Origin of the sequence: Massilia sp. YIM B02769 (assembly GCF_030411995.1) — a bacterium.
Lineage (GTDB): Bacteria > Pseudomonadota > Gammaproteobacteria > Burkholderiales > Burkholderiaceae_D > Telluria.
Genome location: NZ_JASNRC010000010.1, coordinates 225,417 through 281,154, shown reverse-complemented (window position 1 = coordinate 281,154; position 55,738 = coordinate 225,417). Strand labels below are relative to the sequence as shown.

Here is a 55,738-nt window from a genome sequence, read left to right as displayed (position 1 = left end):
GTGCACGGTTGCGGCTGACTGCCTCACCGCCTTTCTGCCCCGCGCGGCGCGCTTCTTCGGAATCGAATTCGTGCGCCGTTCCCTTCTGGTGGGCGGCCTGGCCACCCTTGCTGGCGATTTCGCGCTGCTGGTTCTGGTCCATCGCCGCGAAGCCGCGCTTGGCAGGTCCGGTGCTGCCACCCGATCCGCTGCCGCTGCTGCCCTTCTGCGCGCTGCCTCCGGAGCTGCCCGCGCTCTTGCCGCTCTCCTTGCTTGTCGCCATGTCGCTCTCCTGGTTGCCCTGCACATGAGTGGATGAAGAAGCTTACAAGCGCCGCATTGCCGCGCTCGTGCGGTTAGAGACACCACGGTCCCGTTAGTTCCTTCAGTCCGGTGCGCGCGGCGGCAGGCGCATGCCGGCGTGCGGTTCCATCGCGTCGATCACGTCGGGCGAGTCGTCCAGGTCTTCGTCGAGTTCGCGCCGGCGCGCCTGCATCTTGCGCCCGAGCGCGGCCAGGTCGATGCCGGACTTGCGCGCGGTGTCGAACATGTCGCTTTCTTCCATCACGACGTGGTGTTCCACTTCCTCGGCCAGGACCGCGACGGTGGCCTCGAAATGGTCGTCGCCGGGGTACATCACTTCGAGCTGGCTGACCAGTTCGCGCACGCCGGCGTGCTCGACCTCGGCTTCGTCCATCATCTCGTCGTCGTCGGCGGCCGCGCGCAGCAGCGGGTAGAACAGTTCTTCCTCGACGATGGCGTGCAGGGTCAGTTCGTAGCAGATCTCGTCGACCAGCTCGGCCTTGCGCTCGTCCTCGTCCTCGATGCCGCGCAGGCGCTCGAATTCGCCGAACAGCTGGCGGATCCTGTCGTGTTCGTGGCGCAGCAGCGCGAGCGCGTCTGCCGGCCGGTCCTGGCGTTTGCCGGATGGTGCCATGGGAGCCTCCGTTCGGTGAAAGGGGCGGGCGGCGTCAGCGCACCGGCGCATGCGCCGCCTTGCCGTCGGGCGCGGCGCCGCCGCTGCCGGCCTGCATGAAGCTCTCGGCGCCGCGCGCGGCCTGCCAGCCGCCGTCGTTGGCGTCGCGCGCCAGGGCCGCGGTGCCGGCGCCCAGCACTTTCATGAGTTCGCCCTGCCAGGCGCGCAGGTGCTCGACCGTCGGCTGCGTCTCGCGCATGGCGACGGCGCCCATCTGGAACGGGTCCTTGCAGGCGGCCAGGGCGCGGCCGTAGCGGATCGAATCGTCGAACATCTGGCGCATCATGCGCAGGTTGAGTTCGCCGATCTGGCCGGCGGCATCGACGGCGTGGCGCGACATCTGCGTGAACAGGTCGACCTGGGTATTGAGCTGGGCCTGCAGGGCAGGATTGTCGGTGGGGAAGGTTGGCATGCTGTCCTCGAAGTGAGCGGTGGGTTGGAAAGAGCGTCGAAGTAGACGCTCCCAGGCCGCACAAGTTCAAGGAGATTGCACGCGCCCTGAAATGGGTCAAGGCGCGTGCGGCTATTGCGGGAGGCTGAACCTCAGGCGTCGGCGACCTTCAGCACCAGCTTGCCGAGGTTCTTGCCCTCGAATAGCATCAGCAGGGCCGACGGGAAGTTCTCGAAGCCCTCGACGATGTGTTCGCGGGTCTTGAAGCTGCCTTCGCCCATCCAGCGGGCAATCGTCGCCACGCCTTCCGGGTAGCGCGCGGCGTAGTCGGTGACCAGCATGCCTTCCATGCGCGCACGGTTCACCAGCAGCGACAGGTAGTTGGCCGGACCCTTCACCGCGCTGGTGACGTTGTACTGCGAAATCGCGCCGCAAATCACGATGCGCGCCTTCATGTTGATGCGGGTGAGCACCGCGTCGAGGATGTCGCCGCCGACATTGTCGAAATACACGTCCACGCCTTGCGGGCAGTGTTCCTTCAGGCCGGCATGCACCGGACCGGCCTTGTAGTCGATGCAGGCATCGAATCCCAGCTCCTCGACTACGAAGCGGCATTTGTCTTCGCCGCCGGCGATGCCGACCACGCGGCAGCCCATCTGGCGCGCCACCTGGCCCACCGTCATGCCCACCGCACCGGCCGCGCCCGACACCACCACGGTCTCGCCCGGCTTCGGCTGGCCGACGTCGAGCAGGCCGAAGTAGGCCGTCATGCCCGGCATGCCGAGGGCGTTCAGCCAGGTCGGCAGCGGCGCCATCGATGGGTCGACCTTCGCCAGCATCGCGCCCTTGTCCTCGGCCGGGCCGCTCCAGTAACGCTGCACGCCCATCACGCCCATTACCGTGTCGCCGGCGCTGAATTTCGACGACTTCGATTCCTCGACGATGCCGATGCCGCCGGCGCGCATGACTTCGCCGATGTTCACCGGACGCACATAGGATTTGCCTTCGTTCATCCAGCCGCGCATGGCCGGGTCGAGCGAGATGTACAGGACCTTGATGCGCACTTCGCCGTCCTGCAGCTCGGCCAGCGGCGGCGCGGCGCGCAGCCAGTCGCTGTCTTTCGGCAGGCCGACCGGGCGGGCGGCGAGAAGGAATTGGTCGTTTGCGGCGAGGGTCATGGCGCGTGTCTCCGTTCAGGTGGTTGTTAGAAGTCCTGAAACACTATACCGAATAAACGGACGGTCGTGCGTTTTCTCGCGTGGCCATTTTTGCAAGCTCATGCGACAATCGAACGACGTTTGCCCTTATCTGCTACTTACCTGCGAGCCGCCACCATGACGCATCCGGAATACATCCTGACCCTGTCCTGCAACGACCAGCGCGGCATTGTGCTGCGCGTGGCAGGCTTCCTGGCCGAGCACGGCTGCAACATCATCGATTCGGCCCAGTTCGGCGATCCGGAATCGCAGCTGTTCTTCATGCGCGTGCACTTCGCGGCGGAAGACCCGGCGGTGGCCGAGGGCGACCTGCGCGGCGCCTTCGAGGCCTTCTGCCAGCAGACCGGCATGCGCGGCCAGCTGCACGATGCGCACGCCAAGCCGCGCGTGCTGATCATGGTCTCGAAGATCGGCCACTGCCTGAACGACCTGCTGTTCCGCTACAAGAGCGGCCTGCTGCCGGTGGAAATTCCGGCCATCGTCTCGAACCACATGGACTTCTACCAGCTTGCGGCGAGTTACAATATCCCGTTTCATCACTTGCCGCTGGCAACGGGTGCGTCGGAAGACGCGAAGCTGGCCCAGGAAGCGCGCGTGATCGAGCTGCTCGACATGCACAAGATCGACCTGGTGGTATTGGCGCGCTACATGCAGATCCTGTCGCCGGGACTGTGCGAAGCCCTGAAGGGCAGGGCGATCAATATCCACCATTCCTTCCTGCCGAGCTTCAAGGGGGCGCGTCCGTATGCGCAGGCGCACCGGCGCGGCGTCAAGCTGATCGGCGCGACCGCCCACTTCGTGACGGGCGATCTCGACGAAGGCCCGATCATCGAGCAGGATGTCGAGCGGGTCGACCACGCGATGACCGCCGACGAACTCACTGCGATCGGTCGCGATGTGGAGTGCGTGGTGCTGGCGCGGGCGGTGAAATGGTTCGTGGAACACCGGGTTCTGCAGAATGGCGACAGGACCGTCGTCTTTAAATAATTTAAGTAGAGTATCAATGGCGCTGAAAGCAACGATTTACAAGGCAGACCTGCAGATCGCGGACATGGACCGCAATTACTATGCGGAGCACGGGCTGACCATCGCCCGCCATCCATCCGAGACCGACGAGCGCGTGATGATCCGCGTGTTGGCGTTCGCGCTGCACGCGAGCGAATCGCTCACCTTTACCAAGGGCCTGTTCGACACCGACGAGCCGGATTTGTGGCAGAAGGACCTGACCGGCGCCATCGACACCTGGATCGAAATCGGCCAGCCCGACGACAAGCGCCTGCTGCGCGCCTGCGGCCGCGCCGAGCACGTGTTCGTCTACAGCTACAGCGCCACCAGCAGCATCTGGTGGAAGGGCATCGCAAGCAAGGTCGACCGCGCCCGCAACCTCACCGTGATCAACATCCCGGCCGAGGCCAGCGCCGGCCTGGAAAAGCTGGCCAAGCGCGCCATGCAGCTGCAGTGCACGATCCAGGACGGCCAGGTGTGGCTGACCGACAGCGTCGACACCGTGCTGGTCGAACGCGAGACCCTGAAGGCCGGCACCTGAGGCTATAATCGCCCGATTATCCCTTTCGTGTTACGACTCATGAACCGACACCTGATTGCCTCCCTGGCCGCCGGCCTGTTTGCAACGAGCGCGCTGGCGCAAACAAGCGTGCAACTGAGTGTCACCGACCCCTGGGTGCGCGCCACCGTGCCGGCCGCGAAGAGCGCGGGCGCCTTCATGCACCTGCAATCGGCGACGAACGCGCGCCTGGTGAGCGTGAGTACGCCAGTTGCCGGCCGCGCCGAGATCCACGAGATGGCGATGGAAAACAACACCATGCGCATGCGCGCGGTGGACGGGATCGACCTGCCTGCGGGTAAGCCGGTGCACCTGGCATCGGGCGGCTACCACCTGATGTTCTTCGAGCTGAAGCGCCAGCTGAAGGAAGGCGAGACCGTGCCGGTGACCCTGGTGGTGCAGGACGCGGCGAAGAAGCGCACCAGCGTGACGGTGGAGGCGCAGGTCAAGCCGCTGACGTATGTGGCGCCGGCGATGCAGGGGCATCACGGGCATTGAGTCGTGACCCGCGGTATGCGTACCGTTGGCTGACGTGCTTGTGTTGACCTGGACCGTACGGTGGGCACCCCGTGCCCACGCGGAACGGTGCGTTATGTTGGCGCTTGATTGCGTCGCAAAATATGCGGGATGGTGGCGCGTCCAAAAGCGCCATGTTGGCTTCGCCGTCATGGTTGGCGCCGCGGGGCGGGTCATCCCGGCCACGAACTCCGGATCAGCACGTAACCGCGTGGGCACTTCGCTGTTGAGGCCCCCGGCCTCAACAGCCCCACCGTACGGTCACCGCCGCAGGCCATTTTGTCACCGCGCCGACGTACCAACGCGCTTGACTTCCCCCGACCCCGCAACCGACTTGCTCACCTGCGGATCGCCGTAATACTTCACATCGCCCGACCCAGCGATCGACACGCCGAGCCGGTTGCGCGCCGCCACCACCGCGTCGCCCGACCCCGCCACCGACACGCTGGCGCTGGTCGCCTGCACCCGGCCCAGGTCGACGTCGCCCGAGCCCTTGATCGACACCGACAGCTTCTCCACGCTCCCGCCCTCGGCCTCGATATCGCCGCTGCCGGCCAGCGACACCGACAGCGTGTCGGCCTCCACGCCTTTCAGCCTGATCTCGCCCGACCCGCCCATGTCGATATCGAGCCGCTTCGCGCGCAGCGGGTCGGCATGGATGCTGCCCGAGCCGCCCAGCGACAAACGCTCGATCGCGCGCGCCTGCACCACCACGCGGATCCTGGTGTTCGAGAAGCCCAGGTCGCGCCGTGCCGGACGAATCTTCAGCACGCCGTCCTCGACCACGGTTTCCAGCAGCGGCAGCACATTGTCGTCGGCCTCGACGGTCACGCTCTCGCTGTTCCCGATGCGCAGTTCGACCCGTCCCGGCGTGCCCAGCGACAGGCCGCTGAAGCCGCCCACTTGCCGGTTCTGCTTGACGATGCGGCCGCTGCCCCGGACTTGTTCGCTGCCCCAGGACCAGGAAGCGGCGCTGGCGTGGCCGGCGACGGCGAGGCTGGCGGCAATGCCGGCAGCCAGCAAGGCGCGGCGGGTAAAGGAAAAGGTGGCAGTGCTGGTCATGATGTTGTCCTCATGGATGTCGATGCTGCGACTCTAACGAAGTACCCGCGCGCGTTCGAATGTTTTGCGACGAACGGCAGCGCGGCGCGACCAGGATGCAGCATGCCGGGACCGGCGATCAGGCGCCGTGTGGCAGCGGAGTCAGGTACATGGCGGGCACTGCGTCGGTCAGCCAGACGCCGTTCTCGGACAGGTAGAAGCGCAATCCCTGCGCCTGCATCGCCGCCGCATCGACACGCAGCACCAGCGGCTTGCCATGCCGCTTGCCAACGCCGACCGCCGTTGCCTCGTCGGCCGACAAATGCACGTGATGACGCGCACCCGGCCGCAAGCCCTGTTAGCGGATCGCATCGAGAAAGCGCGTGGCCGTGCCGTGGTACAGGACAGCCGGCGGTATCGCCTCGCGGTGGCTGAGCGCCACGCTCGCCGTCGAGTGGCCCTGCACGGCACGGATGCGCCGGCCGTCTTCGGACAGGGCGAAGCGCTTCTTGTCGTTGCCGGCTACGACCGCCTCGATCAAAGCGCGGTCGAGCTGGCGCCCGTAGCGCGCGGCGCCGTCGATCAGGTCGTCGATGGCGAGCCAGCCTTCGGTGTCGAGCGTGACGCCGATGGCGCCGGGTTCGTGGCGCAGGACAAAGCTCAGGAATTTGCTGGTGTCGGTCAAATGGTCGCGCATGGTGGGTCCTGTTGTTCAGAACGCAATGATAGCAGGGCATCCGGCTAGCCGATCCAAAATAGTGCATTTGAGCAACGCCAAGCGTGCCAGGATGGTTCCTCATTCCCCGAATTGGTGCGTGCGCTCCCCGTATCCACTACAATCTTGCCCTTTTTGACTCCGGCCCCGCCGGAAAGGAAGTGGAAGATGAATGCGCTGTTGTTTGTCCTGGCCTTTTGTGTAGGCCTCTTTATTTCGGTGCAGGCCGCCATCAACAGCCAGCTGGCCGGCGCCCTGCACGCCAACTCGGTGGTAGCCGCCTGGATCTCGTTCACCGTCGGCACCGTGGTGCTCGGCATTGCCGCCTTTGCCCGCGGCGGCGTGGGCGAAGCCCTGGGCGCGCTGGTGCACCAGCCGCTGTGGAAAATGACCGGCGGCGTGCTCGGCGCGGCCTTTGTCTTCGGCACCGTGTTCCTGGCGCCGCGTATCGGCCTGCTGAACCTGGTGGTGCTGGTGATCGCCGGCCAGCTGATGATGTCGATGGCGATCGATAACTTTGGCCTGATCAATATGGCCGTGCGCAAGGTCTCCACCATCCGCCTGGCCGGCGCCCTGGTCGTGGTGGCGGGCGTGGCCCTGACCCTGTTCGGCGACAAGATTGTGGCGGCATTGGAACGCTAAACAATTTCTCGCCGGCAGATGCATTTTCTGCCGGGCATGGTTTTATAATTGTCGGCATTGTCTGAACGACACTTCGATTGAGCCAAGAGCTACGCCAGATGGAACATCACCAGTCCTCGCAAATCCCCACGCTGACCTACATCGAGAACGAAGACCACCCGGTCTTCGGCACCCTGGTCGAGCAGATCCTGCACCTGCTGAACTCCCGCCTGGTGTTCTCGGACATCATCATCCACCAGAACAGTCCGCTGATGCTGCGCCAGCCGAAGGGCCTGGTGGCGGTGACGGATTCGCCGATCACGCGCGAGGAACTGGAAGAATTTTTCGATGTCATCGAGCCGAACTGGGCCGAGCGCATCGCCGACCGCGCCTTCGACCGCTCGATCGACCTGCACACGGCGCGCATCCGCGCCAACTGCTTCAGCTTCCAGGGCAAGAAGCGCTGGGGCTGCGTCATCCGTCGCTTCCCGAAGGAACCGCTGCCCCTTGGCGAACTCGGCCTGTCCGGCGACGCCCAGGACTTCGCGCGCCTGACGAGCGGCCTGGTATTGATCATCGGCGACACCTGCCAGGGCAAGTCGACGACGATTGCCTCGATGATCGACGAAATCAACAAGCGCCGCTCGGGCCACATCATCACCATCGAAGACCCGGTCGAGACCCTGATCCCGCAGCGCAAGTGCATCATCACCCAGCGCGAGGTGGGCAAGGACGGCGACGTCGAGAGTTACTACCTGGGCGCGCTGGACGCGCTGCGCGAGCGGCCGGACGTGATCGTGATCGGCGAGATCCGCGACGCCCAGACCGCCCAGGAAGCCCTGGCCCTGGCCGAATCCGGCCCGCTGGTGCTGGCCTCGCTGCATGCGCGTTCCACCGAGATGGGTTTGCAAAAGATGCTGCGCCTGCTCGGCAACTCCGAATCGCAGGCGCAAGCGCTGGCGCACGCGCTGCGCGGCGTGCTGTGCCAGGCGCTGCTGCCGTCGCTCGACGCCAACCGCTACCACCTCGCCACTGAATGCCTGAGCAATACGCCGGCCGTGGCGCGCCTGGTCGAAGCGGGCGACCTGGGTGCGCTGCGCGCCCACATGAACAGCGGCCGCGACCCGGGCACGCACACCATGAACGCCTCGCTCGAGCGCCTGCTGCAAGGGCACAAGGTCAGCGTCGAGGATGCACGCAACGCCACCACCGACCGCGTCGGGTTCGCCGAGCTGGTTTGAGTCTTAGTTCAAGCCCAGGTCGAAGTCGAAATCGGTAGCGATCGTGCTGCCGGAGGCCAGGCGTTCGGCCAGCAGGGCCGACACCACCGCCTGGATCACGTGCACGGCCCAGCGTTCGGTCGCCTTGCGCGGGCCGGCTTTCACCTCGCCTTCGGTAATGCCGAGCACCGGAGCGATGCAGCCGATGTTCACGGCGTACAGGGCGGTGCCGTACAGGGTGCCCAGCGCTACCGGGGAGAGGGAAGGCAGCAGTTCGCGCAGCTTGGGCAGCGCCGCCGCAAAGGCCGCCGAGGCGCCCAGGTGATTCGCAAATTCCACGACGCTGGTGCCGGTGTCGCCGATCATCGCGCGCGAACCGGTCAGGTCATCGATCCAGTCGACCGCGTCGCGGTCCAGCGTCTTGCCCAGCACGCCGCTCTTGCGGCCCGCCACCATGACCGCGGTCGTCACCACGCCCGCAATCAGCCCACCTACCACTGCCGCCTTGTATCGTTCCATGAATACTCCGCCTGAAAAGTGAAGGCAATGCGGGCGTGCGTTGTCGCCCCGCGTTGCCGGGTTCACCACGGTAGGCTGGATGGATGGGCGCGTCTGTTCGATTGCAAACAGAGCGCCGCGGGACGGCAGGGCGGCCGGATCAGGGCCGGTTCAGCTTGCCGATGACGCTGGCGACCTTGGTCGTGATGACATCGACCGCCGGGTAGTTGGCGCCGTGCGGCAGGATGACGTCGGCGTAGCGCTTGGTCGGCTCGATGAACTGCTTGTGCATCGGCCGCACCGTTTCCATGTACTGGCCGACGATGCTTTCCACCGAACGGCCACGGTCGGTGATATCGCGCTGCATGCGGCGGATGAAGCGCACGTCCGGCGCGGTGTCGACGAAGATCTTCAGCGACATCATGTTGCGCAGGTCCGCGTCGTACAGGGCGAACAGGCCTTCGATCACGATGACCGGGGCCGGCGTGACGGTGATGGTCTTGTTCGAGCGGTTGTCGATCGTGAAGTCGTACACCGGCATCTCGATCGTTTCGCCATTGCGCAAGGCCTGCACATGCTGGACCAGCAGCGGCCAGTCGAAGGCCTGCGGATGGTCGTAGTTCTGCTTGCGGCGCACTTCCGGGCTGAGGTCGGACTGGTCGCGGTAGTAGTCGTCCTGCATCACGACCGAGACCATGTCATCGCCGAAGGAAGCCAGCACTTGCCGGGACACCGTTGACTTGCCACTGCCGCTACCGCCAGCGACACCAATGACAAACGGAGGGGAGGAAATTTGATTCATCCCCGCATGATACCGGAGCGGCGGGGGAACCGACAGGGGCGGCTGATGCGGCGGGCGGTTTGCAGCGATCCTGCGCCTGATGACGTTGCCAGCCGACATCGAAAATCGGCGTTTGGATGGCTGTGCTATGGTCGTGTTCAAAATTCTTGTGAACTAATCAACCCACAGCAACCAGACTTTGTCCGAGTCGACAGGTCGTTGCCGCTGTGGCGTTTTTCAAAGGAGTCAGAATGAACCGTTTCAACGATAAAACCGTATTGGTCACGGGCGCCGCTTCCGGCATCGGCCTGGCTGCCGCCCGCCGCTTCGTCGACGAAGGCGCGCGTGTCGTGATGCTCGATATCGACGGCGACAAGCTGGAGGAAGCCGCTGCCAAATTGCCGCAGGACCGCGTTCTCGTGCAGGTCGGCGACACGGCCGACAAGCAAACCGCGGCCGACGCCGTCAAGGCGGCCGTCGACAAGTTCGGCGGGCTGCATATCCTGATCAACAACGCCGGGATGGCGGTTGAAGGCGACATCACGCAGACCAGCGAAGAAGACTTCGAGCGCGTCATGGCCGTGAATGTGGCCGGCTACTACCACATGGCCAAGGCGGCGATGCCCGAACTCGTGAAGGTGCGTGGTTCGATCGTGATGACGTCCTCGGTCTCGGGCCTGGGCGGGGACTGGAATATGTTCGCCTACAACACCTCGAAAGGTGCGGTCAGCAACATGGTGCGCGCGATGGCGATGGATGCGGGCAAGGACGGCGTGCGGGTGAATGCGGTCAATCCGAGCTTTACCAAAACCGGCATGACCGAAGACATGGTGAGCGATCCGGAACTGGTTGCCAAGTTCAAGGAACGCATGCCGCTCGGCGCACCCGAGGACGCGGAGGGCGTTGCGGCGGTGATGGCCTTCCTGGCCAGTGAGGACGCGCGCCTGATTACGGGCGTGAACTTGCCGGTCGATGCGGGGCTGATGGCGTCGAATGGGCAGCCGCCGCAGTAAAGAAGCTAACGTCCGAGGCGACTCGTGACGAAGCGCCTCGGACCATCAAGCAACGCATTCTTCGCCAGGCGATCAGGGGTGGCCGAAGTCCAGACGGGCGACGTAATCCGTTCCATACTTCTGCCGGGTAAGTTCGCGCTCAATCCATCGACGCACCGGGAAACCATCGCGCACAAGCAGAAGCCAACGGGCCTTCCGCGCAGTGGCAAGCTCACTTCCCGCTGCACACGCAACAACGCGTTGCCAAAACGAAGCGCTGGCATACAGGCGCATGTATTTCGCCATATGCCAGAACTCGCGTCGTACGCGTTTGTGAAGATAAGCGATCGCTACCTCTTCAAGCCGGGCAGACTGATCGGGTGACAAGACGAGACGCTTGAGACGATCCCAGACAATCTGCATGTGATAACCAGAGCGGAATGTGGTTTCATCTGCTTCCAGGAATACCAAGGCAAGTTCGATACCGTCGTTCTGCTTTGATAGAAAAGCTTGCCAGCCGCTTTCTCCCCCCGGAAAGGAAAGGGCAGCAAGCTGCTCATGAAACGCTTTGCATGCAACGTTCCACGCTTCCCATCCCTCTCGAGAGACCGATCGAAGCTTCACGGTTTCGTTGATTCGTGCGTTTAGTACGCGCAACTTTTCCGCGTTCTCGCGGACTTGATGTATGGAGATGGTCATCGCGGAGAGGTTGTCATGGCTGATACGACTGCTTCGTTCAACGCTTTCCAACGCTGGCAAGGATGCCTTCATAGGCTAGCCAAGCCTAGTTCGAACGACATACAGAACCATTCTTGTCAAAAAGTTGAAAGTCAACGACCAGCTCGGCGGGAACGCCGTTCTCGTCAAGACCCCAATATGCAAAGTAGACGCCGTCTCCGAGGCCCGAGCTTGTGAGTATTACGCTTAACGGAGATCCGGAATCCGGTCGATGCTCGCCCCAGTTAGCGTCAGCCGGGATGTCACGTGCGAGAACATCGTCGTAATAGTTACCATCAGGACGATTAAGCTCGAATTCCTTGAGCGCTCGTGACAGGATGTGGGCCGCATCGAGATCAGCGAAACAGACCATTCCGCTGTCTACCCCAATGAATACGTTCAGCTCACTCGCGTCGGTATTTTCCGCTAGCTCCCAAGACACTATCTGGGCGGAAGAAAATTGCAGGCGCGCGTAAGCGACGCGGCGTCCCCAAGTGTGCAGATCAGCAAATGCCACCACTACGGGGTAATCGCCTGGAGGAACCCGCCGGCGCAATGGTTGGGTAAACTCAGCCGTGAAGTAGAACGGATCGGCGAGCACAATTCGACCTGATGGAACAGGAAGTCTTCCCACCTCGACCGTCTCGATCGCCACGCCATCGATGGTGCTTTCGTCAAAAAAGCGAGGAAACCACACATGGTCGGGAAGTGATTTCGCATACGCCCCGCGACGTTCGAGCACGGTTCGGAAGTTTTCGTGGTTTGCTTCGAGCACTAGGCAATTCCTGTTCTCTTAGGTTGGATGCGCCAAGGCGCCTCAGGGTCCGTTTCTGGCCGATCGTATTGGGTCAAACGCTTATCTCATCGCTATATTCCATTCCCAAATCACGACAGGGCGAGTGTCCCAATACTGCTGCGCTGGCAGTCATTCAGGAAAAATAAAATCCTAATCCAGCGGCACCGCCCGATACCGGTTCACCTGCGCACTCGTCACCGGCGCTGCCTTATTCCCCCAGCTGGCGCGCAAATAACTCACCAGCGTCGCCACCTGCGCATCGTCCAGCACATGGCTGAACGGCGGCATGCCATACGGCCTTGGATTGCCGGCAGTGGCCGGCGCAAAGCCACCATTCAACACCAAGCGAATCGCATTCACCGGCTCCTCCAGCGTGAGCGCCCGGTTGCCCGCCAGCGCAGGGTAGGGCCCGAGTCCCTCGCCGCGCGCGCCATGGCAGGCGGCGCAATGCTGGCGGTACAGCTGCCCGCCTTGTTCCAGCACCTGTTCCGGCGGCCTGGGCGCCGGTTCGCGCGCCGCCACCGGCCCGGCCGGCAGCGATTTCAGGTACACCGCCATCGCCCGCACATCGCCTTCGTTCATGTGCTGCAGGCTTTGCGCCACCACTTCCGCCATCGGCCCGGTCACGCTGGCGCCGGGCGCCACGCCGGTGCGCAGCAGCTGCACGATGTGGTCTTCCTGCCACTTGCCCAGGCCGGCTTCGCTGTCGGCGGTGAGCGAAGGCGCATACCAGCCGATCGTGGGAATCAGGCCGCCACCGAGCCCGTCGTCCGATGCCCCCAGGCGGTTGCGCGCGCTGTGGCAGGCGCTGCAGTGGCCCAGGCCCTCGACCAGGTAGGCGCCGCGGTTCCACTGTGCGTCGCGTGTCGCATCGCCCTCGAACACGCCGGGCTTGAAATACAGGAGCCGCCAGCCGGCCAGGGCCAGCTGGCTGTCGTAGGGGAAGCGCAGCGCGTGCGGACGGTTCTGTACCTGGCGCGGCGGCAGGCTGCGCAGGTAGGCAAACAGGGCGTCGGCATCGGCGCGCGCGACTTTCGTGTAGTTCGTATAGGGAAAGGCCGGATACAGCAGGCGGCCGTCGCGCGACTTGCCGTTGTGGAGGGCGCGCCAGAAATCGTCGGCGCTCCACTTGCCGATGCCGGTCACGCGGTCCGAAGTGATGTTCGGCGTGTACAGGGTGCCGAAGGGCGTTTCCATGGCGCGTCCGCCAGCGTAGGGCGCGCCGCCGCGTGCGGTGTGGCAGGCCATGCAGTCGCCGGCGCGGGCAAGGTAGGCGCCGCGCGCGATGTTGTTCGAGGTGCCGGCCCAGGCGTCCGGCGAGGCCGGCACGAACTGTTCGCGCGGCCAGGCCAGGGCGGCGGCAATCGCCAGTGCGGCCAGCAGGGCGCCGACGAGGAGCAGCAGGCGGCGGGTCATGGCGCGCTGCCGCAGGCAAACGGGAGCCGGCGCTCGGCGCGTTCGAGCGGGCGCAGGCCGGGCGGTGTCGGCTGGCCGGCCAGCCAGGCCGAGATGGCGGCCACGTCGCCCGGACTCAGGCGCTCGGCAATCGTGGCCATGCAGTCCGGAGCATGGGCGCGGCGCACGCCGTTGCGCCAGGCGCCGAGCTGGGCGTTCACATAGTCGCGCGGCAGGTTCAGCAGGCCCGGGATGCCGGGCGCGACGCCGCCCAGGCGCTCGCCGTGGCAGGCCACGCAGGCCGGCAGCTTCAGTGCCGGGTCGCCGCGCCGCACCAGCTGTTCGCCGCGCGCCAGTACGGCCGCCGGTTCGCGCGACGGCGGCGGGCTTGGCACCGCCGGGTGCTGGGCGGCGAAGTAGTCGGCGATCTCGTGCAGGTAAGGGTCGGACAGGTGGTTCACCATCCAGGTCATCAGGGGATACTGGCGCCGCCCTTCGCGGAAGTTCACCAGCTGGTTATACAGGTAGCCGGACGGCTTGCCGGCGATGCGCGGGAAGTAGACGCCGCCGGCGCGGGCGCCGGCCGTGTCCTTCGGCGCGTGGCAGGCGATGCAGGCGGCGACGCGCTGCTCGAGGGTGTCGGGAATCCTGCCCGGCGCCTGGGGCTGGGCATGCGCGAACGCGGTGAAGATCGAGGAAGCCAGCGCGGCAGCCGCCAGGGTGCGCGCTGCGGATGCGCGAATCGGGTGAGGGCGATGCTGGCTGGTCGTCAAATCGGTTTCCTGTCGTTGCGAGGCCGGCGATGCGCCGGCCCGGTGTCACGTCAAGCATTATGCGTGTCAGCTTGCGAGGCAGGCCTCGTACTCTGCCCAGCAGTCGGATACGTAAGGGTCGCAGACCCGGTAGAACTTCCAGCACAGGTCCGGGTTACCGGCATGCGCCGCCGTGGTGCCAAGGCTGAGGGCAAACAAAAACCATGCGAACTTGCGTTTCATGTGCATCTCTCCGTTCAGGCAGACGGGATGACAGGATGATACCGCGCCGTCTGTTGTCGCGGCATCATTGTTGCGAAAAAATAAATCGGCTTGTCAGCGTGCCAGGCAGGCCAGCAGCTGCTCGTAGCACCAGTCCGGGTCGTCGGTGCAGAGTTGATAGAGCTTGTTGCAGTGCGCCGGGTTGGCGGCGTGGGCGGCCGACAGGCCGAAGCTGAGGGCGAACAGGAACAATGCGACTTTGCGTTTCATGGTGTCTCCTGGGTACAGACGTAATGGGAGAACGACGCCGCGCCGTCTGGTCACGCGGCATCGCATTGCGAAAAAAAAACGCGCCGGGGAGGCGCGCGAGGGAATTACTTCGACTGCGCCACCGTGCGCGGCGCGATGCCGGCGTTCTTCAGGGCGGCGTCGTAGACGGGCGGGTTGAAGCCGTCGATGCGGCGGTTGCCGATCAGGATCAGCGGCACGCCCTTGCCGTCGAGCTTGCCGAAGGCTTCCTTGGCGGCCGGCGACGTCTGGACGTCGTAGTCGGCATAGGCGATGCCGCGTTCGTTCAGGTACTCGCGCGCCTTGGCGCAGAACGGACAGGTCGAGGTGCCATACATCACGACCTTGGTGCCCGGGTTCGGGAAGTAGGCGGCGTAGTTGCCTTCGGTGTAGTCACCCTTGAGCCATTGCGGCACGCGGGGCGCGATGGTGCCGATGGCGATGCCGGCGGCGATGATGAGGAGGTAGGAAAGGACGGTTTTCAGGCTTTTCAATGCAGTCTCCCGTGGTGACGTCTTATTGTGTCGGCGTAGTTGCCACGGGAATATTACCGCTTCAATTGTTAAACCGAAGCAGTCAACAATGATAGGTTTTTTGCCAGGTCAGGCCGGGTCAGGCGGCGGCCGGGTTGGCGCGCCAGTGGCGGTAGATACGCAGGGCCACGTGGGCATCGTCGGCCGCGTACAGGATCTGCTTTTCAGACAGCTGCGGCAGCGCCCAGTTGGTGGTGGTGATGCGTTTCGACTTGGTCAGCGCCTGGGAGAAGAAGCGCGCCACGGCGGTCTTGGCGCCCAGCGTGTTGCGCTCGCCGCGGCGGCGCAGGGCGGTCGACAGATCGAGCACGTTGCGCGTCTCGATGCCGAGCTTGCCTTGCAGGCGGCGCAGGTCGTCGCCCAGGCCGAAGCCCACCTTCAGGATGTCGGGCGATTCGAGCACGGCGCGCAGCACGGCCTGCAGTTCCGCGCGCAGCGGCGCCGCGCCGACCTGGAACAGCCAGGCGGTGTCGTCGGTGGCTAGCTGCACCAGGTGCGGTCCGGTCGATTTTTCGCCCTTGGCGAAGGTCGGCTTGGACTCGGTGTCGAAGCCGACCACGTCGGCCGCCGTCAAGGCCGCCATCGCGGCGGCGGCATCGCCGGCGGTTTTCACCAGGCGTACGTCGGACAAGGCGATGCCGACGTACGGGGGCAGGGTGTCCTCGGCGGGCGCGTCTGCGCTCAGGCTCGTGCTCAAGGCGGGCGCGCGCTCAGTTGCGCGAGAACTTCGAGGCCAGCTGCTGCAGCTTTTCCTGGCGCAGGCGCGCCGCTTCGGCTTCGGCAGCGGCGGCTTTTTCGGCCTTCTTGCGCTCGGCTTCTTTCTTGAAGCGTTGCTGCAGCTGTTCCTTGGCATGGGTGCGGTGGGTGTCCGTCACTTCCGCGCCGGCGGTGCCGTCGAGGTCGTAGCGCACGGTCGCCTTTTCCATTGCGCGCAGGTAGCGCATCGAGCCGGTGTGGATGCCCAGCGCGGCACGCATGGTCTTGCGGTCGAGGCCGGGCATGCGCGCTTGCAGCTGCTTGTCGATACCGATGGCGAGCGGCAGGCAGTCGCGGAAGGCGGGGAATTGCTGCTGCAATTGCTTGAGCAGGGTGCGTGCCGATGGGGCCGGTTGCGCCCCTGGCGCGGCGGCCGGTTCCGACGTGCTTTCCGTGGCCTTGCCCGGCGCGGCAGCCGGCGCGGAGGTGTCCGGGCTGGTGTTCTCGGCAGGGGTGCTGGTGGTGACGTCGGCGGATTCGGCGGCAGGACTAATGGTGTTCATTGACTTCATGGTAATAGCAGGAAAGCGAAGGATAGCATGCGGGCTCGCACAAGTGCGTCTATCGTGTGACATTTGCCGGATGGCAGGAAGACGGCGCCGGACAAGCCAGGCACGCGCCGCCGGCCGCGAAATCGTGTATGATCCGCCTCTTGCCTTGCGCGCGGCTTGCGCCGGCGCAGACGGGCGGAAGAGTTGTTCGGTAACAGTTTTGCAATACTATGTGGTTTGTTTATATCCATTATGGGATATTTCAATTATCACCAATTCTTGCTTTAAGGCATAATGCCGGCTGTCCCTTCTACTCTTCTAACCGAGATTAGATACAAGCCCGTTTCACCTGACGGGCTTTTTTTCGTTCCGCCATGCACACCGCAATTTTGATCACCGCCCATCGACGTCCTGCCCCTTGCGCATCCGGCCAGGCCGCGTGCCGCCGCAGGAAAAGGCGAGCTTGATTTGCGGCCAGTGCGCCCTTAATTAGGGCCATTCCCGATTTTCTTTCCCCCGGCCCCAGCGGGCCATGGTGAATTATTGACTTCGCAGGCGTCCACCCGCCTCGACAGGAGAGTTTTTTTATGAAGAACACCGCCAAGACCTTGACCCTGACAGCGAAAAAGGCGCCGGCCAAAACCACCACGGCGCAGCTGGCCGTGCCCAAAACCGCGACCTCCTACTTCCTCGAAACGGAAGCGGCGGCCAAGGTGACGGTGGTGAAGACCCGTTCGCGGCTGGCGTCGCTGAAGGCGCAGGCCGAGGCGGTGGAGGCGGAAGTCGGGGGCGTTCCTACGGCGGGTGTTGCTGCGCCGGACCTTGCTGCGCCGGTGGCCGAAGCCGTGCCTGCGGTCGACGCCGCACCAGTCGTCGACGCCGCGCCGGTCGTCGAGCAGGCTGCGCCGGTCGCCGCTCCCGTCGTTGCTGCTGCCGCCGAGCCTGTCGCCGCCGCTGAAGGCGATGCGCCGGAAGCCGACCCTGGCTACACGGTACCGACCACGCCGGCGGTCGCCCCGGTCATCGTGCGCAAGCGCACCTCGAAGCTGGCCGCACTGAAGGCCGCCGAAGAGCCGGCGCCTGCCGTGGCCGCCGTCGCCGTTCCGGCGCCTGCCGCAGCCGCCGTCGCCGCCGTTGCCGAAGCCGCCCCGAAAGTCGTGCGCACCCGGACCCGCCGCGTCGAGCCGGGCGCGGCGTCGGGCGCCACCGCCATCGCGACCGCCGGCAGCACCGTCAGCAAGACCACCGACGCCGCCGCGCTGGCCGCGATCGATACCTCGGGCTACCTGCTGCCGCAAGTCAAAGTGCCGGGCCGCCGTGGCCGCAAGCCGAGCGAATTCATGCCGGAGAACGACGAAGTCGCGGCGCTGAACGCCGTCGAGCGCGCTGAACTGAAGGCCGTCTCCAAAGCGCGCGAGCGCAAGGCCAAGGGCATCGCCAACCTGAGCGAGGAAGGCTTCTCGAACGAGGAACTGGAAAAACGCCGCCAGCAGCTGCGTAACCTGATCAACATGGGCAAGGAGCGCGGTTACCTGACCCATGCCGAGATCAACGACCACCTGCCGGAAAACATCATCGATCCGGAAGCGATCGAAGGCATCATCGCCACCTTCAACGACATGGGCATCGCCGTCTACGAGCGCGCTCCTGAAGCGGAAATGATGCTGCTGTCGGATAACGCCGTGACGCCGACCAGCGAAGACGAAGTGGAAGCGGCCGCCGCGACCGCGCTGTCGACCGTCGACTCCGACTTCGGCCGCACCACCGACCCGGTCCGCATGTACATGCGCGAAATGGGCGCGGTGTCGCTGCTGACGCGCGAAGGCGAGATCGAGATCGCCAAGCGTATCGAAGGCGGCCTGAAGGACATGGTGCAAGCCATCTCGGCCTGCCCGATCACGATTTCGGAAATCATCGCGCTGTCGCACAAGATCGCCAGCGACGAGCTGAAGATCGACGAAGTCGTGGACGGCTTCGTCGACCTGAACGAAAACGCCGCCGCCACCACGCCGGCGCCGGCTGCCGCTTCGTCGGACGACGATGAAGAGGAAGAGGAAGAAGAGGACGAAGAAGAAGGCGGCGAAGCCAGCGGCGGCGCGGCCGGCTACTCGACCGAGCAACTGGCGCAGCTGAAGAAGAGCGCCCTGGAGAAGTTCAAGCTGATCGAAGAACAGTTCGACCGCATGGGCCACGCCTTCAAGAGCACCGGCTATGGTTCGGCTGCCTACGTGAAGGCGCAGGACATCATCTCGAACGAGCTGCTGGGCATCCGCTTCACGGCGAAGGTCGTGGAAAAGCTGTGCGACACCCTGCGCGGCCAGATGGACGAAGTGCGTTCGATCGAGCGTGCCGTGCTGGACATCTGCGTGAACCGCTGCGGCATGCCGCGCGCCCACTTCATCAAGGTCTTCCCGGGCAACGAAACCGACCTGGAATGGGGCGACCGCGAAGTCGACTGCGCCTACCCGTACAGCGCGGTGCTGAGCCGTAACCTGCCGGCCATCAAGGAACTGCAGCAGCGCATGATCGACCTGCAGGCGCGCGTGGCGCTGCCGCTGGCCGACCTGCGCAAGATCAACAAGCAGATGGCTGCCGGCGAAAAGCGTGCGCGTACCGCGAAGCGCGAAATGACCGTCGCCAACCTGCGCCTGGTGATCTCGATTGCGAAGAAGTACATCAACCGCGGCCTGCAATTCCTGGACCTGATCCAGGAAGGGAATATCGGCCTGCTGAAGGCGGTGGACAAGTTCGAGTACCGTCGTGGCTACAAGTTCTCGACCTATGCCACCTGGTGGATCCGCCAGGCGATCACGCGTTCGATCGCCGACATGGCCCGTACCATCCGCGTGCCGGTGCACATGATCGAGACCATCAACAAGATGAACCGCATCTCGCGCCAGATCATGCAGGAAACCGGCAGCGAGCCGGATCTCGCTACCCTGGCCGAAAAGATGGAAATGCCGGAGAACAAGGTCCGCGAGATCATGAAGATCGCCAAGGAACCGATTTCGATGGAAACCCCGATGGGCGAGGACGGCGATTCGCAGCTGGGCGACTTCATCGAGGACAACACGACCCTGGCGCCGCTGGACGCCGCGCTGCACGCGTCGATGCGCAACGTGATCAAGGAAGTGCTGGACTCGCTGACCCCGCGCGAAGCCAAGGTGCTGCGCATGCGTTACGGCGTCGAGATGTCGAACGACCACACGCTGGAAGAAGTGGGCAAGCAGTTCGACGTAACCCGCGAGCGGATTCGCCAGATCGAAGCCAAGGCCATGAGCAAGCTGCGTCAGCCTTCGCGTTCGGACAAGCTGAAGACCTTCCTGCACGAGAAATAAGCCGACTTCGGTCGAATGAGAATGCCGCCCCGTTTCGACCGGGCGGCATTTTTTTGTGCCCATTGACCTGTGGCCCGGGATGCTTATTGGCCTGCGGCCTGTTTCAATGGCGGCCTGCGGCCGAAACAGTACGGTGGGCACTCCGTGCCCACGCGGTACGCACGTGTCCGTAGCCACGGACAGGAAGGTGTCGCTCGTACAGCATGAGATGGACGTGGCTGCCGTTTGGGTTTGCGGGCGATGTTCCACCGCCGCAGGCAAAAGGATACGCACGCAGCTGCGTGGGCACGGGGTGCCCACCGTACGGTCAAGGCCGCAGGCCACAATCACGGCCGCAGGTCACAATCACAATCACGATCACAATCACGGCCGCAGGTCACAATCACAATCACGATCACAATCACGGCCGCAGGTCACAATCACAATCACAATCACGATCACGATCACGATCACGGCCGCAGGTCAGAATCACGATCACGGCCGCAGGCCGCCATTGGCGAAGGCCGTTGCGATCACGCGGCGCTCAGCCACTTTTCCGCAAACACCTCGGCCGGCACCGGCTTCCCGAAGTAATACCCCTGCGCTTCGCCGCACCCCAGCGAGCGCAGCGCCTGCGCCTGCGCGCCTTCTTCCACGCCCTCGGCAATCACCTCCAGCCCCAGGTTGCGCGCCATGCCGATGATGGTGGTGACGATGGTGTAATCATGGCGGTCGGTCAGCATGTCGCGCACGAACGACATGTCGATCTTCAGCTTGTCCGCCGGCAGCCGCTTCAGATACGCCAGCGACGAATACCCGGTCCCGAAGTCGTCGATCGCAATCGCAAACCCATCCTCGCGCAGGGTTGCCATGGTGCGGATCGAGCCTTCCATATCCGCCATCAACCCGCTCTCGGTCAGCTCCAGCGCCAGGCAGCCGGGCGCGATGCCGGCGGCGCCGGTGATGCCGCGGATGCTGGCCACCAGGTCGGCTTCTTCCAGTTGCTGGGCCGCGAGGTTGATCCACAGGCGCCCGGGGAAGCGCAAGCCGGCGTCGACCCAGGCGCGCATCTGGCGGCAGGCTTCGCCCAGCACCCAGCGCCCGAGCGCGCAGATCATGCCGCGGCTCTCGGCAATCGGGATGAACACACCGGGACTGACCCAGCCGCGCTGCGGATCGCGCCAGCGCAGCAGGGCTTCGGCGCCGATGGCGCGGCCGTTCGCCAAATCCACCTGCGGCTGGAAATGGAGCTGCAGCGCGCCGGCGGCCAGCGCGCTGGATAAGTCCTTGGCCAGTTCGATGCGCTCCAGCAGGCCCATGCTCATCTCCGGCTGGTAGAACATGAAGCCGCCGCCGGCCGCCTTGGCGCGGTACATGGCGATGTCGGCGCGTTTCAGCAGATCGTCCATGCAGGCGCCGTCGCGCGGGAAGGTGGCGATGCCGATCGACAGGCCCACCGGGAAGGTCTGGCTGTGCGTGGCCACCGGGTCCTGCATGGCGTCGACCAGGCGCCCGGCAATGCGCGCGGCCACCGCGGCGTCGGCGCGCTCGGCCACCACCACGAACTCGTCGCCGGCCAGGCGCGCCAGCACTTCTTCTTCGCGCAGCGCGGCCTGCAAGCGCCGCGCCACCTTCACCAGCACCTGGTCGCCGACGCCGTGGCCCTGCGTATCGTTGATCTCCTTGAAGCGGTTCAGGTCGAGGAACAGCACGGCGAGGGGATCCCCGGCCTGGGCCGCGCGTTCGAGCGCACTGGCCATGCGGTCGGTGAGCAGGGTACGGTTGGCCAGGCCGGTGAGGGTGTCGTACAGGGCCAGGTTGCGGATCTTTTCGTCGCTGGCCTTGCGCTGGGTGATGTCGGTATTGATGACCAAAAAGGCTTTCGGCCACTCCTCCTCGTCGCGCACCAGGGTCCAGTAGCCTTCCACCGTGAGCAGGGCGCCATCCTTGCGCCGCTGGGCGATCTCGCCGCTCCATTCTCCTGCCTCCAGCGTGATCTTCACCACCGCGCTTGATGCGGCCGGGCCGTCGCGGTACAGCCAGTGGTCGATGCGGTGGCCCAGCACTTCCTCGCTGCTCCAGCCGTACAGGCGCTGGGCGCCCTTATTCCAGAACTGCACGCGGCCGTCGATGCCGCGCACGATGATGGCGTCGCGCGCCTTGTCGAGCAGCGAGGCCTGGTCGCGGTAGCGCGCGGCATGGTGGCGCGCTTCGTCGCGCAGGCGCTGCTCCTCGGTCACGTCTTCGGCCATCACCAGCAGGCGCCGTTCGCCCTCGGCCAGCACGATCGCCTCCATCGCCACGCGCAGGTGCTTGTCGCCGAGGTCGACGCCGATGCCGTGGCGGGTGTCGCCGGCGGCCAGCAGGGAAGCAGCCAAATCACGAATCGCCGATTTCGGGATCACCGCGCCGAAGTCCTGGCCGCGCATCTGCGCTTCGTCGGCCAGGCCGACGATGTCGCAAAAGGCGCGGTTCATGCTCTGGATGTAGAGCTCGCCGTCGAGCACCATCAGCCCGGTCGGCAGGCTGGCGACGATGGCCTCGGCATAGCGCTGCAGGGCAAGCATGGCGCGCCGGTCGGTGATGTCGGTGAGGGCGCCGGCGACGCGGATCGCGTAGCCGGCCGCGGTGCGCTGGGCGTGGCTGAGGGCGCGGAACCAGCGGTATTCGCCGCTCTTGCAGCGCAGGCGGTAGGTGACGTCGTAGGGCGTCCGGCCGCTGCGGTCGTGGATGTGGGCGGTGAAGGCGGTAACCGTCGGCAGCACGTCGTCGGGGTGCAGCAGTTTCAGGAGGCTGGCCAGGCCGTTCGGCAGTTCGCCCGTGTCGCCATAGCCGACCATGCGCCGCACCTGCTCGGACCAGATGAATTCGTTGGCCGGGTCCATCAGCTTGCGCTTGCCCAGTTCCACGTCCCACAGGCCGTCGCTGGTCGATTCGCGCAGCAGCGCGAAGCGGGCCTGCAGGCGCTCGTGGGCATCGCGCAGGGTGGCGAGGTCGGCAAGCGCCGCGCTGCCCGTGCGCCGCGCCAGGCCGAGGCGTTGGCGCAGGCGCGCACCGAGCGGGTTCCCGGGTCGTTTCGAAAGAGGACGCACTGGTCACCTCGTGATGGGCTGGTGGGCGGAAGCGGGAAGTATGAACGCCGCCTCTCGCATTGTCTCCGTGCAATTGGCTCAACATTAAAGAATGCTGATGTTGGTCAAAATGCACCGTTGCAGCGCATGCGCAACGTTTCTTTGTCACCCTGCAAATACCCAAATTGAATAAGGTTGACCAGCTTGCCGCGCTCGGGAGACCATGCACTTGAGCAATTTTCCTCTTCTAACAGACCCTTCCCATGTTCGCCCGACTCCTACGCCGCTCGTCCATCAAGACCAGGCTCATGCTCGGCATGGCCGCCTGCCTGCTGCTTTTCATCGCGATTTCCGCTGCCCTCAGCGTCAGCCTGACCGGCCGCGGCATGCGCGCGCGCGTCGTCAACCACGAGTTGCCGGCCGTGGTCGGCGAGATCCGCAACGACGTCCTGCGCCAGATCACCGGCCCCTTGAGCGCCTCGCTTGGCGTTGCCGGCAATACCTATGTGCAGGCCTGGGAACGGGCTGGCCTGGACGACGCAGGTCTCGACGCATGGCGTACCTACGCCGCGCGCCTGAAGGCCGACAACAAGGCCGCCACCGTGTTCTGGGCCTCGCCCTCGACCCTGAAGTTCATGGACGAGAGCGGCTTGAGCTATATGCTGGAAAAGGACAATCCGCGCGACGCCTGGATGAGCAAGTTCCTCGCCAGCGGCCAGGCCCACGAACTGAACATGAACGCCGATCCCAAGACCGGCGAACTCAAGCTCTTCATCAATACCCGCGCCGACGCCGGCGACGGCAAGCTGGCGGTGGCCGGTCTCGGCCTGTCGATCAATGCGCTCGGCGAGGCGGTGCGCGCCTACAAGGTCGGCGCGTCGGGCTACGTGTACCTGGTGCGCGAGGACGGCACCATCCTGCTGCACCGCGACGCCGCCCTGGCCGACGGCGCGCACAACATGAAGGACCTGCCGGGCTTCGGGCCGGATCTGGTGGCGGGCCTGCTCGGAAAAGCGAAGTTCGCGCATGCCGCCCACGCCTCGGCGCAGGGCGAGATGATCGTGGCCTCGTCGTATATCCCCGAGCTGGGCCTGTACGTCATCGCCGAGGTGCCGGAAAGCGAAGTGCTGGGCGAACTGACCCGCTCGACCCTGCTGGCGAGCCTGGCGGCCGGCGTGATCGGCGGCGGCATCGGCCTAGTGCTGATCTTCCTGATCAGCCGCGCGATCGCCGCGCCGGTCTCGCGCGCCGCCGCCATGCTCGACGAGATCGCCGACGGCAAGGGCGACCTGACGCGCCGCATGCCGGTCGAGAGCGAGGACGAAGTCGGCCAGCTGGCCGACGCCTTCAACCGCTTCGTGTCGTCGCTGAACCGGACCATGAGCGAGGTGCGCGACAGCACCCACGCGATTGCCGGCGCCTCGGCCGAAATCGCGGCCGGCAACCTGAACCTGTCGAGTCGTACCGAAGCCCAGGCATCCAGCCTGGAAGAGACGGCCGCCGCGATGGAGGAATTGACCTCGACCGTACGCCAGAATGCCGACAATGCGCGCCAGGCGAACCAGCTGGTGATGTCGGCCAGCGGCCAGGCGCGCGCAGGCGGCACGGTGGTGGGCGATGTGGTGGCGACGATGGGCGCCATCTCCGACAGCTCGCGCAGGATCGCCGACATCATCGGCGTGATCGACGGCATCGCCTTCCAGACCAACATCCTGGCGCTGAACGCGGCGGTGGAAGCGGCGCGCGCCGGCGAGCAGGGGCGCGGCTTCGCGGTCGTCGCCTCCGAAGTGCGCAGCCTGGCCCAGCGCTCGGCGGCGGCGGCCAAGGAGATCAAGGATTTGATCGGGGCCTCGAGCGAGCAGGTGGAGGCGGGCGCGCGCCTGGTCGACACGGCCGGCGCCACCATGACCGGCATCGTCCAGGCGGTGCAGCGCGTGGCCGACCTGATGAGCGAGATCGACGCCGCCAGCAGCGAGCAAAGCCAGGGTATCGGCCAGGTGAATGTGTCGATCGCGGCCATGGACGACGTGACCCAGCAGAATGCGGCGCTGGTCGAGGAAGCGGCGGCGGCAGCGGGCGCGCTGGAAGAGCAGGCGGCCAGGCTGGCGCAGGTGGTGAGCGGCTTCAAGCTGGAAGAAGAGGGCGGGGCGGTGCTGGTGGCGCAGGCGCCGGTGCGCAAGCTGCTCGGCCGGTGATCGCATCGCGCCGTCCGAGAGCACGGGTGGTGGGTTCAAGAACCCACCCTACCGCGATATGTAGGGTGGGTTCTTGAACCCACCAGGCAGGACTGTCCGCGGCTCTGCCTTTCCGGACATTCCTGTCCACATTCTCCCGCGCGCCGCTGCGATTTAACAATCCTCCCGGCTTGCGTGCGCGCCGTTTCGCGGCATCTGACTATGATGCAGCGATGCGCGAAGACTATTCCTATGCAGTATTTACCTGCACAAAAGCCCGCTGTCCCGGGGAATTGTGTATCAGGGTCGCGCACGATTGCCCTGCCTATTGTGGATTTCCCGTAATCCGTCGCAGCGCTGCAACTGTTACATGGCCGTTTTGTATCAACCATGTATCTGCCTCCCGTGCGCGCGTGTTTCCGTGTAGCATCGCCCCCTTTTTGAAAGTTCCACCACACGCGCGCCCGGCCGGGCGTGACGTCATTACCGAGAACTGTTATGTCTGACGAAACCAAATCCCCCTCCCGCCGGAGCCTGATCAAGAGTCTGGTCTTCGTGCCGATGGGCGTCGGCGTTGCCGGCGCCATCCAGGGCGTCACCGGCGCCAGCGCCAGCACGACGACCACGGCCGAAGGCAAGCCCGACGACTACAAGCCGACCTTCTTCAATGCCGATGAATGGCGCTTCCTCGGCGCCGCCGTCGACCGCCTGATCCCGCACGACGAACACGGTCCGGGCGCCGTCGAATCCGGCGTGCTGGAATTCCTCGACCGCCACATGCAGACCCCGTACGCCAATGGCGGCCTGTGGTACATGCAGGGCCCGTTCCTGGAAGCGGCGCCCGAGTTCGGCTACCAGGGCAAGCTGCCGCTGCGCGACATCCTGCGCGTCGGCATCAAGGCGATGGACGCCCACTGCACCGCCAACTTCTCGGGCAAGCGTTTCGCCGACCTGGGCGTGGCCAAGCAGGAAGCCCTGCTCAAGGATGCCGAAGCCGGCAAGATCAAGCTGGAAAACATCTCGGCCAAGCTCTTCTTCAGCAACTTGCTGAACGAAACCCGCAACGGCTACTTCGCCGACCCGCGCCACGGCGGCAACAAGAACATGGGCGCCTGGAAGATGATCGGCTACCCGGGCATGCGCGCCGATTACCTCGACTGGGTCGAGGTACGCGACAAACCGTATCCGATCGGACCGGTGGACCTGGCAGGACGCAGAGGATAACAAGAACATGGCAATCGTAAAAAACAAAGTAGACGTCGTTATCGTCGGCATGGGCTGGACCGGCGCCATCATGGCCAAGGAACTCACCGACGCCGGCCTGAATGTGGTCGCGCTCGAGCGCGGCCCGGACCGCGACACGCAAACCGATTTCTCCTACCCGCGCGTGGTCGACGAGCTCGAAGGCTCGGTACACCGCAAGTACCTGCAGTCGCTGAACCAGGAAACCGTGACCATCCGCCACGGCATCAACGACACCGCCGTGCCTTACCGCCAGATGGGTTCGTTCAAGCCGGGCACCGGCGTCGGCGGCGCCGGCAGCCACTGGTCGGGCGCCCACTTCCGCGCCCTGCCGGAAGACTTCAAGGTGCGTTCCAACCTGGAGCAGCGCTTCGGCAAGAACTTCATCCCGGCCAACATGACGGTGCAGGATTTCCCGGTGACGTACGAAGACCTGGAACCGCACTTCGACCACTTCGAATACGTGTGCGGCACCTCGGGCAAGGGCGGCGTCATCAACGGGCAGATCGTCGAAGGCGGCAACCCGTTCGAGGGTTCGCGCAAGCGCGACTACCCGCTCGGCCCGAACCCGAGCTACCTGGGTGCCGAATGGTTTTATAAAGCCGCGCGCGAAATGGGCTACCACCCGTTCCCGATCCCGGCCTCGAACGCCTCGGCTCCGTACATCAATCCGTACGGCTGCCAGATGGGCCCGTGCAATGCCTGCGGCTTCTGCTCGGACTACGGCTGCCTGAACTATTCCAAGGCCAGCCCGAACGTCAACATCCTGCCGGTGCTGCGCACCCGCGAGAACTTCACCCTGCGCACCCACGCGCAAGTGCTGAAGGTGAACCTGACCGCCGACAAGAAGATGGCCACCGGCGTGTCCTACCTCGACGCGGAAGGCCGCGAAACCGAACAGCCGGCCGACCTGGTCCTGCTGTGCGCGTTCTCGCTGTTCAACGTGCACATGATGCTGGTGTCGGGCATCGGTACCCCGTACGACCCGGTGTCGAAAACCGGCAACGTCGGCAACAACTACTCGTACCAGAACCTGAACCGCGTCTCGCTGTTCTTCGACGAGACCGTGCAGGCCAACCAGTTCATCGGTATCGGCGGCGCCGGCACCACCTTCGACGACCTGAACGGCAACCGCAACGATTCGTCCAAGACCGGCTACATCGGCGGCGGCATCATCTGGGCGCGCCAGCCGGGCGCCGGCCCCGTGCGCGGCATCGCCACGCCGCCGGGCGTGCCGGCCTGGGGCAGCGAATGGAAGAAGGGCGTGAAGGAAGCCTTCCGCCACTCGTTCTATTACGAAGTGCAGGGCTCCTGCATGTCGTACGACGACGCCTACCTGAGCCTGGACCCGACCTACAAGGATGCGTTCGGCCGTCCGCTGCTGCGCATGACCTTCGACTGGCACGACAACGAGATCAAGGCTTCGCAGTACCTGGTCGAGAAAGCCACCGACATGTGCAAGGTCCTGGGACCGAAGGCGATGAAGGGCGACGCCAAGAAGGACGGCTCGCACTACAACATCACCCAGTACCAGTCGACCCACACCTGCGGCGGCGCGATCATGGGCGTGAACCCGAAGACTTCGGCCCTGAACAAGTACCTGCAGTCCTGGGACGTGCCGAACGTGTTCGCGCCGGGCGCCAACGCCTTCCCGCAGAACAACGGCTACAACCCGACCGGCATGGTGGGTGCACTGACCTACTGGTGCGCCAAGGCTGTTCGCGAGCTGTACATCAAAAACCCGGGCCCGCTGGTGCAGGCATAAGACGCAAGGATGAGCATGAGTTCCAAGAAAAAAATCCTGGCCGGCGTCGTCGGCGTGGGCGCCCTGGTGTTCGTTGGTGCGCTGGCCTACGCGCTGATCCCGACCGAGACCCGCGACATCGGCGCGGGTCCGCAAGTGGCGGCCGGTAGCGCCGAAGAGAAGCAGCTGATCGAAGCGGGCCGCTACGTGGCTGTCGCATCCGACTGTATCGCCTGCCACACCGCGGGCAACGGCAAGCAGTATGCCGGCGGCCGTGGCATCGAGTCGCCGATCGGCACGATGTACGCCACCAACATCACGCCGGACAAGAAGACCGGTATCGGCAACTACACGCTGAACGACTTCGACCGCGCGGTCCGCCATGGCATCAAGCCGGGCGGCGGCACGCTGTACCCGTCGATGCCTTACCCGTCGTACGCGAAGATGAGCGACCAGGACCTGCGCGCCCTGTACGTTTACTTCATGAAGGGCGTGGCGCCGGTGGAAGCGGAAAACCGTGCAAGCGATATTCCGTGGCCGCTGTCGATGCGCTGGCCGCTGTCGATCTGGCGCAAGCAGTTCGCGCCGGCGGTGGCGCCGGTCGACACCAGCAAGTACGCCGACGCGAATATCGCGCGCGGCGCCTACCTGGTGCAAAGCCTGGGCCACTGCGGCAGCTGCCATACCCCGCGCTCGAACACCATGAGCGAGCTGGCGCTTGACGAATCCGGTCCGGAGTACCTGTCGGGCGGTCCGCTGATCGACGGCTGGCTGGCCATCAACCTGCGCGGCGACAAGGTCGGCGGCATGGGCGCCTGGAGCCAGGAAGACATCGTCGCCACCCTGAAGAGCGCACGTAACAGCCACACGGCTGTCGTCGGCGGTCCGATGAACGACGTGGTCTCGCACAGCACCCAGCACATGACGGATGCCGACCTGAACGCGATGGCGGCCTACATCAAGACGCTGCCTGCGACGGGCAAGACGAAAGCGACCTACACGGTGAGCGACACGACAGCGAAGGAACTGTTCGCCGGCGTCGAGAAGAACCGCGGCGCCCAGCTCTACCTGGACAACTGCGCGGCCTGCCACCGTACCGACGGCAAGTCGAACCAGATCGTGTTCCCTGCGCTGCCGGGCAACCCGACCGTGCTGCAGGATGATCCGACTTCGCTGATCCGCGTGGTCCTGGCCGGTAGCCGCCTGCCATCGACCAAGACCGCACCGTCGGACCTGGGCATGCCGGGCTTCGCATGGCGCCTATCGGACGACGAGGCCGCGCAACTGGTGACCTTCGTGCGCCAGAGCTGGGGTAACAACGCCGCCACCGCCACCGCTTCGCAAGTCGAGAAGGTCCGCAAGGGCATGGACGAGCAGGAGCTGAAAGCCGGTAATGTGACCTCGCTGGAAGAAATGCGCAAGATTACGGGTGCGGAGCAGAAGGTGCACTAAGCCGTTGACGCTTGCAGGCCGGCGTGACCGGTCTGCTGCCGAAGATGCCGCCTGGGCTATTCGCCCCGGCGGCATTTTTTTTCGTCTGCGAACAAACCGCCGCAGCCAGTCCGGGCATCGAACATGGCTTCAGCTTGTGCTTGTGCGATTCCTTTGCGGCATGGCCGAGGAATCGCACTACCACATGCATTCGCCTTCCGACACCTCGAGCGACAAGGACAAATAGCTTTGCGCCCGTTCCTGGATACAGCTGTCGAACTGCGCCTGGAAGGCCGGCATGGCGCCTGCCGGGGAAGCCAGGATGGCCGCGAGGCCGGCCGCCGCTGCTCCCTGGACGGCGCATTGCTGGATATCGTTCTGGATGCCGGCGACCGTGGGCGTCTCGACAACAGCGTAGGCGTGGACTCTTTGTTCGGCCGTGACCACGGTCGGTGAGGGCGTGCCGAAGATGCCGTCGTTACGCCATTCAACCTTCGAGCATGGCGTGATGTTGCCCCAGCCTAGCTCGACCCTGGTCGTTTCTGCAGCGGCCTGGCTGCAGAGGCTGGCGGCCAGCAGGGCGAGAGTGCTGCATGCGATCCGAGACATGATGATCCCCTTTCTCAAGCGTGCGTTCCGAAGTGGTTCCTGCTCGTCGAGACACATCCCTTATTCGAGGGTGTATCCCGGTGGGGGGATAAGGCATGTTCGTTTTTGATGATTAGACCGGGTTACAGACGCCGAGTTGCGCGCGACCGTGTGCCGATGCCGGGCGGCCCGGATCGATGGCGGCAGACAAAATGCTTGCCACGAGAGCAAGGCCGTCTCTACACTGCGAGGTCCCGTTTGCTTGCCACCGGCGACAATGCGGGGCGAAGGCGCAGCCAAATCCCGATGAGGCCGGGGCAATTCGATCAACAGTCAACACAATGGAGAGTCACGATGCGGATGGTGTTGTTGTTCCTTGTACTGGCATTGGCCAATATCGCATCGGCGAAAACGCCTTACCAGATGCGCGATGTCGTGCTGCTGCAGCCTGATGCCGTTCTGCATGAGCGGATCATGCCGAGTGCACTGGCACCATACATCCGCTCGGTGAACGCCGTTGCGGGCGAGGTGCTGGCGGGTGAACAACGTGAACCGGCGGGCGGCTTCCTGGTCCTTGCGATCCGGCCTGGCAATCAGTCCGCCGCATGGCTCGATATCCGGCCCGGCTTGCCATCCGGCCTGGCGCAGGTGCTGGTTTCGCGGCTGCGCGCGATTCCACCTCCCACGGTCGAGAAAGGGGCCGTCATCTTTGCCATACGTGCTGGTTTGTGGGGCGGTACGCCTTCGACAGAGAGTATGCCTGCGGTGACAGAGTGGACGGAAGCAGCCGCGAAGGCGGGAGCGCCGCTCCCGATCGACGAGCTGGTCGAACGCACATGGCCGCGCTAGTACGCCGACCGGCGACACATGCCGACAACGCCCAGCCAGTCGCGTTTGCGCGGCGGCCACTTCGGCGTACCCAGGTTAGCCAAGATTGCCCAGGTGCGAATGCGCGCCGTACGCAAGGCTCAGCACCGTCGTGCCGTCAGTCAGGAGCATCATCACCGGTTCGATGCCATTCCCTTGCCGGCCCTTGAATATCGTGCCTGCCAACCGGAACGCGCCGACATCAGGATTGGGAGAACTGACCTCTGCTTCGATGTCATCGCCATCGAAGCGCGCATCGATCCAGTGATAGATCCCGTCATCCTGCGCATGGTAACGCAGCGTCGCACGCCATCCTTTCGCGTCGAGATCGATTTCGGCATAGCCATTCGTCGTGATCCACCGGCCGTGTATATCCGCTGACATGACCCAGTTCCAACGCTGCATGCCGACCCTCCTATATGTTGTTGCGGGTCGCCAGCCAGCACAGGATCGCGCCGCCGTAGACCATGGCCGCGCCCTGCCAGAAGGCCAGGGACAACGGTGCGCGCAGCAGCAGCGTCGAGAGCGCCGCCGAGAACACCGCGATGAAGTAGGACGCGCCAGCCAGGACCGTCACGTTCCCGTGGAGGATGCCCACGTTCCAGGCGCCGTAGCCGAATCCCATCGCGCCAGCGGCCAGCACGAGGTAGACGACCGCTTCCAGACTGAAGTCCATGGCGCCGCCACCTTCGAGCAGGTACTTGATCCACAAGGTGATCGACACCAGGATGAAGAACAGCGTCACGCCGTTCTTGCCGTTGGCGATGCGCGCCGTCACGGTGCAGTAGGCGGCCCAGATCAATGCGCCGGCAAAAGCCAGGCCGTAGCTGAGCGGGCTGTCGCGCACATTAGCCAGCATGCCGGCGACATCGAAGCCGCCGTCGCCGCCCAGCACCCAGCAGATGCCGACGATCGACAGCGCGAAGCCGGGCACGATCAGCCAGTTGGCGCGCTGGCGGTTGAACAGGATGGCGGCGATCACGGTGAAGGTCGGCCACAAGTAGTTGACCATGCCAACCTCGATGGCCTGGCGCGCCGTGCTGGCGTAACCGATCGACAGCGCCAGGCACAGCTCATAGCTCACGAACAGCAGGCTGCCCCAGGCCAGGTAGCGGCGCGGGAATTCGCTCAGCTTCACATGCCCGACCGACAGCAGCAGGAAAACGGAGGCCAGGCTGTACATCATGGCCGCACCGCCAGTGGGGCCGAGGTGATCGCTGACGCTGCGGATCAGGCCGACGATGGCGCTCCACAGGAGAATCGCCACCAGTCCGATCAGGGTTGCCTTGTTCGTGCCGTGCATGCCGCCTACTCCAGCCTGATCGCCATGTCGAAGATCCAGGTACGGCGAATTTCGATCACGTCGTACTGGCGGGCGAGGGCAGGCGGGAATTTGCCGTAGGGCGCCTGGTTGGCCACCACCTGCTCGATGGCCGCATCGAGTGCGCGGTTGCCGCTGGAGACGACAAACGTCACCTTCTCGACCGAGCCGTCGGCGCGTACGGCCACCGTGACGATGGGCTGCGCATGCGGCTGTTTCACCAAGTCGCGCACGGCGTCGAACGACTGGTTCATTTCGATCTTGTGGCTCATGGCCTGCGCGTACTGGACCATCTCGGCATTCGGGTCGCTGCGGCCGAACAGCCAGCCGCGGCGCAGGCTGCTGGTCGTGGGCGGGAGCTTGGCCGCGGCGTCGCGCTTGGCGGCTTCTTCGTTCAGCTGCCTGCCGATGGCGCGCAGGCGTTCTTCGCGCCGTGCTTCCTGTTCGGCTTTCTCGCGCTGGGCCAGGGCCAGCTTCTCCTGGGCCTGGCGCGCCTGTTCCTGTCCTGCCTGTTCCTGTCTTGCTGCTTCCTGGCGCGCAGCTTCCTGGGCGAGGGCTTCCTGACGTGCGGCTTCACGCCCGGCGGCTTCGCGGCGCGCGGCTTCCTGCTTTTGCGCTTCCAGCTGGGCCAGGCGCGCTTGCTCCTGGCTCACCGCTTCCTGGCGGGCGGCCTCGCGTTGCATGCTTTCCTGGCGTGCCGCTTCCTGTGCGATAGCTTGCTGTCGCGCGGCCTCGCGCTGGGCGGCGTCGCGGCGGGCGGCTTCCTGTCTTTCGGCTTCCAGCTGCGCCAGGCGGGCTTGCTCCTGGCGTGCGGCCTCGGCGCGTGCGGCTTCTTGGCGCGCCTGCTCGGCCAGGCGGGCCTGTTCCTGCTCCTGTGCTACGCGGCGCTGCGCCTCTTGCTGGGCCAGGGCCTGGCGTGCGGCCTCCTGGCGTTCGGCTTCGGCCTTTGTCGCCTGCTCGGCCTGCCTGCGTTGTTCCTGGCGCGCCGCTTCGAGCTGGGCCTGACGGGCTTCTTCCAATCGCAGGGCATCCAGGCGTGCAGCTTCGACGCGTGCGGCTTCCGCCTGTTGCCGGACCTGCTCCAGCCGCGCGGCCTCGCGCTCGGCGTTTTCCTTTTGGACGAGGGCAAGGCGATCGGCTTCGCGTTGGGCTGCCTCGGCGCGGGCGGCTTCCTCGCGACGCTGTTCCTGCTCGGCTGCTGCGTCAGGCTGGGTGTCGGCGGTGCGCGGCAGGGTGATCGCCGGTTTCGGGGCAGGCGGCGCTGGAGGAGCTGGAGGCGCTGGTGCCGGCGCGGGTGCTGCGGGCGGCGTTGCCTCGATCACCGGAGCAGGCGCGGGCACTGACATCGACGCCGGTTTCTCCGTGTCGCTGCGTTTCGGCGTGGCGGTGAGGGCCGGTGTCGAAGGCTGCCGTTCCGGCGTGGCGTGGGGTGTGGCGGCGGGCGCCGGCGGTGTGGGCTGGGCCGGGGCGAGCGAAATACGTAAATCGTTGGCGGCGAGCCGGCGTTCTTCCCAGGGGAAGTGCAGGCCGGGCAGGCCGAAGGCTTCACCACCCAGCGTGAGGCTCAATAGCAGCGCGTGCGCGATCAGGGAGATCGCGATCGCAAGGTGCAGGCGTCTTGGGCCGGGAGGGGTGAAGGGAATGGCTCTCAAATTCCGAGGGGCGTTGGTTGAAACCTGGCGATATTAGCAGTTCTGCAGCAAGCGCAGCGTATAACGGCTGAGCAGGCTGCGGCGATCGACGCGTGGAGTGATTCAGTCCAGTGGACTGAATCACGAGCCGTCCACCCTACATTCGACGCTTAGCCGGTATTGCGCAAACCGGCGGCCACGCCATTGATCGACAGGTGGATCCCGCGGTGCACGCGCGGGTCCATCTCGGCGCCGCCGTCTTCGCCCGCCTTGCGCGACATCGCGCGGTGGCGGTGGATCAGCTCGACCTGCAAGTGGTTCAGCGGGTCGAGGTAGGCGAAGCGGTTCTGGATCGAGCGGGCCAGCAGCGGGTTGCCGGCCAGGCGTTCGCCGGCGCCGGTGACCGCTTCCAGGCGGCGGATGGTTTCGCCGTGTTCCGCCGCGATGCGTTTGAAGATGCGTTCGCGCAGCGCCGCATCCGGCACCAGCTCGGCGTAGCGCGAGGCAATCGCCAGGTCGGTCTTGGCCAGCACCATGTCCATGTTCGAGAGCAGGGTGGCGAAGAAGGGCCACTCCTTGAACATCTCCTGCAGCGTGGCCAGGCGTTCATCCGCGGTGCCCTCTTGCTGGCCGTCCTCCAGCCAGCCGGCGACCGCCGACCCGAAACCGTACCAGCCCGGCAGCAGCAGGCGGCACTGGCCCCAGGAGAAGCCCCAGGGAATCGCGCGCAGGTCTTCGATGCGGCGAGTCGACTTGCGCGAGGCCGGGCGCGAGCCGAGGTTCAGCTCCGCGATCTCGGCGATCGGCGTGGCGGCGAAGAAGTAGTCGGTGAAGCCCGGCGTCTCGTAGACCAGGTTGCGGTAGGCTTTATAGGCACGCTCGGACAGCTCGGCCATCACGCCCTCGAAGCGCGCCAGGCGCTCGGCCTTGTCGCCTTCCTGCGGGTGCGGGGTCAGGCTCGCCTCCAGCGTGGCCGCCACCAGCAGCTCCAGGTTGCGCCGGCCGATCTCGGGGTTCGAGAACTTCGAGGCGATGATCTCGCCCTGTTCGGTCAGGCGGATCTGGCCGTTCACGGTGCCCGGAGGCTGCGCCAGGATCGCCTGGTAGCTCGGGCCGCCGCCGCGGCCGACGGTGCCGCCGCGGCCGTGGAACAGGCGCAGCTTCACCTTGGCGCGTTCGAAGACTTCCACCAGTTTCAGCTCGGCCTGGTACAGCTCCCAGTTCGAGGTCAGGAAGCCGCCGTCCTTGTTCGAATCCGAGTAGCCGAGCATGACTTCCTGCAGCCGGCCCTGGTGCTCGATCACGCGCGCCACCGGCGGCAAGGCCATCCATTCTTCCATGATGGCGGCCGCACGCTGCAAATCGGGAATGGTCTCGAACAGCGGGATCACCATCACGTCGGACCGGCCCTGCGACACGTGCAGCAGGCCGCCTTCCTTCTGCAGCAGCAGCACTTCCAGCAGGTCGGACACCGCCTCGGTGTGCGAGATGATGTAGTTGCGGATCGCACGCGCGCCGTAGCGCTGGCGGATCTCGCGGGCGGCGCGCACGATGGCCAGTTCCGATTCGGTTTCCTCGGAATAGCTTTCGTAGGGCGTGTACAGCAAACGCGGTTGCGCCAGTTCGGCCAGCAGCAGTTTCACCTTGTCGTCTTCCGACAGCGCCGCGTAGTCGGCTTCGACACCGGCCTTTTCGAACATCTCGGCCAGCACGCGTTCGTGCACGTCCGAGGTCTGGCGCATGTCGAGCGAGGCCAGGTGGAAGCCGAAGATGCGCGCCGCGCGCATCAGGCCCGCCAGGCGCGGCAGGATCAGCATGGCGCCGTGGTTGGCGCCCAGCGAGTCGGCGATGACCTGCAGGTCTTGCGCGAACTCGTTGGCGTCGGCATACGGCTCGGCGTGGCCGACTTCCTTGCGCAGGATGTTGGTCGCGCCGAGTTCGCGCGCGCTGGCGGCCAGGCGCGCGTACATGCCGATCAGGGCGCGGCGGTAGGGTTCGTCCTCGCGGTGCGGCGACTGGTCGGTCGAGCGCTCGGCCAGCGACTGCATGGCGGGCGTGATGTCGACCATCAGCGTGGAGGTCGACAGCTCGGCGCCGAGCGTGTGCACCTCGTCCAGGTACCAGTCGAGGATGGTGGTGGCGTGGCGCATCACGGCGTGGCGCATGGTGCCGGCGTTGACGTTCGGGTTGCCGTCGCGGTCGCCGCCGATCCAGCTGCCCATCTGCACGTAGGCATTCTCGCCCAGTTGCGCCGGCGCGCCGTGGTACTGGACGCCGATCTCGTCCTCGATGTCGTCGTACAGCGCAGGCAATTCGCGCAGGAAGGTGATGCGGTAGTAGGAGAGGGCGTTCTCGATTTCGTCGGCCACCGTCAGCTTGGTGTAGCGCAGCATGCGCGTTTGCCACAGGGTGGCGATCCGGGCGTGCATCAGCTGCAGGTTGCGCACCTGCTCCTTGGGCGTGAGCGGCTGGTCGCGTTCGGCCAGCAGGCGCGCGATGTCGTGCTCGGCGTCGAGGATGCTTTTACGTTGCACCTCGGTCGGGTGGGCGGTGAGCACCGGCGAGATCAGGGCGTCCTTGAAGAAGCGCTCCACCGTGTTTTGCTCGACGCCGGCGGCGCGGAGTTTACCGAGGGCGTAGCCGACGCTGCCTTCGCGCGGCGGCGAGCCGTTCAGCAGGTGGGTGCGGCGGCGCCGGTTGTGGTGCTGGTCTTCGGCGATGTTGGCCAGGTGCGAAAAGTACGAGAAGGCGCGCACCACCGAGATGGTCTGGTTGCGCGTCAGCTTGTGCAGCAGCGCCGTGAGTTCCTGGCCGGCCTCGGGATCGGCGTCGCGGCGAAAGCGCACGGCGGTCTGGCGGATGGTCTCGACCACGTCGAAGACGGCGTCGCCTTCCTGGTCGCGCAACACGTCGCCGAGCAGGCGGCCGAGCAGGCGGATATCTTCTTTCAGCGGGGCGTCCTTGTCGGCGCCGGCGAGGGTGTCAGGTGCAACAGGTTTGTCCATATCGACCACTAGTTCTCTATTGTTGGAAACGCCGGGTTGTACGTGGCGGTCGGCCACGTTGAAGATGAAGCCCCATGCTAAAATTTATGGTCCTTTGCAAGGGCCGTCACTGGCATCGGCTGGTGAGCAACGACAGTGAAAGAATTTGTGTGAAAGCATCCGACATGACGCAGCAGGTGGAAGTGCCATCGCAATTGATTATCGCATCACGCGAGAGCCGCCTCGCCATGTGGCAGGCGGAGCACGTGCGCGACCGTCTCGCCGCATTATATCCAGATTGCCAAATTAGCATCCTCGGGATGACGACGCGTGGCGACCAGATCCTCGACCGCACCCTCTCGAAGGTGGGCGGCAAGGGCCTGTTCGTGAAAGAGCTTGAAGTGGCGATGGCCGAGAGCCGCGCCGACCTGGCCGTGCACTCCCTGAAGGACGTGCCGATGGACCTGCCGGAAGGTTTTGAACTGGCGGCCGTGCTCGAGCGCGAAGACCCGCGCGACGCCTTTGTCTCGAACGACTACGCCAGCCTCGATGCGTTGCCGCCCGGCGCCGTGGTCGGCACCAGCAGCCTGCGGCGCCAGGCCCTGATCGCCGCGCGCTACCCGCACCTGGTCATCCAGCCGCTGCGCGGCAACCTGGACACCCGCCTCGGTAAGCTCGACCGCGGCGATTATGCCGCCATCATCCTGGCCGCCGCCGGCCTCAAGCGCCTGGGCCTGCCGCAGCGTATCCGCAGCGTGCTGGAACCGGAATTGAGCCTGCCGGCCGCCGGCCAGGGCGCGATGGCGATCGAGATCGCCAGCGGCGAGCGTAGCGACGGCGTGGACTTGCGCGCGCTGCTGGCGCCGCTGAACCACGCGGACACCGCGCACGCCGTGATGGCCGAGCGCAAGGTCTCGAAAATCTTCGGCGGCAGCTGCCAGATCCCGCTGGCTGCGCACGCCACCGTCGACGGCGCCAACATGCACCTGCGCGCCATGGTCGCCACGCCCGACGGCAAGCGCAGCGCGCACGCCGAACTGACCGGCGCTGCAAACCAGCCGGAGCTGCTGGGCGAGCGTGTGTCCGCACTGCTGGATCAACAGGACGCGCGCGCGATCCTGGAAGCGATCAGGCAGGACGCCGCCAGCGATGCCTGACAAGGTCGTCATCACGCGCCCGCGCGCCCAGGCCGAGGGCCTGGCGCAGGCCGTCGCCGCCCTCGGGCGCACGCCAGTGCTGTTGCCGCTGCTGGAGATCGCGCCCCTGGCCGACCAGTCGGCGCTGCGCGCGGTGCTGGCCGGGCTGGATAACTATGCCCTGGTCGCCTTCGTATCCCCGAATGCGATCGACGCGGCGCTGGCCCATCTGCAGGAGCGGCTGGCGGCCTGGCCGCGCCAGGTGGCGCTGGCGGTACTGGGCGAGGGCAGCCGCGCCGCGCTGGCGCGTCATGGCCTCACCGAGGCGAACGCCACCATTGTCGGGCCGCAGGACCCGACGCGCAGCGATTCCGAGAACCTGCTGCATACCCTCGACCTGGCCGCCTTGCGCGGCAAGCGGGTGCTGATCGTGCGTGGCGAATCGGGGCGCGAGTTGATGGCCGAGGGCTTCCGGGCCGCCGGCGCCGAGGTCGACGTCGTGCCGGCTTACCGGCGCAGCGTGCCGGCATTGACCCCCGAATTGGCGGCGAGCTTGCGCGGGTTGCTGCTTGAGCCGAACGATTGGCTGCTGACCAGTTCCGAGGCGCTGCGCGGGCTGTTCGACCTCCTGGCGCTGGCCGATCCATCATTAGTGGCAAAAATGCAACAGCAGCATGTGATCGTTCCTCATGCGCGTATAGCGGAAACGGCCGCCGCCCTGGGATTGGCCCATGTCACGCTCACCGGCTCGGGCGACGAGCGCCTGCTTGCCGCGTTACAATCTAGAACATGAACGAATTGCCGAATCATCCAGAGCTGCCGTCGACGCAGCCCGCCGCAGCGCCCCTGGCGCCGGCCCCCGAATCCATCGCGCGTGCGCCGGTGCGCGGCCCCAGCCTGGCCGACTCCCTGATGCGTCCGCTGCCGCTGGCCGTGATCGCGCTGGCGGTGCTGCTGGTGGCCCAGACCTGGTCGAGCCACAGCCGCATCAACACGCTGCGCAGGGAAATGGCGACCAGCCTGCAAAAAGGCAACGAGATCAATGCCGAGACCGCTTCACTGGCGCGCGATGTCGCCGAGCAGTCGAAGGCCTTGCAGCTGAAGGTCGGAGTGCTGGAAAGCCGCCAGCTGGAAAGCCAGAGCCAGCAGCTGGCGCTCGAGCAGCTCTACCAGGACCTGTCGAAGAGCCGCGACGAATGGGCGCTGTCGGAAGTCGAGCAGGTGCTGTCGACCGCCAGCCAGCAGTTGCAACTGGCCGGCAACGTGCAGGGCGCGCTGATCGCTTTGCAGAACGCCGACCGCTCGCTGTCGCGTTCCGACAAGCCGCAGTTCATCACCGTGCGCCGCGCGATTGCCAGCGACATGGAAAAACTCAAGGCGCTGCCGGCCGTCGACCTGGCCGGCGTGGCCGTGCGCCTGGACAGTGTGATCGCCCAGGTCGACACGCTTCCGCTGGTGTCCGACGAGCAGCCGCTGCTGCCGGCCGCGCCGGTACGCGCCGGCCGCGTGCAGGCGCAACATGCCGCGGCGGCCGGCCCAGCCGGGGCGGCTGCGCCGGCGCCGCTGGGCGTGGGCGAGCGCATGGTGCAAACCTGGCGTAACTGGACCGAGGAGATGTGGGACGACATCCGCCAGCTGATCCGCGTGCGCAGCGTGAACACGCCGGATGCGCTGATGCTGTCGCCGGAGCAGCGCTATTTCGTGCGCGAGAACCTCAAGCTGCGCCTGCTGAACGCGCGCATGGCGCTGCTCTCGCGCGACGAGACCACCTTCTCGGACGACCTGACGTCGGCGCGCCAGACGCTGGAAAAATACTTCGACACGCGGGCGCGCACGACCCAGCAGGCGCAAAGCGCGCTGCGCCAGGTCCAGGCCAACAACCTGTCGATCGAGATGCCGACGCTGGCCGAGAGCCTGAACGCCGTGCGCAACTACAAGACGAAGCCCTGATCCATGCGTTTACTCCTCTGGTTAGTCGCCCTGATGGCCGCCGCCATCGGCATCGCCGTGACGGCGCGCTTCAATCCGGGCAACGTGGTGCTGTTCTATCCGCCGCACCGGATCGACATGTCGCTGAACCTGTTCGTGGTCTTGCTGGCGGCGCTGTTCCTGATGCTATATGGCCTGGTGCGCGCGGTGCGCTCGACGCTGCGCATGCCGCAGCGCGTGGCCGCCTACCGCCTGCGCAAGCGTGAGCGCGAAGGCAACAAGGGCCTGCGCGATGCGCTGAAAGCGCTGCTCGAAGGACGCTTCGGCCACGCCGAAAAGGCCGCGATGCGCGCCGCCGAGCTGCCCGAGAACGCGGGCCTGGCGGCCCTGATCGGCGCCCGCGCCGCCCACCGCATGCGCGAGCCGGCGCGGCGCGACGCCTGGCTGGCGGGCATCGCCAGCGACAACAGCATGAAGACGGCGCGCCTGATGACCGTGATCGAGCTGCTGGTCGATGACCACCAGCCGGAAGCGGCGCTGGAAGCGGCCGAGGAGCTGAACGCCAGCGGCCAGCGCCACATCCACGCGCTGCAATGGTCGATGAAAGCGCACCAGCAGGCACGCAACTGGCCGGAAGTGCTGCGCCTGGTGCGCATCCTGGACAAGCGCAAGGCGCTGCATCCGGCGCTGGCGGCGCGCCTGCGCGAGCTGGCCTACGAGGCGCTGCTGTCGGAAGAGGGGCACGATCCGGAAGCGATCCGGCGCGTGTGGGCCGACGTGCCGGCGGCGGACCGTACCAAGCCGTACATCGCGGCGCGCGCGGCCACCGCCTTCAATGCCAGCGGCCTGCATGACGAGGCACGCGTGATTGCCGAGGACGCCTTGCGCGCGGGCTGGGACGAGCGCGTGGTGCGGGCCTACCGCGACGCGGCCGGGCCGGCGGGATCGGCGACGCTGCTGGCGCAGATCGAAAATTGCGAAGGCTGGCTGCGCGAGCGGCCGAACGATGCGGAACTGGCGTTTGCGCTGGGCTCGCTATGCCTGCGCCAGAAATTGTGGGGCAAGGCGCAGCGTTACCTGGAGGGGGCGCTGTCGGACGCGACGGATTCGGCCATGGTGCGCGACGTGCACCTGAAGCTGGCGCAGCTGCACGAGGCGCTGGGGCAGGATGAGAAGGCGGCGGGGCATTATCGGCATAGTGCGTTGGCGAATATGCTGTGATGGGGTGGCTTGTCGTGGACAGCGTGTGCTGCTGATAATGGGGCTGTTGCCTGACGCGTTATCGGCCCATTGAATCCGCGTGGGCACGGGGTGCCCACCGTACGGTTGGGGCCGCGGGTTCGGCACTGCGTGCCTCGAAAATGAAACCTCGGCGTTGGTGCGTCGGTTTGTGGCCCGGAACATTTCCCGTACGGTGGGCACCCCGTGCCCACGCGGATTCAACACACCACTGCCGCCACAGGCAACAGCCCCGCTACCGCCCGCCCATCCTCCCGAGCATTGCCGCACCACACACCCCGCATGCCCCGGACAAGCTGATGCCTATTCGATATAATGCTCCCCTTTATTGAATCTTCAGCAACCAAGGAACACTCCATGAGCTTGAACAACGTCCCAGCCGGCCGCGATGTGCCGAACGATTTCAACGTCATCATCGAAATCCCGATGAATGCCGATCCGATCAAGTACGAAGTGGACAAGGACACCGGCGCGATCTTCGTCGACCGCTTCATGGGCACCGCGATGCACTACCCGTGCAACTACGGCTACGTGCCGCAAACCCTGTCGGACGACGGCGACCCATGCGACGTGCTGGTGATCACCCCGTTCCCGCTGATCCCTGGCGTGGTCGTGCGTTGCCGCGCGATCGGCGTGCTGAAGATGACCGACGAAGGCGGCGGTGACGCCAAGGTCCTGGCTGTGCCAGTCGACAAGATCTTGCCGATCTACAGCCACTGGCAGAAGCCGGAAGACCTGCAAGACCTGCGCCTGCAGCAGATCCAGCACTTCTTCGAGCACTACAAGGACCTCGAAAAAGGCAAGTGGGTCAAGGTCGAAGGCTGGGCCGGTCCGGAAGAAGCGAAAGCCGAGATCGTCAACGGCGTCAACGCTTACAACGCCAAGCAGAAACAGCAGTAATACCCCATGCGCCTTATTGGCGCCGTGGAAGAAAAAGGCCGGCGCCCTCGGGTGGCCGGCCTTTTGTTTTGTTGCTGCTGCTTTCAACGAGCGCCTGACAGCCTTGCGCGACCGCGTTCAGCGAGCACGCATCACCATCATCTCGCGGCCGCGTTCAGCGGCACAGTTTAGCGGCTAAATTTCCCCAACCACCTTTACCAGCCAATATCCTGCAAGAGCGGATAGGTCAGGTCGCGTGGCGGCGTCACCGTATGCGACAGGTCCGAGTTAATCGACGGCTCCATCAGCTGGTTCGGCTTGGCGTCGGTCGTGTAGTGCGAGGTCGACGAGCCCGGCGCGTTGGTGGTCGGCGTGTACATCAGGATGCGGCGTTGGGCGTCGGTGCCGGCCAGGCGGTTCGGGTCGATGCCGAGGCTGGCGGTCACGCCGGAACGGGTGCGCGAACGGGACTGCAATGCGGCGCGCAGCGTGTTGCCGGCTTCCTGGGTCACGCGCACCGATGGGATCGTGATGCTCGGATCGTCGCCGCTCATGCCGGTCGCTTCGCCGGGCGCATTGTCGGCCACGATCATGCCGATCGCACCGGCCGCCTGGACGTTGCGCGCCTTGGCGACGAAGTCGCAGCTGCCGCGCGAGACCAGGGCAATGTTGCCGCGCACCGCCAGCGTGTTCAGCTCGTTGAGGGCGGTGCAGGCCAGGCCGGTGCCGTCGGGCTGCTCGACCACCGGCATCAGCTGGCCGCTGACGGTCGTGGCGCCCAGCGGCGGGCCGAAGGAGGCGTCGCCGACTTCGTAGTTGCCGGCCGCGTTGCCGGCGGCACTGCCGGCAACCGTCAGGCGCGACTTCGGATCGAGCACTTGCGGCACGGCGGCGGTGACGATCGGGCCGTTCCACGACAGGCCGTCGCCGCTGATGGCCGAGGCCACGCGCTCGGCGGGCGTCATGTCGACCCACAGGCGCTCGGTACGGTTGTCGACCAGGTAGTGGTCCCAGATCGACGGGATGTCCTGGATCTCGGCGCCGGTTTCGTCGTCGGTGAAGGTCTGGAAGCCGAGGCCGTGGGCCATTTCGTGCAGCAGCACCGTGACCAGGTCGATCTGGCTGCCGGCATTGTTGTCGGTGCCGAGATAGAAGCCGGAGCCGGGCAGGCAATCGGCAAACAGGCCGAGACGCGAATTGAAGCGCGCGATGATGTGCGGCTCGCCCGGCGTGGCGACGTCGACTCCGGCCAGCTTGCTGGCCAGCGCGCTCGGATACCAGGTGTTCTGGCGCGGCGCGTTGGTGAAGTCGGACCAGATCTCGTTGGCGCCGGCCGAGCCGAGCACGGCGCTGTTGGCGGTGCACGAAAGCGGCACGAAGGAGGCGCCGATGCGGATCGGCACATTGCTGGTGAGGGTGGCGCCCCAGATGTTGGCCGCATGCTGGAAGGCGTACAGGCGCTGCTGGCCGAGCGTGGTGCCGGGGTTGCCGCCCACCGGGGCCACCGGCGTCGGATCGTTGAAGCCGATGCCGGCGGCGTTCTGGTTGACGATGGTGATGGTGGCGGCCTGGGCGAAGCCGGCGGCGCCGGAGGCGGCAAGGGCGAGGGCCAGGACGGCCAGCGCGCCGGCCGGGCGCAGCGCGGATTTAACGGACTTCATGGCGACCCTCCTTGTCATCGTGTGCCTGTTCGGCTTGCCCGGTGGGTGCTCCCTGGCTGTGCCCGTGCTGGCCGTGGCCATGGACGGCGTGCTCGGCCGCCTCTTCGCCGCGGACGCATTCGTCGCTCAGCTTGCCGTCGCCGTCGCGCGTGACCACGGAATACACGAGGCCGCGCTCGCCCAGGCGCACCTGGCGCGCCCCGCTCGCATGGGTGACCATCGACGGCCGCGCCGGCGCCGTCATCGCGCTGGTGGTCTTTGGCGCCAGCGCGCGGGACTCGGCCGCGGTCGGCGCGCGCAGCTGGCCGGTCTGGGCGTCGCGGACGACGACCATGCCTTGCTGGTCCTGGGCTGAGGCGTGGTGAGGCATGAAGCAGATGGCGGTCAGGGGCAGCGCCGCTAACAGTTTTTTGGATGACATGGTGGGTCTCCGGAACGCGTTTGACTGCTCAGTTTGCTTCTCGGTTTGCCTGCCTGCGGCGCATGACAGTCAGGGCACCAAGGCCAAGGGCCAGCATGGCGTACAGCGAAGGTTCCGGCACCGCCGTGACTACTCGGACCGTGTCGAGACCGACATAGTTCAGGCTATCGGCGTATCCGACGTAGCGGAACGCGAAACGGCCTTCGCCCTGGAGGTTGAGGTTGCTGCTCCAGGCGGTCCAGTCCGTCGGGTAAGGCGAACCGACGCCGCCGAAGGTGGCGAGCAGGGTGCCGAAGGCGGTGGTGCCGCCGCTGCTGCCCGGCGCCCAGCGCACTTCCAGGAAGTCGGAAAAGCCCGGTACGGCCTCGTGCGCGGTGTAGAACGAGAAGTTGGTCAGGCCGGTGAGCGTGAGGACCGGCGTGATCAGCCAGTTGTCGACCACGCCCTGGCCGTTGGCGGCGCCGAGGAAGCTGGCGGCGGCATACGAATCGGCGGCGCCGGACTGCGCACCGAAGACGTCGGCATTGCCCTGGAACCAGCTGCTGCCGGCCGGCGAACTGTTGTTCACCAGGGTCCAGCCTGTGAGACCGGCGACGTTGCCGAAACCTTCGTTGAGGATCTCGACGCCGGCGGCACTGGCGGCCCCGGGCGCGAGCGTCGCCAGCGCAAGCGCGCCGGCCGCTGCATACGACTTGAGTGTGTTCATGGATGAGCTTTCATGCGAAGCCAGAAGGATGGCGTCGAACTCGCGCCTGGCTGACACGAGGCCATGGTTCAGTTCATCATATGAGCTGAACAAGAGCGAACCTTGATCTTTATTCAAGGTGCGCTGTAACTCAGCGGTTTGGGGAATCGGAGGGGGCGTAGGGTGGACACCTGTGTCCACGCGGTATGGTACCGATGCAAACCACCATGGTTTACACAAGCCGGTAATAATGGAACATGGTGGTGTTCGAAAGGTGAAACAGCGTGGGCACAGGTGCCCACCCTACGAAAGCCGCGAACGCGAATGTTCGCGGCAAAGAGGAAGCGTCAGCGCTGCGCGAAGTAGCTGCGCAGCCGCAGCTTGCCGACGATCCCAACCGGGAAGAAATAGATCGACAGTACGAACAGCACGCCCAGCCACAGCATCCAGCGGTCCGGGTGCACGGCCGCGGCCAGCAGCGGCACGCCTTCCAGCGCGCTTGATCCATGCGCCATCAGCTCCTTCAGGTAGTTCTGCGCCAGGATGAACAGCGCCGCGCCCACCACCGCGCCGTACATCGTGCCCATGCCGCCGATGACCACGATCAGCAGGATGTCGGTCATCACCTCGAAGCCGAGCGAGGTCTTGGGTCCGACATAGCGCAGCCACAGCGCCATCAGGGCGCCGGCCAGCACCGCCACCAGCGCCGCCAGGCAGTTGGCCCAGATGCGGTAGACCACGGTGCGGTAGCCCAGCGCCTCGGCGCGGAACTCGTTCTCGCGGATCGCCTGCAGCACGCGCCCGAACGGCGAATTCACCAGGCGCAGCAGGAACAGGAAGAGCAGCAGGCAGCCGAAGAACACCAGGTAATAGGTGAGCAGCTTGCCGTCGATGGCGCGCCCGAACACCTCGTTCTCGATCAGCGTGAAGCCCGGCGTCAGCACTTCCGGCACGCTGAAGGTCTTGCCGTCTTCGCCTCCGGTGAAGTCCGACAGCTGCGACGCCAGCACCGCGAACGAGGACGCCACCGCCAGCGTGATCATGGCGTAGAAGATGGCGCGCACGCGCAGCGCGAACAGGCCGACGATGAACGCCAGCACCAGGGCCAGCAGCAGCGCCAGCCCCAGCCCCTTCAACGCCACGCCCCAGGTCGGTTCATCGACGGATGCCAGTCCGAGGCCGATGCCATAGGCGCCGATCCCGTAGAACATGGTGTGCGCAAACGAGACGATGCCGGTGTAGCCGAGCAGCAGGTCATAGGACGCCACGAGCACGATATACACGCAGATCGTGGCCGCCATGTTCAGCGGACGGGCGCCGGCCGTGAGGAAGGGCGCAAAGGCGAGACCCAGCAGGATCAGCACCAGCACGGCACTCAGGATGCGGCTGCGCGGCAAATCGCCGGAAAGGAGTGTGTTCAGCATGCGCTCAGCCCCGCATCTTCGAATACAGCCCGGCCGGGCGCCACAGCAGGATCGCGATCATCAGGATGATGTTCGAGACCAGCGCGATCTTCGGCGCCAGGAAGCCGGCATAGTTGGCTACCAGCGCCATCAGCAGGGCGCCGATGAAGCAGCCGCCCACCGAACCGAGGCCGCCGATGATGATCACGATGAAGATCATGATCATGATTTCGCCGCCCATCGCCGCCGACAGGGTTTCCTTGTACAGGCCCCACATCACGCCGCCCAGGCCGGCCAGCGCGGAACCGGCCGCGAACACGCCGACGAACAGGCGGCGGATGCGGTAGCCCAGGCTCTCGACCATTTCGCCGTTTTCGACGCCGGCGCGGATCAGGAGGCCGATCTTGGTGCGGTTCAGGGTCAGGAACATGGCGGCGAACACGACCAGGCCGACGATCACGGCCACCAGCCGGTATTTTTCGATGGCGGCGTCGCCCAGGAAGATGGCGCCGCGCAGGCTGGTCGGCAGCGGCAGCGGGATGGTCTCGGCGCCCCAGATCACGTTGATCAGCTGCTCGGCGACGATCATGCCGCCCATGGTGATCAGGATCTGTTTTAAATGCTGGCCATACACCGGCATGATGATCACGCGCTCGAAGGCCCAGCCGAGCAGGGCGGTGACCAGCATCGCCACCGTCACGGCCAGGGCCAGCACGCCGAGGTTGACCAGCAATGAATCCATCTCGAGCCAGCCGCGCATCGGCAGCAGCACCAACGTAGCGGCAAACGCGCCCACCGAGACAAAGGCGCCATGGCCGAAGTTCAGCACGTTCATCAGGCCGAACACCAGGGTCAGGCCGCTGGCCATGATGAAGATCATCATGCCCATGGCGAGGCCGGCGACGGTGAGCGTGATCCAGGTGGGGAAGCTGCCGACCAGGGGCAGCATGAGCAGGGCCAGCATGGGCACCAGCAGCACCGGCGCGATGTCGCGCGGGGCGCTCGGGAGCGGCGCATCCGCCGCTTGCGCTGGCGGGGCGGCGGAAGATGCGGCGGATGATGCAACGCCGGCGCGGGGAAGAGTAGCAGGCATCGTAAGAATCCTATTGGTGTGCGGCCAGCGACAGGCCGAGCAGGCGCTGCTGCAGCGCTTCGTCGTTCGCCAGCGCCGCCATCGTGCCGGCATGGGCCACGCGGCCGTCGTCCATCACGCTCACGGTATCGCCGAGCGAGCGCACGAAGTTGAAATTCTGCTCGACCAGCAGGATGGTGGTCTCGTGTTCCTTGAGTTCGCGGAAGGCCGCGATCAGGCTTTGCACGATGCTCGGGGCCAGGCCCTTGGTCGGCTCGTCCACCAGCAGCAGCTTGCGCGGTTCGACGATGGCGCGGGCGATCGCCACCATCTGCTTCTGGCCGCCTGAGAGGTTCCCCGCCGGGTAGTTCCAGAATTTTTTCAGGGCCGGGAAGAAGCCGAAGATCCACTCCACGCGCGCCATGTCCATCGGACCGCCACGCGCCGCCAGGTGCAAATTCTCACGCACGCTGAGGTCCGAGAACACGGCCATGCTTTCCGGGACGTAGGCGATGCCGAGGCGGGCGATGTCGGGCGTGGCCAATTTGCTGATGTCCTGGCCGTCGAAATGGATGCTGCCGGCGCTGGCCTTCCACAGGCCCATGATGGTGCGCAGGGTGGTGGTCTTGCCGGCGCCGTTACGGCCGAGCAGCACCGACAGACCGCCGCGCGGCACCGTCAGGTCCACGCCTTGCAGGATGTGGTACTGGCCGATGTGGGTGTGGACGCCCGCAAGCGTGAGCAGTGGTTCAGCCATGGGCGGCGGCGGGTTCGGTGTCGGGTGTTCCAAGATAGGCTTCCTGTACGATCTTCGATTGCATCACTTCATGCGGATCGCCGTCCGCGACCAAGGTGCCGTTGTGCAGCACGATGATGCGGTCGGCGAGCTGGCGCACCACGTCCATCTTGTGCTCGACCAGCAAGACCGTCCTGGCGCTGTCGCGCTTTACGGACTGGATCAGGTCCAGCACCACCGGCACCTCGTCGACGCTCATGCCGGCGGTCGGCTCGTCGAACATCAGGATGTCGGGTTCCAGCGCCAGCAGGATCGCGACTTCCAGCTTGCGCTGGTCGCCGTGCGAGAGCGCGCCGACGCGCGCCTCGCGCTTGCCCAGCATGGCGACGCGCTCGAGGTAATGCTCGGCGCGCGCGATCAGTTCCTTGTGCCCGAACCAGACCGAGAACATGTTCATGCCCAGGCCCGCGCGGCTCTGCACCGCCAGGCGCACGTTCTCCATCACCGTCAGGTTGGGGAACAAATTCGTCAGCTGGAAGGCGCGCCCGATGCCCAGGCGCGTGCGGCGCGCGGCGCCGGCCTTGGTCACGTCCTGGCCGTTCAGGAGCACGCTGCCCGAGGTGGCCGGCAGCTGGCCCGAGACCAGGTTGAAATAGGTGGTCTTGCCGGCCCCGTTGGGACCGACAATCACCGTCAGCGTGCCCGGATAAAAGTCCGCCGTCACCGCGTTGACCGCGACGTGGCCGCCGAAGCGGATCGTCAGGTCGCGCGTCGACAGCGAGGGCGCTTGCGTATTCAAGGCCGCCATGTCAGCGCTTGTTCTTGACCGGCAGCGGCATGTCGTTGACCGGGATCTCGCGCACCAGTTCCAGCAAGTCCCACTCGTTGGCCTGGTTCTTCTTGATGCGGAAGTGGTACATCGATTGCAGCGCCTGGTGGTCTTCCTTGCGGAAGCTCATCTTGCCTTTCGGGGTATCGAAGGACATGCCTTCCATCGCCGTCACCAGCTGTTCGCTGTTCCCATTCGGGACTTTCGACAGGGCGGTGTGGACCGCGCTCGCCGCTGCGAAACCGCCGGCCGTGAACATGTCGGGCGGCGCCTTGAAGCGCTTCTGGTGCTCGGCCACCAGCCAGTCGTTCATCTTGTTCTTCGGGAAGGCGTAGTAGTAATAGATGGTGCCTTCGGTGCCGGCATAGTTCTTCCAGGTTTTCATGACCGGCAGGATGTTCCCGCCCGGCGCCAGGTGGATGCCGTAGCGCTCGGGCTTCATGTCGGCCAGCTTGTTCATCGGGTTCGGGCCGGCCCAGACGATCTGCAGCACGCGCGGCTGCGGCTTGTCCTTCAGGGCGTCGAACAGGCGCTGGGTCGAGGCGGTGAAGTCGGTGGTGGTCATTGGCGCGTACTCTTCGTGCACCACCCTGGCCTTGCTGCCGGTGGCCGCCAGCGCTTCCTTGCCGGCCTTGATGGCGTCGCGCCCGAAGGCATAGTCCTGGGTCAGGAAGCCGACGCTGCCTTGCTTCAGGGTGCTGGCCGCCGCCATCGCGTCCTGCATCGAGCTGCGCGCGGTGCGGAAGATGTACTTGTTCCACTTGTCGCCGGTAATCGCATCGGCCACGGCCGGTTCGATGATCAGCACCTTCCTGTATTCCTTGGCCACCGGCAGCATCGCCAGCGCCGAGCCCGACGAGGTGGTGCCGACCGCGATGTCGGCCTTGTCGTCGCCATAGGCTTCGGCCAGCAGGGTGCGGCCGAGGTCGGGCTTGCTCTGGTCGTCCTTGACGATGACCTTCAGCTTGCGCCCGTTGATTTCCATCTTGCCGCCGGTGAGGTATTCCAGGCCCATCATGAAGCCGGTCTCGGTTTCCTTGGCATAGGCCTCGAGGGCGCCGGTCTTGCCGGCGATGAGGGCGATCTTCAGGTCTGGGCCGGCGGCCAGCGCGGCGGGTGCGGCGCCGAGGGCAAAGGCGGCCACGATGGAAGCGGCGAGAGGTGTGATCAGGTGCTTCATGTTGTCTCCTGTCTTTCTGGTTCTGTTATGGAAGCTGGTCCAGGAAGCGGCGGATCGCGTCCAGCGCCGCCGGCTCGGTCAGCATCGGCGCGTGGCCGATATCCGGCACTTCGGCGTACGCCATGGCCGGCGCGGCGCGCCGCATCCAGGCCGCCTGGTCGGGTTCGACCAGGTCGGACAGGGCGCCGCGCACCAGCAGGGTGGGGCGCCGGTGCGCCAGGCGCCGGAAAGCCATGCGCGCCGCCAGCGAGGTGGGCCGCAGTTGTCCCGTTTGCAATGCTAACGCAATTTTCGGGTCGTAACGCAGGGCCAGCTGGCCGGAATCGTTGGCGGCAAAGGCACGCTGCGCCCACTTGTCCCATTCGGCATCCGGGTTGCCGGGGAAGGCGCAGGCATTGATGTCCTTCAGGTAGTGGGCCGCCTCGTCCCAGGTCGACAATACGTTGCAGCGGCCGGCATAGCCGGCGATGCGCGCCAGGCCTTTTTTCGACAGCACCGGTCCGACGTCGTTCAGCACCGCGCCGGCGATCAGGTCGAGGTGGCGCATGGCCAGGGTCATGGTGATCAGGCCGCCCATCGAGGTGCCGACAAAGACGGCGCGGGCGATGCCGAGGTCGTGCAGCAGCTTGACGACGTCGCCGGCATACACGGGCGGGTTGTAGTTGGCCGGATCGGGATCGTAGGCCGAGTGGCCGCGCCCGCGTACGTCGGGCGCGATCACGCGCCGGCCCGTGCGCGCGATTTCCGGCGCCAGCTCGTCGAAGTCGGCCGAGTTGCGGGTCAGGCCGTGGATGCAGACCACGGGCAGGCGCGCCGGCCCCGAACTGGCGGCGTAGTCGCGCGCATACAAGCGCAGGCCATCGCCGCTCGTATAGCTGATTTCAGTGTAAGTGGACATGTGGCCTGTCATGGTTGGGGTTAAGGCTGGCAAAGGGCGTCCTCCCGGCGCCCTTGCCTCCGACCGTCGGGCGGCCGCTCAGAACTTCACGTTCACGGTGGCGCGCACGGTGCGCGGGTCGCCGTAGAAGGCGGTCACGCTGTTGAAGAAGCCGGCGAAGTTATAGCCTGCCACCTTGTAGCGCTTGTCGGCCAGGTTGCGCCCGTGCAGGCCGACCTGCAACTTGCGGTCGGCGCTGGTCCAGACCAGGCTGGCGTCCCAGAGTGCGAAGCCGTTCTGGGACAGCGCCAGGTTGCCGGGAACGGTCGCATCCAGGGCGGCGACGCCGGTGGCGCGTGCGATCTCGGTCTGGTACACCTTGCTCTTGTAGGAGACGTTGTTGGTCAGGCTCAGGGTGCCGTTGCGGCCGGCCACCCCGAACGGCCACTCGTAGCTGACGCCGAGGTTGGCGGCGTTGCGCGGCGTATTCTGGAACTCGGTGCTCGGCGCGATATTGGCCAGTCCGGCGCCGTTCGCCACCAGCCACTCCTTGTACTCGGCGTCGATATAGCTGTACATCGCGTTCACGCTGAGCTGGTTGGTGAGGTAGGCGATTGCTTCCAGTTCCAGGCCCTTGATCTTGGCCTTGCCGGCGTTGGTGAGGGTGCCGGCGAAGCCGTTCACGCTGCCATCGGCGGCGAAGGTAGGGATCGAGCCCGGGATCTGGACGTTCTTGTAGTCGGTGTAGAACACCGCCGCATTGGTCTGCAGGCGGCCGCCGTCCATTGCCGATTTCAGGCCCAGTTCGGTGGTGCTGACTTCCTCGGGGGCCACGCCCTCGCGCTTGACCAGCGAGGCCGGGGTGTTCGGGCCGCCGGATGCGACCAGGTCCATGCGCGGGTCGAACATGCCGCCCTTGAAGCCCTTCGAGAAGGTGCTGTACAGGTTGTGTTCCGGCGCCAGCTTCCAGCCGAAACCGATCTTCGGCGTGAACTTCTTGTCGGTACGGTTCAGGTCGTTCTTGCCGAGGTTGGTGTTCGGTGCGCCGAAGATGATGGCGGCCGGGTTGCCCAGGTTCGGCGAGCCGGCCAGGCCGAGGTAGGTGGCCTTGAAGACGGCGGCGCTGCGCTCGTCGCTGGTATAGCGCCCGCCCAGGGTGATGTTGAAGGTATCGGTCAGGCTGTAGCTGGCGTCGGCGAAGACGGCCCAGGTTTCGGTGTCGATGTCGTCGCGCGTGAGCAGCGACAGGCCGCCGGCCGCGTTGTACAGCACGTCGAATTCGTTAAAGGCGTTCGTCTTCATGTAGAACACGCCGGCCACGCCCTGCCAGCGGGAGCCGGTGTAGGTGAGCTGGAATTCCTGGCTGGTCTGGCGGTCGCTGTAGATCGACGGCGCTTCCCACAGCGGCGCATTCAGCGAGTCGAAGTCGATCGGGGCATAGGACTTGGATTTGCGGTGGGCCGTGACCGACTTCACCGACAGGGTCGGGTCGATCGTGTATTCGAGCAGCAGCGAGGCGCCTTCGGTGGTCACCTTCTGCTGGTGGCCGTTCACCGCGTACAGGTTGGCGCGGGTGTCGTATTCGCTGGAGAGCGGCGCCAGGTTGGCGGGCGCCGGGCCGGGGGTGAGACGGTAACCCTGCTTGGGTTCCGACTTGTCGACCGTCTTGTCGGCCGTGAAGCGCACGAAGAAGTCGGTGGTCGGCGTCAGTTCGGCGCTGATGCGGCCGGCCAGCACGTCCTTGTCGTAGTTCTCGCGCCCATTGACCACGTTGCGGCCGAAGCCGTCGCGGTTGAAGGTGCCGACCGTGGCGCCGAGGCGCAGGATGTCCGAGACCGGGATGCTGCCCTTGACCACCAGGTCCTTCTGGCCGTAGTTGCCGACCGTGGCCTTGACGTCGGCCGTGGGCTTCGAGGCCAGCTTGCGAGTCACATACTTGACCGCGCCGCCGATGGTGTTGCGGCCGTAGAGCGTGCCCTGCGGGCCGCGCAGCACCTCGATGCGTTCGAGGTCGTAGATGTCGGTCAGGGCGCCTTGCGGCCGGGCGAGGTAGACGTCGTCGAGGTAGATGCCGACGCCCTGTTCGTAGCCCGCCACCGGGTCTTGCTGGCCGATGCCGCGGATGTAGGCGGTGAGGGTGGTATTCGTGCCGCGCGACGCCTTCAGCGTGGTGTTCGGTACTTTTTCGGTGAGGGCGGTGATGTCGGGGATCGCCTGCTTTTCGAGTTCGGCGGCCGAGAGGGCGGTGACGGCGCCCGGCACATCCTGGATCAGTTCGGCGCGGCGGCGCGCGGTCACGATGACCTTGCTGATGTTGTTTTCGGACGAGGCCGCGGTGGTGGCGTTGGCGTCGGCGCCGGCCTGTGTTTCCTGTGCTTGCGCCATCCCGAACGTGCCGCCATAAAGCGCCAGCAGGACGGCGGTGGACATGGCAGTACGGTTGAGCAGCTTCGTTTTTTTGTTGGTCAGATGCATCGTTGTCTCCTGTTTTTGGAATGGCGGCGCGTGTTCGCTGATCTGCACCCTCACGCACGTCGAGCAGTGTGCCTCGGCTGGGACTGGCTGAAAAGATAACAATCCGCCCACCCTGTGTGCGAATTTGCACAAGGCCGTGCACAGCCGCGGTGCATACGCATCGTGCATGCTGGCTGGGGAAAATGCTGCAAGTGCACAATTTTCGTGCCGTGGCAGCCGTTTGAGGGAATTGATTGCAGGAGGAATGTGCACTGGTGCACAATAGATCATCTTGACATATTTAAACAAAACTGAGCAAGTGTGCCGATGAATAGCCTGCCTGAGTGGACCGACCTGCGTTTCTTCCTCGAACTGGCGCGCGCCGGCACCCTGTCGGGCGCGTCGCGGCGCCTGGATGTCGAGCACACCACGGTCGCGCGCCGCATCGACCGCCTGGAAAAGGAACTCGGCTCGACCCTGTTCGACCGTTCGCGCGAAGGCTACGAACTCACCGAGATGGGCCATGCGCTGCTGCCGCATGCCGAGGCGATGGAAGGCGCGGCCCTGGCGGCGGCCGAGCAGCTCGGCGGCGCCGAGGTGGCGGCCCATGGCGTGGTGCGGCTCGGGGTGCCGGAAGTCTTCGGCGTGAAGGTGGTGGCGCCGCTGCTGGCCGGGCTGCTGGAGGCGAACCCGGACCTGTCGATCGACCTGCTGGCGCTGCCGAGCTTCGCCAATCTTGCGAATCGCGAGGCCGACCTCGGCGTGATGCTCGACCCGCCCACCACCGGGCGCTACATGGTCACGCGCCTGGCCTCGTTCCGCTTCTACCTGTATGCATCGCCGGATTACCTCGACAAGCATCCGCCGATCCGCCAGCAATCCGACCTGGCCCAGCATTACTTCGTCGACTACGTGCAGGACCGCCTGGCCAGCCGCGAGCTCTCGTACATGGGCGAACTCGGATTCACGCCGCGGCGCCGCCTGTGCTGCTCGGGCATGACGGCGCAGATCGAGGCGGCCTCGCTCGGCATGGGCCTGATGATGGCGCCGCCGTATGCGGTGCCCGACGACGGCAAGCTGGTGCAGGTACTGCCGGGCTTCCATGCCGAGCGCTCGTTCTGGCTGGCCGCACCGACCGACCTGTATCGCCTTCGGCGCGTGAAGGTGGTCTGGAACCTGCTGCGCGATTACGCCGACAGCCAGCCTTCGCTGTTCGTCTGAGTTGCCTCGACCCCGCCGCTGTGCCGGATACGATGATTGTCACGGCGGTCTGATCGTGGCAGGATGAGATGCCATCCAAGCGGAGAACGCCATGCACCCTGTCCGGTCCGATCTCGCCTCACTCGACACCCACCAGCGCGACATGCGCAGCGGCTACCTGGGCGGCGCCCCGGGCGTGCTGGTGTCCGGCTCGGTCTGGGCCGTGGCCGCATGCTTTGCGGCCTGGGTGTCGCCCGAGCGCGCCATGTGGGCGCTGTTCGGCGGCGGCGTGGTCATCCATCCGATCGCGGTGCTGTGCGCGCGCCTGCTCGGCGCGCCGGGCAGGCATACGCCCGGCAATCCGCTTGGCGCGCTGGCCATGGCCACGACGTTCTGGATGATCGCGATGCTGCCGCTGGCGTATGCCATCGCGCTGTGGCGCATCGAGCTGTTCTTTCCCGCGATGCTGCTCGTGATCGGCGGGCGCTATCTCTGCTTCCACACGCTTTACGGCAAGCGCCTGTACTGGGTGATGGGAGCCGTACTGGGCCTGGCTGCCTGGGGGCTTGCCAGCCTGGGTGCGCCGCCGGTGTGGGGGGCGGCGGCGGGGGCCTGTATCGAGATCGGGTTTGCCTTTCTGTTGCTGGCGGGGGCGCGGCGCGAAGCGGGGGGGCGGGCCATACCGGTCTAGCAGGACGATCGCAAGGGGGACGCGGGGCGCCCACCCTGCCTGTGCACGCGTTGCTTGAACGCGTGGACGGGGAACCCGTCCACCCTACTGGTTGCAGGTCAGTCGGATAGGCCTGCGTTGCGGAAGGGATTGCGCTCGTTCAGTTCGTCCATGTAGTCGTCGATACCGCCGGCTTCGCGCTCGAGGAAGCGTTCGATCGCATCCGCGAACGAAGGATGGGCCAGCCAGTGCGCCGAATACGTGCGGGTCGGCAGGAAGCCGCGCGCCATCTTGTGTTCGCCCTGGGCGCCGCCTTCGAAAACCTTGATCCCTTGCTCGATGCAGAACTCGAGCGGCTGGTAATACGCCGCCTCGAAGTGCAGGCAGGGCACGTGCTCGATCTCGCCCCAGTAACGCCCGTACAGGGTGTCGGCGGTGTGGATCACGAGCGAGGCCGCGATCGGACGGCCTTCGCGTTCGGCGATCACGAGCAGGATATTGTCGGGCATGGCGGCCCCGATGCGGCGGAAGAAATC

The 55,738-nt window shown here is 65.7% G+C and carries 52 protein-coding genes and 1 pseudogene (2 of these 53 only partly in view); 19 read left to right on the top strand and 34 right to left on the bottom strand.

What is annotated here, in order from left to right:
- The 4 genes from QPK31_RS18070 to QPK31_RS18055 all read right to left on the bottom strand — a co-directional run.
- Positions 1-262, bottom strand: partial view of a KGG domain-containing protein gene (locus tag QPK31_RS18070; RefSeq protein ID WP_290424282.1) — the 5' portion only. 107 nt of this gene lie to the left of the window's left edge; 262 of the gene's 369 nt are visible here — the first part of the coding sequence; it begins with the start codon at positions 260-262; the stop codon falls past the left edge of the window.
- Positions 263-364: 102 nt separating this feature from the next.
- On the bottom strand, positions 365-916 hold the full coding sequence (locus QPK31_RS18065) for a hemerythrin domain-containing protein (protein ID WP_290424281.1): 552 nt from the start codon (positions 914-916) through the stop codon (positions 365-367).
- Between the two features lie 34 nt (positions 917-950).
- Positions 951-1,367, bottom strand: a complete 417-nt coding sequence (locus tag QPK31_RS18060; protein ID WP_290424280.1) for a phasin family protein — start codon at positions 1,365-1,367, stop codon at positions 951-953.
- Between the two features lie 131 nt (positions 1,368-1,498).
- Complete coding sequence (locus tag QPK31_RS18055) at positions 1,499-2,524, bottom strand: NADP-dependent oxidoreductase (protein WP_290424279.1); 1,026 nt, start codon at positions 2,522-2,524, stop codon at positions 1,499-1,501.
- 156 nt (positions 2,525-2,680) lie between these two features.
- Here QPK31_RS18055 and purU point away from each other — a divergent pair, with 156 nt between their 5' ends.
- The 3 genes from purU to QPK31_RS18040 are packed head-to-tail and all read left to right on the top strand — an operon-like array spanning position 2,681 to position 4,625.
- Entirely contained in the window at positions 2,681-3,550 is an 870-nt protein-coding gene (purU, locus tag QPK31_RS18050; RefSeq protein ID WP_290424278.1) for a formyltetrahydrofolate deformylase, read from the top strand.
- 16 nt (positions 3,551-3,566) lie between these two features.
- Positions 3,567-4,109, top strand: a complete 543-nt coding sequence (locus tag QPK31_RS18045; RefSeq protein WP_290424277.1) for a YaeQ family protein — start codon at positions 3,567-3,569, stop codon at positions 4,107-4,109.
- Between the two features lie 39 nt (positions 4,110-4,148).
- The gene (locus QPK31_RS18040; protein ID WP_290424276.1) at positions 4,149-4,625 is read left to right on the top strand and encodes a copper chaperone PCu(A)C; all 477 of its coding nucleotides are present in this window, start codon (positions 4,149-4,151) and stop codon (positions 4,623-4,625) included.
- A 300-nt stretch (positions 4,626-4,925) separates the two neighbouring features.
- Here the strand turns inward: QPK31_RS18040 and QPK31_RS18035 are convergent, their stop codons facing one another.
- Positions 4,926-5,705, bottom strand: coding sequence for a head GIN domain-containing protein (locus tag QPK31_RS18035; RefSeq protein WP_290424275.1), 780 nt, complete (start codon positions 5,703-5,705; stop codon positions 4,926-4,928).
- Between the two features lie 118 nt (positions 5,706-5,823).
- A pseudogene (locus QPK31_RS18030) lies at positions 5,824-6,381 on the bottom strand (RNA 2'-phosphotransferase).
- Between the two features lie 186 nt (positions 6,382-6,567).
- Between QPK31_RS18030 and QPK31_RS18025 the strand changes: the two are divergent.
- The gene (locus QPK31_RS18025; protein ID WP_290424274.1) at positions 6,568-7,041 is read left to right on the top strand and encodes a DMT family transporter; all 474 of its coding nucleotides are present in this window, start codon (positions 6,568-6,570) and stop codon (positions 7,039-7,041) included.
- A gap of 98 nt (positions 7,042-7,139) precedes the next feature.
- On the top strand, positions 7,140-8,261 hold the full coding sequence (locus tag QPK31_RS18020; RefSeq protein WP_290424305.1) for a type IV pilus twitching motility protein PilT: 1,122 nt from the start codon (positions 7,140-7,142) through the stop codon (positions 8,259-8,261).
- Positions 8,262-8,264: 3 nt separating this feature from the next.
- On the opposite strand, the gene QPK31_RS18015 is transcribed toward QPK31_RS18020, so the two are convergent.
- Together QPK31_RS18015 and udk are read right to left on the bottom strand one after the other, a co-directional pair.
- Positions 8,265-8,759 carry a hypothetical protein gene (locus QPK31_RS18015; RefSeq protein WP_290424273.1) on the bottom strand — a complete coding sequence of 165 codons (495 nt, stop codon included), beginning with the start codon at positions 8,757-8,759 and terminating at the stop codon, positions 8,265-8,267.
- Between the two features lie 139 nt (positions 8,760-8,898).
- A complete protein-coding gene (gene udk / locus QPK31_RS18010) occupies positions 8,899-9,540 on the bottom strand; it encodes a uridine kinase (protein WP_290424272.1) in 642 nt (213 codons plus the stop codon).
- A gap of 230 nt (positions 9,541-9,770) precedes the next feature.
- Between udk and QPK31_RS18005 the strand changes: the two genes are divergently transcribed.
- The gene (locus tag QPK31_RS18005; RefSeq protein ID WP_290424271.1) at positions 9,771-10,532 is read left to right on the top strand and encodes an SDR family NAD(P)-dependent oxidoreductase; all 762 of its coding nucleotides are present in this window, start codon (positions 9,771-9,773) and stop codon (positions 10,530-10,532) included.
- A 72-nt stretch (positions 10,533-10,604) separates the two neighbouring features.
- Here QPK31_RS18005 and QPK31_RS18000 read toward each other — a convergent pair whose 3' ends face one another.
- The 9 genes from QPK31_RS18000 to QPK31_RS17960 form a co-directional block, all read right to left on the bottom strand.
- The gene (locus tag QPK31_RS18000; RefSeq protein WP_290424270.1) at positions 10,605-11,282 is read right to left on the bottom strand and encodes a hypothetical protein; all 678 of its coding nucleotides are present in this window, start codon (positions 11,280-11,282) and stop codon (positions 10,605-10,607) included.
- Between the two features lie 13 nt (positions 11,283-11,295).
- Positions 11,296-12,003, bottom strand: coding sequence for a DUF4241 domain-containing protein (locus QPK31_RS17995; protein ID WP_290424269.1), 708 nt, complete (start codon positions 12,001-12,003; stop codon positions 11,296-11,298).
- Positions 12,004-12,174: 171 nt separating this feature from the next.
- Positions 12,175-13,440, bottom strand: a complete 1,266-nt coding sequence (locus QPK31_RS17990; protein WP_290424268.1) for a cytochrome c — start codon at positions 13,438-13,440, stop codon at positions 12,175-12,177.
- On the bottom strand, positions 13,437-14,192 hold the full coding sequence (locus tag QPK31_RS17985) for a cytochrome c (protein ID WP_374045822.1): 756 nt from the start codon (positions 14,190-14,192) through the stop codon (positions 13,437-13,439). Before QPK31_RS17985 ends, QPK31_RS17990 begins: the two co-directional genes overlap by 4 nt.
- Positions 14,193-14,258: 66 nt before the next feature.
- On the bottom strand, positions 14,259-14,414 hold the full coding sequence (locus QPK31_RS17980; RefSeq protein WP_290424267.1) for a hypothetical protein: 156 nt from the start codon (positions 14,412-14,414) through the stop codon (positions 14,259-14,261).
- A gap of 93 nt (positions 14,415-14,507) precedes the next feature.
- Positions 14,508-14,663: a hypothetical protein gene (locus tag QPK31_RS17975; RefSeq protein WP_290424266.1), complete on the bottom strand. Its 156-nt coding sequence runs from the start codon at positions 14,661-14,663 to the stop codon at positions 14,508-14,510.
- A 104-nt stretch (positions 14,664-14,767) separates the two neighbouring features.
- A complete protein-coding gene (locus QPK31_RS17970; RefSeq protein WP_290424265.1) occupies positions 14,768-15,175 on the bottom strand; it encodes a glutaredoxin family protein in 408 nt (135 codons plus the stop codon).
- A gap of 118 nt (positions 15,176-15,293) precedes the next feature.
- Entirely contained in the window at positions 15,294-15,911 is a 618-nt protein-coding gene (locus tag QPK31_RS17965) for a 3'-5' exonuclease (RefSeq protein WP_290424264.1), read from the bottom strand.
- Positions 15,912-15,924: 13 nt separating this feature from the next.
- Positions 15,925-16,473 carry a ProQ/FinO family protein gene (locus QPK31_RS17960; protein WP_290424303.1) on the bottom strand — a complete coding sequence of 183 codons (549 nt, stop codon included), beginning with the start codon at positions 16,471-16,473 and terminating at the stop codon, positions 15,925-15,927.
- A 575-nt stretch (positions 16,474-17,048) separates the two neighbouring features.
- On the opposite strand from QPK31_RS17960, the gene rpoD reads away from it, so the two are divergent.
- Positions 17,049-19,799, top strand: a complete 2,751-nt coding sequence (gene rpoD, locus QPK31_RS17955) for an RNA polymerase sigma factor RpoD (protein WP_290424263.1) — start codon at positions 17,049-17,051, stop codon at positions 19,797-19,799.
- Positions 19,800-20,311: 512 nt separating this feature from the next.
- Here rpoD and QPK31_RS17950 read toward each other — a convergent pair.
- Entirely contained in the window at positions 20,312-22,870 is a 2,559-nt protein-coding gene (locus QPK31_RS17950) for an EAL domain-containing protein (RefSeq protein WP_290424262.1), read from the bottom strand.
- Between the two features lie 242 nt (positions 22,871-23,112).
- Between QPK31_RS17950 and QPK31_RS17945 the strand changes: the two genes are divergently transcribed.
- From QPK31_RS17945 to QPK31_RS17930, 4 genes are all read left to right on the top strand, one after another.
- Complete coding sequence (locus tag QPK31_RS17945; RefSeq protein WP_290424261.1) at positions 23,113-25,044, top strand: methyl-accepting chemotaxis protein; 1,932 nt, start codon at positions 23,113-23,115, stop codon at positions 25,042-25,044.
- Positions 25,045-25,521: 477 nt separating this feature from the next.
- Positions 25,522-26,247: a gluconate 2-dehydrogenase subunit 3 family protein gene (locus QPK31_RS17940; RefSeq protein WP_290424260.1), complete on the top strand. Its 726-nt coding sequence runs from the start codon at positions 25,522-25,524 to the stop codon at positions 26,245-26,247.
- Between the two features lie 7 nt (positions 26,248-26,254).
- Complete coding sequence (locus QPK31_RS17935; protein ID WP_290424259.1) at positions 26,255-28,030, top strand: GMC family oxidoreductase; 1,776 nt, start codon at positions 26,255-26,257, stop codon at positions 28,028-28,030.
- 15 nt (positions 28,031-28,045) lie between these two features.
- Positions 28,046-29,461, top strand: coding sequence for a cytochrome c (locus QPK31_RS17930; RefSeq protein WP_290424258.1), 1,416 nt, complete (start codon positions 28,046-28,048; stop codon positions 29,459-29,461).
- Between the two features lie 177 nt (positions 29,462-29,638).
- On the opposite strand, the gene QPK31_RS17925 is transcribed toward QPK31_RS17930, so the two are convergent.
- Complete coding sequence (locus QPK31_RS17925) at positions 29,639-30,049, bottom strand: hypothetical protein (protein WP_290424257.1); 411 nt, start codon at positions 30,047-30,049, stop codon at positions 29,639-29,641.
- Positions 30,050-30,382: 333 nt separating this feature from the next.
- Here QPK31_RS17925 and QPK31_RS17920 point away from each other — a divergent pair, with 333 nt between their 5' ends.
- Entirely contained in the window at positions 30,383-30,877 is a 495-nt protein-coding gene (locus tag QPK31_RS17920; RefSeq protein WP_290424256.1) for a hypothetical protein, read from the top strand.
- Between the two features lie 75 nt (positions 30,878-30,952).
- Here the strand turns inward: QPK31_RS17920 and QPK31_RS17915 are convergent, their stop codons facing one another.
- From QPK31_RS17915 to ppc, 4 genes are all read right to left on the bottom strand, one after another.
- Entirely contained in the window at positions 30,953-31,300 is a 348-nt protein-coding gene (locus tag QPK31_RS17915) for a hypothetical protein (RefSeq protein ID WP_290424255.1), read from the bottom strand.
- Between the two features lie 10 nt (positions 31,301-31,310).
- Complete coding sequence (gene yddG / locus QPK31_RS17910; protein WP_290424254.1) at positions 31,311-32,198, bottom strand: aromatic amino acid DMT transporter YddG; 888 nt, start codon at positions 32,196-32,198, stop codon at positions 31,311-31,313.
- A gap of 5 nt (positions 32,199-32,203) precedes the next feature.
- The gene (locus tag QPK31_RS17905; RefSeq protein WP_290424253.1) at positions 32,204-33,868 is read right to left on the bottom strand and encodes a TonB C-terminal domain-containing protein; all 1,665 of its coding nucleotides are present in this window, start codon (positions 33,866-33,868) and stop codon (positions 32,204-32,206) included.
- Positions 33,869-34,017: 149 nt separating this feature from the next.
- Positions 34,018-36,852 (bottom strand): phosphoenolpyruvate carboxylase, encoded by a 2,835-nt coding sequence (gene ppc, locus QPK31_RS17900; RefSeq protein ID WP_290424252.1) that lies wholly within the window; start codon positions 36,850-36,852, stop codon positions 34,018-34,020.
- A gap of 164 nt (positions 36,853-37,016) precedes the next feature.
- Between ppc and hemC the strand changes: the two genes are divergently transcribed.
- The 5 genes from hemC to ppa all read left to right on the top strand — a co-directional run bounded on the left by hemC (position 37,017) and on the right by ppa (position 42,035).
- Complete coding sequence (gene hemC, locus QPK31_RS17895) at positions 37,017-37,988, top strand: hydroxymethylbilane synthase (RefSeq protein WP_290424302.1); 972 nt, start codon at positions 37,017-37,019, stop codon at positions 37,986-37,988.
- Positions 37,981-38,760, top strand: coding sequence for a uroporphyrinogen-III synthase (locus QPK31_RS17890; protein ID WP_290424251.1), 780 nt, complete (start codon positions 37,981-37,983; stop codon positions 38,758-38,760). The genes hemC and QPK31_RS17890 overlap by 8 nt, the downstream gene beginning before the upstream one ends.
- Positions 38,757-39,917 (top strand): uroporphyrinogen-III C-methyltransferase, encoded by a 1,161-nt coding sequence (locus tag QPK31_RS17885; protein WP_290424250.1) that lies wholly within the window; start codon positions 38,757-38,759, stop codon positions 39,915-39,917. The genes QPK31_RS17890 and QPK31_RS17885 overlap by 4 nt, the downstream gene beginning before the upstream one ends.
- Positions 39,918-39,920: 3 nt before the next feature.
- Entirely contained in the window at positions 39,921-41,117 is a 1,197-nt protein-coding gene (locus QPK31_RS17880) for a heme biosynthesis protein HemY (protein ID WP_290424249.1), read from the top strand.
- A gap of 375 nt (positions 41,118-41,492) precedes the next feature.
- Positions 41,493-42,035, top strand: coding sequence for an inorganic diphosphatase (ppa, locus tag QPK31_RS17875; RefSeq protein WP_290424248.1), 543 nt, complete (start codon positions 41,493-41,495; stop codon positions 42,033-42,035).
- A gap of 194 nt (positions 42,036-42,229) precedes the next feature.
- Here the strand turns inward: ppa and QPK31_RS17870 are convergent, their stop codons facing one another.
- From QPK31_RS17870 to QPK31_RS17825, 10 genes are all read right to left on the bottom strand, one after another.
- Positions 42,230-43,675, bottom strand: coding sequence for a PA domain-containing protein (locus QPK31_RS17870; protein ID WP_290424247.1), 1,446 nt, complete (start codon positions 43,673-43,675; stop codon positions 42,230-42,232).
- Positions 43,662-44,096 carry a post-PEP-CTERM-1 domain-containing protein gene (locus QPK31_RS17865; RefSeq protein ID WP_290424246.1) on the bottom strand — a complete coding sequence of 145 codons (435 nt, stop codon included), beginning with the start codon at positions 44,094-44,096 and terminating at the stop codon, positions 43,662-43,664. The genes QPK31_RS17870 and QPK31_RS17865 overlap by 14 nt, the downstream gene beginning before the upstream one ends.
- Before the next feature lie 28 nt (positions 44,097-44,124).
- Entirely contained in the window at positions 44,125-44,802 is a 678-nt protein-coding gene (locus QPK31_RS17860) for a choice-of-anchor J family PEP-CTERM protein (RefSeq protein ID WP_290424245.1), read from the bottom strand.
- Positions 44,803-45,128: 326 nt separating this feature from the next.
- On the bottom strand, positions 45,129-46,205 hold the full coding sequence (locus QPK31_RS17855; protein WP_290424244.1) for a branched-chain amino acid ABC transporter permease: 1,077 nt from the start codon (positions 46,203-46,205) through the stop codon (positions 45,129-45,131).
- A gap of 4 nt (positions 46,206-46,209) precedes the next feature.
- Entirely contained in the window at positions 46,210-47,277 is a 1,068-nt protein-coding gene (locus tag QPK31_RS17850; protein ID WP_374045821.1) for a branched-chain amino acid ABC transporter permease, read from the bottom strand.
- A gap of 10 nt (positions 47,278-47,287) precedes the next feature.
- Positions 47,288-48,013: an ABC transporter ATP-binding protein gene (locus QPK31_RS17845; protein WP_290424243.1), complete on the bottom strand. Its 726-nt coding sequence runs from the start codon at positions 48,011-48,013 to the stop codon at positions 47,288-47,290.
- Positions 48,006-48,800, bottom strand: a complete 795-nt coding sequence (locus tag QPK31_RS17840) for an ABC transporter ATP-binding protein (RefSeq protein WP_290424242.1) — start codon at positions 48,798-48,800, stop codon at positions 48,006-48,008. Before QPK31_RS17840 ends, QPK31_RS17845 begins: the two co-directional genes overlap by 8 nt.
- Before the next feature lies 1 nt (position 48,801).
- Complete coding sequence (locus QPK31_RS17835; protein WP_290424241.1) at positions 48,802-50,001, bottom strand: substrate-binding domain-containing protein; 1,200 nt, start codon at positions 49,999-50,001, stop codon at positions 48,802-48,804.
- A 25-nt stretch (positions 50,002-50,026) separates the two neighbouring features.
- Positions 50,027-50,899, bottom strand: a complete 873-nt coding sequence (locus QPK31_RS17830; RefSeq protein ID WP_290424240.1) for an alpha/beta fold hydrolase — start codon at positions 50,897-50,899, stop codon at positions 50,027-50,029.
- A gap of 78 nt (positions 50,900-50,977) precedes the next feature.
- Positions 50,978-53,353, bottom strand: a complete 2,376-nt coding sequence (locus QPK31_RS17825; protein ID WP_290424239.1) for a TonB-dependent receptor — start codon at positions 53,351-53,353, stop codon at positions 50,978-50,980.
- Between the two features lie 306 nt (positions 53,354-53,659).
- Here QPK31_RS17825 and QPK31_RS17820 point away from each other — a divergent pair, with 306 nt between their 5' ends.
- Both QPK31_RS17820 and QPK31_RS17815 read left to right on the top strand, forming a co-directional pair.
- Positions 53,660-54,553: a LysR family transcriptional regulator gene (locus QPK31_RS17820; protein ID WP_290424238.1), complete on the top strand. Its 894-nt coding sequence runs from the start codon at positions 53,660-53,662 to the stop codon at positions 54,551-54,553.
- A 91-nt stretch (positions 54,554-54,644) separates the two neighbouring features.
- Positions 54,645-55,223, top strand: a complete 579-nt coding sequence (locus tag QPK31_RS17815) for a hypothetical protein (RefSeq protein WP_290424237.1) — start codon at positions 54,645-54,647, stop codon at positions 55,221-55,223.
- Positions 55,224-55,321: 98 nt separating this feature from the next.
- Here QPK31_RS17815 and QPK31_RS17810 read toward each other — a convergent pair whose 3' ends face one another.
- A protein-coding gene (locus QPK31_RS17810) for a GNAT family N-acetyltransferase (RefSeq protein WP_313174885.1) crosses the window boundary here: on the bottom strand, positions 55,322-55,738 show its final stretch. It continues 747 nt past the right edge of the window; 417 of the gene's 1,164 nt are visible here — the last part of the coding sequence; its start codon lies beyond the right edge, outside the window; its stop codon occupies positions 55,322-55,324.

What these genes read in the sequence shown, in the direction of transcription:
- QPK31_RS18015 (WP_290424273.1), bottom strand. Translation starts at nt 8,759, where the DNA reads ATGGAACGATACAAGGCGGCAGTGGTAGGTGGGCTGATTGCGGGCGTG.
- QPK31_RS18005 (WP_290424271.1), top strand. Translation starts at nt 9,771, where the DNA reads ATGAACCGTTTCAACGATAAAACCGTATTGGTCACGGGCGCCGCTTCC.
- QPK31_RS18040 (WP_290424276.1), top strand. Translation starts at nt 4,149, where the DNA reads ATGAACCGACACCTGATTGCCTCCCTGGCCGCCGGCCTGTTTGCAACG.
- QPK31_RS17930 (WP_290424258.1), top strand. Translation starts at nt 28,046, where the DNA reads ATGAGTTCCAAGAAAAAAATCCTGGCCGGCGTCGTCGGCGTGGGCGCC.
- QPK31_RS17990 (WP_290424268.1), bottom strand. Translation starts at nt 13,440, where the DNA reads ATGACCCGCCGCCTGCTGCTCCTCGTCGGCGCCCTGCTGGCCGCACTG.
- QPK31_RS17975 (WP_290424266.1), bottom strand. Translation starts at nt 14,663, where the DNA reads ATGAAACGCAAAGTCGCATTGTTCCTGTTCGCCCTCAGCTTCGGCCTG.
- QPK31_RS17940 (WP_290424260.1), top strand. Translation starts at nt 25,522, where the DNA reads ATGTCTGACGAAACCAAATCCCCCTCCCGCCGGAGCCTGATCAAGAGT.
- QPK31_RS17915 (WP_290424255.1), bottom strand. Translation starts at nt 31,300, where the DNA reads ATGCAGCGTTGGAACTGGGTCATGTCAGCGGATATACACGGCCGGTGG.
- QPK31_RS17870 (WP_290424247.1), bottom strand. Translation starts at nt 43,675, where the DNA reads ATGAAGTCCGTTAAATCCGCGCTGCGCCCGGCCGGCGCGCTGGCCGTC.
- QPK31_RS18020 (WP_290424305.1), top strand. Translation starts at nt 7,140, where the DNA reads ATGGAACATCACCAGTCCTCGCAAATCCCCACGCTGACCTACATCGAG.
- QPK31_RS17890 (WP_290424251.1), top strand. Translation starts at nt 37,981, where the DNA reads ATGCCTGACAAGGTCGTCATCACGCGCCCGCGCGCCCAGGCCGAGGGC.
- QPK31_RS18025 (WP_290424274.1), top strand. Translation starts at nt 6,568, where the DNA reads ATGAATGCGCTGTTGTTTGTCCTGGCCTTTTGTGTAGGCCTCTTTATT.
- QPK31_RS17850 (WP_374045821.1), bottom strand. Translation starts at nt 47,277, where the DNA reads ATGCCTGCTACTCTTCCCCGCGCCGGCGTTGCATCATCCGCCGCATCT.
- QPK31_RS17920 (WP_290424256.1), top strand. Translation starts at nt 30,383, where the DNA reads ATGCGGATGGTGTTGTTGTTCCTTGTACTGGCATTGGCCAATATCGCA.
- QPK31_RS17945 (WP_290424261.1), top strand. Translation starts at nt 23,113, where the DNA reads ATGTTCGCCCGACTCCTACGCCGCTCGTCCATCAAGACCAGGCTCATG.
- QPK31_RS18065 (WP_290424281.1), bottom strand. Translation starts at nt 916, where the DNA reads ATGGCACCATCCGGCAAACGCCAGGACCGGCCGGCAGACGCGCTCGCG.
- QPK31_RS17820 (WP_290424238.1), top strand. Translation starts at nt 53,660, where the DNA reads ATGAATAGCCTGCCTGAGTGGACCGACCTGCGTTTCTTCCTCGAACTG.
- ppc (WP_290424252.1), bottom strand. Translation starts at nt 36,852, where the DNA reads ATGGACAAACCTGTTGCACCTGACACCCTCGCCGGCGCCGACAAGGAC.
- QPK31_RS17855 (WP_290424244.1), bottom strand. Translation starts at nt 46,205, where the DNA reads ATGCTGAACACACTCCTTTCCGGCGATTTGCCGCGCAGCCGCATCCTG.
- QPK31_RS17830 (WP_290424240.1), bottom strand. Translation starts at nt 50,899, where the DNA reads ATGTCCACTTACACTGAAATCAGCTATACGAGCGGCGATGGCCTGCGC.
- QPK31_RS17980 (WP_290424267.1), bottom strand. Translation starts at nt 14,414, where the DNA reads ATGAAACGCAAGTTCGCATGGTTTTTGTTTGCCCTCAGCCTTGGCACC.
- QPK31_RS17935 (WP_290424259.1), top strand. Translation starts at nt 26,255, where the DNA reads ATGGCAATCGTAAAAAACAAAGTAGACGTCGTTATCGTCGGCATGGGC.
- QPK31_RS17865 (WP_290424246.1), bottom strand. Translation starts at nt 44,096, where the DNA reads ATGTCATCCAAAAAACTGTTAGCGGCGCTGCCCCTGACCGCCATCTGC.
- QPK31_RS17840 (WP_290424242.1), bottom strand. Translation starts at nt 48,800, where the DNA reads ATGGCGGCCTTGAATACGCAAGCGCCCTCGCTGTCGACGCGCGACCTG.
- QPK31_RS17880 (WP_290424249.1), top strand. Translation starts at nt 39,921, where the DNA reads ATGCGTTTACTCCTCTGGTTAGTCGCCCTGATGGCCGCCGCCATCGGC.
- udk (WP_290424272.1), bottom strand. Translation starts at nt 9,540, where the DNA reads ATGAATCAAATTTCCTCCCCTCCGTTTGTCATTGGTGTCGCTGGCGGT.
- rpoD (WP_290424263.1), top strand. Translation starts at nt 17,049, where the DNA reads ATGAAGAACACCGCCAAGACCTTGACCCTGACAGCGAAAAAGGCGCCG.
- QPK31_RS18060 (WP_290424280.1), bottom strand. Translation starts at nt 1,367, where the DNA reads ATGCCAACCTTCCCCACCGACAATCCTGCCCTGCAGGCCCAGCTCAAT.
- QPK31_RS18045 (WP_290424277.1), top strand. Translation starts at nt 3,567, where the DNA reads ATGGCGCTGAAAGCAACGATTTACAAGGCAGACCTGCAGATCGCGGAC.
- QPK31_RS17960 (WP_290424303.1), bottom strand. Translation starts at nt 16,473, where the DNA reads ATGAACACCATTAGTCCTGCCGCCGAATCCGCCGACGTCACCACCAGC.
- QPK31_RS17925 (WP_290424257.1), bottom strand. Translation starts at nt 30,049, where the DNA reads ATGTCTCGGATCGCATGCAGCACTCTCGCCCTGCTGGCCGCCAGCCTC.
- QPK31_RS17825 (WP_290424239.1), bottom strand. Translation starts at nt 53,353, where the DNA reads ATGCATCTGACCAACAAAAAAACGAAGCTGCTCAACCGTACTGCCATG.
- QPK31_RS17860 (WP_290424245.1), bottom strand. Translation starts at nt 44,802, where the DNA reads ATGAACACACTCAAGTCGTATGCAGCGGCCGGCGCGCTTGCGCTGGCG.
- QPK31_RS17815 (WP_290424237.1), top strand. Translation starts at nt 54,645, where the DNA reads ATGCACCCTGTCCGGTCCGATCTCGCCTCACTCGACACCCACCAGCGC.
- QPK31_RS17835 (WP_290424241.1), bottom strand. Translation starts at nt 50,001, where the DNA reads ATGAAGCACCTGATCACACCTCTCGCCGCTTCCATCGTGGCCGCCTTT.
- QPK31_RS17885 (WP_290424250.1), top strand. Translation starts at nt 38,757, where the DNA reads ATGAACGAATTGCCGAATCATCCAGAGCTGCCGTCGACGCAGCCCGCC.
- QPK31_RS18055 (WP_290424279.1), bottom strand. Translation starts at nt 2,524, where the DNA reads ATGACCCTCGCCGCAAACGACCAATTCCTTCTCGCCGCCCGCCCGGTC.
- ppa (WP_290424248.1), top strand. Translation starts at nt 41,493, where the DNA reads ATGAGCTTGAACAACGTCCCAGCCGGCCGCGATGTGCCGAACGATTTC.
- yddG (WP_290424254.1), bottom strand. Translation starts at nt 32,198, where the DNA reads ATGCACGGCACGAACAAGGCAACCCTGATCGGACTGGTGGCGATTCTC.
- QPK31_RS18000 (WP_290424270.1), bottom strand. Translation starts at nt 11,282, where the DNA reads ATGAAGGCATCCTTGCCAGCGTTGGAAAGCGTTGAACGAAGCAGTCGT.
- QPK31_RS18035 (WP_290424275.1), bottom strand. Translation starts at nt 5,705, where the DNA reads ATGACCAGCACTGCCACCTTTTCCTTTACCCGCCGCGCCTTGCTGGCT.
- QPK31_RS17845 (WP_290424243.1), bottom strand. Translation starts at nt 48,013, where the DNA reads ATGGCTGAACCACTGCTCACGCTTGCGGGCGTCCACACCCACATCGGC.
- purU (WP_290424278.1), top strand. Translation starts at nt 2,681, where the DNA reads ATGACGCATCCGGAATACATCCTGACCCTGTCCTGCAACGACCAGCGC.
- hemC (WP_290424302.1), top strand. Translation starts at nt 37,017, where the DNA reads ATGACGCAGCAGGTGGAAGTGCCATCGCAATTGATTATCGCATCACGC.